The organism is Klebsiella sp. 4_1_44FAA (assembly GCF_000238715.1).
Classification (GTDB): domain Bacteria; phylum Pseudomonadota; class Gammaproteobacteria; order Enterobacterales; family Enterobacteriaceae; genus Klebsiella; species Klebsiella pneumoniae.
Genome location: NZ_JH414803.1, coordinates 19,906 through 75,228, shown reverse-complemented (window position 1 = coordinate 75,228; position 55,323 = coordinate 19,906). Strand labels below are relative to the sequence as shown.

General features: G+C 57.6%; 56 protein-coding genes and 5 pseudogenes. 37 read left to right on the top strand and 24 right to left on the bottom strand.

The window, feature by feature from the left end; all coding sequences use genetic code 11:
• Positions 1-181: 181 nt before the first annotated feature.
• Together HMPREF1024_RS07915 and pobA are read right to left on the bottom strand one after the other, a co-directional pair.
• Positions 182-1,063, bottom strand: a complete 882-nt coding sequence (locus HMPREF1024_RS07915) for a helix-turn-helix domain-containing protein (protein WP_009309161.1) — start codon at positions 1,061-1,063, stop codon at positions 182-184.
• A 16-nt stretch (positions 1,064-1,079) separates the two neighbouring features.
• Entirely contained in the window at positions 1,080-2,264 is a 1,185-nt protein-coding gene (gene pobA / locus HMPREF1024_RS07920) for a 4-hydroxybenzoate 3-monooxygenase (protein ID WP_004146953.1), read from the bottom strand.
• A 103-nt stretch (positions 2,265-2,367) separates the two neighbouring features.
• Between pobA and HMPREF1024_RS31980 the strand changes: the two genes are divergently transcribed.
• The 7 genes from HMPREF1024_RS31980 to opgB all read left to right on the top strand — a co-directional run bounded on the left by HMPREF1024_RS31980 (position 2,368) and on the right by opgB (position 8,272).
• On the top strand, positions 2,368-2,502 hold the full coding sequence (locus tag HMPREF1024_RS31980) for a hypothetical protein (protein ID WP_254910869.1): 135 nt from the start codon (positions 2,368-2,370) through the stop codon (positions 2,500-2,502).
• A gap of 41 nt (positions 2,503-2,543) precedes the next feature.
• Complete coding sequence (locus HMPREF1024_RS07925; RefSeq protein ID WP_009309160.1) at positions 2,544-3,320, top strand: threonine/serine exporter ThrE family protein; 777 nt, start codon at positions 2,544-2,546, stop codon at positions 3,318-3,320.
• Positions 3,311-3,784 (top strand): threonine/serine exporter, encoded by a 474-nt coding sequence (locus HMPREF1024_RS07930; RefSeq protein ID WP_002887631.1) that lies wholly within the window; start codon positions 3,311-3,313, stop codon positions 3,782-3,784. The genes HMPREF1024_RS07925 and HMPREF1024_RS07930 overlap by 10 nt, the downstream gene beginning before the upstream one ends.
• Positions 3,785-3,886: 102 nt before the next feature.
• Entirely contained in the window at positions 3,887-4,426 is a 540-nt protein-coding gene (gene dnaT, locus HMPREF1024_RS07935) for a primosomal protein DnaT (protein WP_004178536.1), read from the top strand.
• 2 nt (positions 4,427-4,428) lie between these two features.
• A complete protein-coding gene (dnaC, locus tag HMPREF1024_RS07940; protein ID WP_002887623.1) occupies positions 4,429-5,166 on the top strand; it encodes a DNA replication protein DnaC in 738 nt (245 codons plus the stop codon).
• A 65-nt stretch (positions 5,167-5,231) separates the two neighbouring features.
• Positions 5,232-5,723 (top strand): DUF2501 domain-containing protein, encoded by a 492-nt coding sequence (locus HMPREF1024_RS07945; RefSeq protein ID WP_004177504.1) that lies wholly within the window; start codon positions 5,232-5,234, stop codon positions 5,721-5,723.
• Positions 5,724-5,980: 257 nt separating this feature from the next.
• Positions 5,981-8,272, top strand: coding sequence for a phosphatidylglycerol--membrane-oligosaccharide glycerophosphotransferase (gene opgB, locus HMPREF1024_RS07950; RefSeq protein ID WP_009309159.1), 2,292 nt, complete (start codon positions 5,981-5,983; stop codon positions 8,270-8,272).
• A 54-nt stretch (positions 8,273-8,326) separates the two neighbouring features.
• On the opposite strand, the gene HMPREF1024_RS07955 is transcribed toward opgB, so the two are convergent.
• The 9 genes from HMPREF1024_RS07955 to HMPREF1024_RS07995 form a co-directional block, all read right to left on the bottom strand.
• Positions 8,327-9,259: an Rpn family recombination-promoting nuclease/putative transposase gene (locus HMPREF1024_RS07955; RefSeq protein WP_020802805.1), complete on the bottom strand. Its 933-nt coding sequence runs from the start codon at positions 9,257-9,259 to the stop codon at positions 8,327-8,329.
• 133 nt (positions 9,260-9,392) lie between these two features.
• The gene (locus HMPREF1024_RS07960; RefSeq protein WP_004178531.1) at positions 9,393-10,403 is read right to left on the bottom strand and encodes an SIS domain-containing protein; all 1,011 of its coding nucleotides are present in this window, start codon (positions 10,401-10,403) and stop codon (positions 9,393-9,395) included.
• Positions 10,404-10,420: 17 nt separating this feature from the next.
• Entirely contained in the window at positions 10,421-11,482 is a 1,062-nt protein-coding gene (locus HMPREF1024_RS07965; RefSeq protein WP_004888694.1) for an SIS domain-containing protein, read from the bottom strand.
• 12 nt (positions 11,483-11,494) lie between these two features.
• Positions 11,495-12,346, bottom strand: coding sequence for a PTS system mannose/fructose/sorbose family transporter subunit IID (locus HMPREF1024_RS07970; protein ID WP_009309157.1), 852 nt, complete (start codon positions 12,344-12,346; stop codon positions 11,495-11,497).
• Entirely contained in the window at positions 12,324-13,103 is a 780-nt protein-coding gene (locus tag HMPREF1024_RS07975) for a PTS mannose/fructose/sorbose/N-acetylgalactosamine transporter subunit IIC (protein ID WP_002887608.1), read from the bottom strand. The genes HMPREF1024_RS07970 and HMPREF1024_RS07975 overlap by 23 nt, the downstream gene beginning before the upstream one ends.
• A 16-nt stretch (positions 13,104-13,119) precedes the next feature.
• Complete coding sequence (locus HMPREF1024_RS07980; protein WP_002887607.1) at positions 13,120-13,590, bottom strand: PTS sugar transporter subunit IIB; 471 nt, start codon at positions 13,588-13,590, stop codon at positions 13,120-13,122.
• 14 nt (positions 13,591-13,604) lie between these two features.
• Complete coding sequence (locus HMPREF1024_RS07985; protein ID WP_004888687.1) at positions 13,605-14,027, bottom strand: PTS sugar transporter subunit IIA; 423 nt, start codon at positions 14,025-14,027, stop codon at positions 13,605-13,607.
• Positions 14,028-14,127: 100 nt separating this feature from the next.
• Positions 14,128-16,893, bottom strand: coding sequence for a sigma 54-interacting transcriptional regulator (locus tag HMPREF1024_RS07990; RefSeq protein WP_009309156.1), 2,766 nt, complete (start codon positions 16,891-16,893; stop codon positions 14,128-14,130).
• Between the two features lie 108 nt (positions 16,894-17,001).
• On the bottom strand, positions 17,002-17,823 hold the full coding sequence (locus HMPREF1024_RS07995) for a GNAT family N-acetyltransferase (protein ID WP_009309155.1): 822 nt from the start codon (positions 17,821-17,823) through the stop codon (positions 17,002-17,004).
• Positions 17,824-17,855: 32 nt separating this feature from the next.
• On the opposite strand from HMPREF1024_RS07995, the gene HMPREF1024_RS08000 reads away from it, so the two are divergent.
• Both HMPREF1024_RS08000 and HMPREF1024_RS08005 read left to right on the top strand, forming a co-directional pair.
• Entirely contained in the window at positions 17,856-18,389 is a 534-nt protein-coding gene (locus HMPREF1024_RS08000; RefSeq protein WP_009309154.1) for a GNAT family N-acetyltransferase, read from the top strand.
• Between the two features lie 69 nt (positions 18,390-18,458).
• Positions 18,459-19,322, top strand: a complete 864-nt coding sequence (locus HMPREF1024_RS08005) for a MurR/RpiR family transcriptional regulator (RefSeq protein WP_009309153.1) — start codon at positions 18,459-18,461, stop codon at positions 19,320-19,322.
• Here HMPREF1024_RS08005 and HMPREF1024_RS08010 read toward each other — a convergent pair.
• From HMPREF1024_RS08010 to HMPREF1024_RS08030, 5 genes are all read right to left on the bottom strand, one after another.
• The gene (locus tag HMPREF1024_RS08010; RefSeq protein ID WP_004178521.1) at positions 19,319-19,918 is read right to left on the bottom strand and encodes a 2-dehydro-3-deoxy-6-phosphogalactonate aldolase; all 600 of its coding nucleotides are present in this window, start codon (positions 19,916-19,918) and stop codon (positions 19,319-19,321) included. The genes HMPREF1024_RS08005 and HMPREF1024_RS08010 overlap by 4 nt on opposite strands.
• A complete protein-coding gene (locus HMPREF1024_RS08015) occupies positions 19,905-20,777 on the bottom strand; it encodes a 2-dehydro-3-deoxygalactonokinase (protein WP_009309152.1) in 873 nt (290 codons plus the stop codon). The genes HMPREF1024_RS08010 and HMPREF1024_RS08015 overlap by 14 nt, the downstream gene beginning before the upstream one ends.
• Positions 20,778-20,786: 9 nt before the next feature.
• Positions 20,787-22,274 (bottom strand): sodium:solute symporter family protein, encoded by a 1,488-nt coding sequence (locus HMPREF1024_RS08020; RefSeq protein WP_004182852.1) that lies wholly within the window; start codon positions 22,272-22,274, stop codon positions 20,787-20,789.
• A 185-nt stretch (positions 22,275-22,459) separates the two neighbouring features.
• On the bottom strand, positions 22,460-22,852 hold the full coding sequence (locus HMPREF1024_RS08025; protein ID WP_004177530.1) for a RidA family protein: 393 nt from the start codon (positions 22,850-22,852) through the stop codon (positions 22,460-22,462).
• A gap of 10 nt (positions 22,853-22,862) precedes the next feature.
• Positions 22,863-24,302, bottom strand: a complete 1,440-nt coding sequence (locus tag HMPREF1024_RS08030) for an amidohydrolase family protein (protein ID WP_002887553.1) — start codon at positions 24,300-24,302, stop codon at positions 22,863-22,865.
• On the opposite strand from HMPREF1024_RS08030, the gene HMPREF1024_RS0127040 reads away from it, so the two are divergent.
• Both HMPREF1024_RS0127040 and HMPREF1024_RS08035 read left to right on the top strand, forming a co-directional pair.
• Positions 24,280-24,459, top strand: coding sequence for a hypothetical protein (locus HMPREF1024_RS0127040; RefSeq protein WP_032409297.1), 180 nt, complete (start codon positions 24,280-24,282; stop codon positions 24,457-24,459). The genes HMPREF1024_RS08030 and HMPREF1024_RS0127040 overlap by 23 nt on opposite strands.
• 43 nt (positions 24,460-24,502) lie before the next feature.
• A complete protein-coding gene (locus HMPREF1024_RS08035; protein ID WP_009309151.1) occupies positions 24,503-25,723 on the top strand; it encodes an amino acid deaminase in 1,221 nt (406 codons plus the stop codon).
• Between the two features lie 118 nt (positions 25,724-25,841).
• On the opposite strand, the gene HMPREF1024_RS08040 is transcribed toward HMPREF1024_RS08035, so the two are convergent.
• Positions 25,842-26,858 (bottom strand): Ldh family oxidoreductase, encoded by a 1,017-nt coding sequence (locus HMPREF1024_RS08040; protein ID WP_009309150.1) that lies wholly within the window; start codon positions 26,856-26,858, stop codon positions 25,842-25,844.
• A gap of 105 nt (positions 26,859-26,963) precedes the next feature.
• Between HMPREF1024_RS08040 and HMPREF1024_RS31800 the strand changes: the two genes are divergently transcribed.
• Positions 26,964-27,128, top strand: a complete 165-nt coding sequence (locus HMPREF1024_RS31800) for a pyridine nucleotide-disulfide oxidoreductase (protein ID WP_071703917.1) — start codon at positions 26,964-26,966, stop codon at positions 27,126-27,128.
• Positions 27,071-27,335: pseudogene (locus HMPREF1024_RS31795) on the top strand (FAD/NAD(P)-binding oxidoreductase); the annotation flags it as partial. The gene HMPREF1024_RS31800 and the pseudogene HMPREF1024_RS31795, both read left to right, overlap by 58 nt.
• A gap of 3 nt (positions 27,336-27,338) precedes the next feature.
• Here the strand turns inward: HMPREF1024_RS31795 and hpaR are convergent.
• The gene (hpaR, locus tag HMPREF1024_RS08050) at positions 27,339-27,779 is read right to left on the bottom strand and encodes a homoprotocatechuate degradation operon regulator HpaR (RefSeq protein WP_002887503.1); all 441 of its coding nucleotides are present in this window, start codon (positions 27,777-27,779) and stop codon (positions 27,339-27,341) included.
• 64 nt (positions 27,780-27,843) lie between these two features.
• Here hpaR and HMPREF1024_RS31390 point away from each other — a divergent pair.
• From HMPREF1024_RS31390 to HMPREF1024_RS08105, 12 genes and pseudogenes are all read left to right on the top strand, one after another.
• A pseudogene (locus HMPREF1024_RS31390) lies at positions 27,844-28,008 on the top strand (hypothetical protein).
• 57 nt (positions 28,009-28,065) lie between these two features.
• Positions 28,066-28,698 carry a fumarylacetoacetate hydrolase family protein gene (locus HMPREF1024_RS08055; RefSeq protein ID WP_004146085.1) on the top strand — a complete coding sequence of 211 codons (633 nt, stop codon included), beginning with the start codon at positions 28,066-28,068 and terminating at the stop codon, positions 28,696-28,698.
• Positions 28,695-29,459 (top strand): fumarylacetoacetate hydrolase family protein, encoded by a 765-nt coding sequence (locus HMPREF1024_RS08060; RefSeq protein ID WP_009309148.1) that lies wholly within the window; start codon positions 28,695-28,697, stop codon positions 29,457-29,459. The genes HMPREF1024_RS08055 and HMPREF1024_RS08060 overlap by 4 nt, the downstream gene beginning before the upstream one ends.
• Positions 29,456-30,922: a 5-carboxymethyl-2-hydroxymuconate semialdehyde dehydrogenase gene (gene hpaE / locus HMPREF1024_RS08065; protein ID WP_002887494.1), complete on the top strand. Its 1,467-nt coding sequence runs from the start codon at positions 29,456-29,458 to the stop codon at positions 30,920-30,922. The genes HMPREF1024_RS08060 and hpaE overlap by 4 nt, the downstream gene beginning before the upstream one ends.
• A gap of 1 nt (position 30,923) precedes the next feature.
• Positions 30,924-31,781 (top strand): 3,4-dihydroxyphenylacetate 2,3-dioxygenase, encoded by an 858-nt coding sequence (gene hpaD, locus HMPREF1024_RS08070; protein WP_002887492.1) that lies wholly within the window; start codon positions 30,924-30,926, stop codon positions 31,779-31,781.
• A gap of 9 nt (positions 31,782-31,790) precedes the next feature.
• On the top strand, positions 31,791-32,171 hold the full coding sequence (locus HMPREF1024_RS08075; protein ID WP_004151392.1) for a 5-carboxymethyl-2-hydroxymuconate Delta-isomerase: 381 nt from the start codon (positions 31,791-31,793) through the stop codon (positions 32,169-32,171).
• Positions 32,172-32,279: 108 nt separating this feature from the next.
• Positions 32,280-33,083: a 2-oxo-hept-4-ene-1,7-dioate hydratase gene (gene hpaH / locus HMPREF1024_RS08080; RefSeq protein ID WP_002887487.1), complete on the top strand. Its 804-nt coding sequence runs from the start codon at positions 32,280-32,282 to the stop codon at positions 33,081-33,083.
• A 10-nt stretch (positions 33,084-33,093) separates the two neighbouring features.
• Positions 33,094-33,891: a 4-hydroxy-2-oxoheptanedioate aldolase gene (hpaI, locus tag HMPREF1024_RS08085; RefSeq protein ID WP_002887479.1), complete on the top strand. Its 798-nt coding sequence runs from the start codon at positions 33,094-33,096 to the stop codon at positions 33,889-33,891.
• A gap of 21 nt (positions 33,892-33,912) precedes the next feature.
• Complete coding sequence (gene hpaX, locus HMPREF1024_RS08090) at positions 33,913-35,268, top strand: 4-hydroxyphenylacetate permease (RefSeq protein WP_004146927.1); 1,356 nt, start codon at positions 33,913-33,915, stop codon at positions 35,266-35,268.
• A 9-nt stretch (positions 35,269-35,277) separates the two neighbouring features.
• The gene (gene hpaA, locus HMPREF1024_RS08095; RefSeq protein ID WP_004177537.1) at positions 35,278-36,168 is read left to right on the top strand and encodes a 4-hydroxyphenylacetate catabolism regulatory protein HpaA; all 891 of its coding nucleotides are present in this window, start codon (positions 35,278-35,280) and stop codon (positions 36,166-36,168) included.
• Positions 36,169-36,393: 225 nt separating this feature from the next.
• Positions 36,394-37,956: a 4-hydroxyphenylacetate 3-monooxygenase, oxygenase component gene (gene hpaB / locus HMPREF1024_RS08100; RefSeq protein WP_002887473.1), complete on the top strand. Its 1,563-nt coding sequence runs from the start codon at positions 36,394-36,396 to the stop codon at positions 37,954-37,956.
• A 19-nt stretch (positions 37,957-37,975) separates the two neighbouring features.
• A complete protein-coding gene (locus HMPREF1024_RS08105; RefSeq protein ID WP_002887467.1) occupies positions 37,976-38,488 on the top strand; it encodes a 4-hydroxyphenylacetate 3-monooxygenase reductase subunit in 513 nt (170 codons plus the stop codon).
• Between the two features lie 74 nt (positions 38,489-38,562).
• On the opposite strand, the gene HMPREF1024_RS08110 is transcribed toward HMPREF1024_RS08105, so the two are convergent.
• Both HMPREF1024_RS08110 and HMPREF1024_RS08115 read right to left on the bottom strand, forming a co-directional pair.
• Entirely contained in the window at positions 38,563-39,273 is a 711-nt protein-coding gene (locus HMPREF1024_RS08110) for an ascBF operon repressor (RefSeq protein WP_002887465.1), read from the bottom strand.
• A gap of 127 nt (positions 39,274-39,400) precedes the next feature.
• Positions 39,401-40,024, bottom strand: a complete 624-nt coding sequence (locus HMPREF1024_RS08115) for a hypothetical protein (protein ID WP_004177539.1) — start codon at positions 40,022-40,024, stop codon at positions 39,401-39,403.
• 384 nt (positions 40,025-40,408) lie between these two features.
• Between HMPREF1024_RS08115 and HMPREF1024_RS08120 the strand changes: the two genes are divergently transcribed.
• From HMPREF1024_RS08120 to HMPREF1024_RS08135, 4 genes are all read left to right on the top strand, one after another.
• Complete coding sequence (locus tag HMPREF1024_RS08120) at positions 40,409-42,559, top strand: carbon starvation protein (protein WP_002887454.1); 2,151 nt, start codon at positions 40,409-40,411, stop codon at positions 42,557-42,559.
• 109 nt (positions 42,560-42,668) lie between these two features.
• Entirely contained in the window at positions 42,669-42,872 is a 204-nt protein-coding gene (locus HMPREF1024_RS08125; protein ID WP_002887451.1) for a YbdD/YjiX family protein, read from the top strand.
• 11 nt (positions 42,873-42,883) lie between these two features.
• Entirely contained in the window at positions 42,884-43,840 is a 957-nt protein-coding gene (yjiA, locus tag HMPREF1024_RS08130) for a GTPase (RefSeq protein WP_002887442.1), read from the top strand.
• 391 nt (positions 43,841-44,231) lie between these two features.
• Entirely contained in the window at positions 44,232-44,777 is a 546-nt protein-coding gene (locus HMPREF1024_RS08135; protein ID WP_004177540.1) for a YfaZ family outer membrane protein, read from the top strand.
• Between the two features lie 96 nt (positions 44,778-44,873).
• On the opposite strand, the gene HMPREF1024_RS08140 is transcribed toward HMPREF1024_RS08135, so the two are convergent.
• Entirely contained in the window at positions 44,874-46,244 is a 1,371-nt protein-coding gene (locus tag HMPREF1024_RS08140) for an NAD-dependent succinate-semialdehyde dehydrogenase (protein ID WP_004146105.1), read from the bottom strand.
• A gap of 158 nt (positions 46,245-46,402) precedes the next feature.
• Positions 46,403-47,305: an Rpn family recombination-promoting nuclease/putative transposase gene (locus HMPREF1024_RS08145; protein WP_004211327.1), complete on the bottom strand. Its 903-nt coding sequence runs from the start codon at positions 47,303-47,305 to the stop codon at positions 46,403-46,405.
• Between the two features lie 215 nt (positions 47,306-47,520).
• Here HMPREF1024_RS08145 and HMPREF1024_RS08150 point away from each other — a divergent pair, with 215 nt between their 5' ends.
• The 8 genes and pseudogenes from HMPREF1024_RS08150 to HMPREF1024_RS08180 all read left to right on the top strand — a co-directional run bounded on the left by HMPREF1024_RS08150 (position 47,521) and on the right by HMPREF1024_RS08180 (position 54,167).
• Entirely contained in the window at positions 47,521-48,336 is an 816-nt protein-coding gene (locus tag HMPREF1024_RS08150) for an AraC family transcriptional regulator (protein ID WP_004211325.1), read from the top strand.
• Positions 48,337-48,383: 47 nt separating this feature from the next.
• Positions 48,384-49,046: a LysE family translocator gene (locus HMPREF1024_RS08155; RefSeq protein ID WP_004177543.1), complete on the top strand. Its 663-nt coding sequence runs from the start codon at positions 48,384-48,386 to the stop codon at positions 49,044-49,046.
• Positions 49,039-50,331, top strand: coding sequence for a DUF445 domain-containing protein (locus HMPREF1024_RS08160; protein ID WP_004146918.1), 1,293 nt, complete (start codon positions 49,039-49,041; stop codon positions 50,329-50,331). Before HMPREF1024_RS08155 ends, HMPREF1024_RS08160 begins: the two co-directional genes overlap by 8 nt.
• Positions 50,332-50,384: 53 nt before the next feature.
• Positions 50,385-51,625 (top strand): annotated as a pseudogene (mdtM, locus tag HMPREF1024_RS0127025) (multidrug efflux MFS transporter MdtM).
• A gap of 25 nt (positions 51,626-51,650) precedes the next feature.
• Positions 51,651-51,890, top strand: a complete 240-nt coding sequence (locus HMPREF1024_RS08165; RefSeq protein WP_004146111.1) for a DUF2164 domain-containing protein — start codon at positions 51,651-51,653, stop codon at positions 51,888-51,890.
• Positions 51,891-51,987: 97 nt separating this feature from the next.
• A complete protein-coding gene (locus HMPREF1024_RS08170) occupies positions 51,988-53,139 on the top strand; it encodes a double-cubane-cluster-containing anaerobic reductase (protein ID WP_002887414.1) in 1,152 nt (383 codons plus the stop codon).
• 9 nt (positions 53,140-53,148) lie between these two features.
• On the top strand, positions 53,149-53,916 hold the full coding sequence (yjiL, locus tag HMPREF1024_RS08175) for a putative 2-hydroxyacyl-CoA dehydratase activator YjiL (protein ID WP_002887413.1): 768 nt from the start codon (positions 53,149-53,151) through the stop codon (positions 53,914-53,916).
• Positions 53,913-54,167 carry a DUF3343 domain-containing protein gene (locus HMPREF1024_RS08180; protein ID WP_002887412.1) on the top strand — a complete coding sequence of 85 codons (255 nt, stop codon included), beginning with the start codon at positions 53,913-53,915 and terminating at the stop codon, positions 54,165-54,167. The genes yjiL and HMPREF1024_RS08180 overlap by 4 nt, the downstream gene beginning before the upstream one ends.
• Here the strand turns inward: HMPREF1024_RS08180 and HMPREF1024_RS08185 are convergent.
• Together HMPREF1024_RS08185 and HMPREF1024_RS29080 are read right to left on the bottom strand one after the other, a co-directional pair.
• Positions 54,164-54,925 (bottom strand): annotated as a pseudogene (locus HMPREF1024_RS08185) (DUF2955 domain-containing protein); the annotation flags it as partial. The gene HMPREF1024_RS08180 and the pseudogene HMPREF1024_RS08185 sit on opposite strands and share 4 nt — an antisense overlap.
• Before the next feature lie 30 nt (positions 54,926-54,955).
• A pseudogene (locus HMPREF1024_RS29080) lies at positions 54,956-55,323 on the bottom strand (IS3 family transposase); the annotation flags it as partial.

The window sequence follows — 55,323 nt, the reverse complement described above, 5'->3', positions numbered from 1 at the left end:
AATATTAAAATCATATTCATGGCCTGCGCACACGATATACGTAACGACCGAACCGTGGTCATACCGTGTAAAATATTATTGCCGTGTATACTTGCGATTAATATTAACACAGACGTTCCTGCGCTAATAAATTAGAAAAGATAAAAACATTATTTAGTAAATATAATTTCAGTACTGAACATTATGAAGCATTATCTTTAATTGTTTCTCTAAATGCTTTGGGTGACATACCGCTATAGCGACGGAAAAAACGCGAAAAATAGGCTGCATCGCTAAACCCCAAATAATCAGAGAGTTGTGTAATCGTCATGCGGGTGTACTGCAGATTGCGTCGCGCTTCAAGCATCAACCGCTGATGCAATACTCCAAGAGCGCTACAGCCATAAAACTCACGACTTAAATAATTTAAGTGCGTAACCGACAGTCCAATCAGCTTCGCATACTCCGCCAACGGGAGATGCTGTCGGTAGTGGCTCTCGATAAGGCGGGCGAAGTGGCGCATCATGCTGCGCTTCCGCTCCGCTTTATCTTCCGCGGGGGACGCGGGATGGCACTGTCGGTTCAGCCAGACCAACAGCGTCCCCAGCAGCGAATAGAGCATCATTTCTCGCGCATCGTGCTCTTCGCAATACTCCTCGCGAAGCGCTGAAAACAGCGTATGCATGCGCCCGCGAGAACGGCCCACCGGCACACACTGCGGCACGCTAAGCACATCCAGAGGGCGACCGAACTGATTTTCAAACCGGCTCAGCAGCGGCAGCGCCAGAGAGAGCACAAACCCTTGCGTCCCGGGTGAAAAATTAAACCCGTGAATACAGAGGGCGGGAACCACCTGGATGCAGGACTCCGTCATCACCGCGGTGGCGCCTTCAATTTCGATCTCCGCCCGCCCCTGATGCAGATAGAGAAGCTGGACCATTTCCGCATGCTGATGGACGCGAATATGCCACTGATACAGGCTGCTGCGCTGTAAAATCGACTCACAGTGCAGCAGGTCCGGCGTCGGCCAGCCGCACTCTTCGCCATACAGCTTAAATACGGGCACGGTTTGAACGAACGGCATGATGACTCCTCTTAATTCAGGCGACACGCTCCATGGGCAAGCCCACGTAGTTTTCCGCGATGGTGGTCAGCCCGGCGCGCGAGCCCAGATAGTAGCGGCGGTCGGCGGCCTGCATTTTAGCGTCGAACGCGTTCTGATCCGGAAAATCATGCAGCAGGCGGGTCATAAACCAGCTAAAGCGTTCCCCTTTCCAGACCCGATCCAGCGCCAGTTGCGAGTAGGCCGCCAGCAGATCGCTGCGGCCACGATGGTAGTATTCGCGCAGAATCCGCCACAGATAGTTCACGTCCGATGCCGCCAGATTTAATCCTTTCGCCCCGGTTGGCGGAACGATATGCGCCGCATCCCCTACCAGGAACAACCGCCCATATTGCATCGGCTCCACGACGAAGCTACGCAGGGGGGCAATGCTCTTCTCAAGTGAGTGACCAGTCACTAACCTGGATGCCAGCTCCTCCGGCAAGCGGCTTTTCAGCTCCTGCCAGAAGCGCTCGTCCGACCATGCTTCAACCTTATCGCTCAGCGGAACCTGCAGATAATAGCGGCTGCGGGTCAGTGAGCGTTGACTGCACAATACAAACCCCCGCTGATGGTGCGCATAAATAAGCTCCGGATTGACCGGCGGCGTATCCGCCAGCAGGCCTAGCCAGCCAAACGGCCACACGCTCTCGTAGGTCTGCAAAATGCCAGCTGGAATACTTTGCCGCGATACGCCGTGGAAACCGTCGCAACCGGCAATAAAATCGCACTCCAGACGGCAGGTTTCCCCTTCGCTGAGGTAGGTGATCGTCGGCCGGTCGCTTTTGGCGTCATGGATAGCCACCTCGCTCACGCCATAGACGATCGGCGCGCCGCTGGCGGCCCGGGCAGCCATCAGATCGCGGGTGACTTCGGTCTGGCCATAAACCATTACGCTCTTACCGTCGGTTAGCTCGCTCAGTGCGACGGGCACCCGCTGGCCGTCAAACAGAAACTCCACCCCATGATGCACCAGGCCTTCGGCATCCATCCGCTGCGCCACGCCCGCTTCGCGCAGCAGATCAACGGTACCGCTTTCCAGAATTCCCGCGCGGATGCGCCCCAGCACATACTGCGGCGTTTGACGCTCAAGGATCACGGTATGGATCCCGGCGTTGTGCAGCAACTGCCCCAGCAGCAGCCCGGAGGGGCCCGCGCCAATAATCGCGACCTGTGTCTTCATAGGGATGTCTCACTCTTGCAAGGTTAATTATTTGTATAATTTTTGTTTAATAAAAGTGCTTTTCTGCATTTTTGATAAGTCAGTGGGGAAAAAGAAGGGATGAATGGCGACAAAAATTGCACTTTTCACCAAACTGGCAAAAGTGTGGGATGCTTCAAATTCTGCCGCCCCGCAGACCGGGAATTTTTGCACATTATTTGATCCCACCCCTCTCAGCCGCCACTGCGCTTCAGGTTAAAGTATCGGCAGATACCAGGCGTCGTGAACATTAGAGGAAGTATGCAGGTTGATCGGACACAGCAGCGGGCAATCACACGTTTATGCATCCAGTGTGGTCTTTTTCTGTTACAGCACGGCGCCGAGAGTGCGCTGGTGGAGGAACTGTCAACACGTCTCGGGCTGGCGTTGGGGATGGACAGCGTTGAAAGCGCCATCTCTTCGAATGCCATCGTCCTGACCACCATTAAAAATGGCGAATGTCTTACCTCTACGCGCAAAAATGTCGATCGCGGCATTAATATGCATGTGGTGACGGAAGTGCAGCACATTGTGATCCTCGCCGAGCATAAGCTGCTGGACTATCGCGACGTCGAGAAGCGTTTTGCGCAGATCGTTCCCCTGCGCTATCCGCGCTGGCTGCTGGTGCTGATGGTGGGTCTTTCCTGCGCCTGTTTCTGCAAACTGAATAACGGCGGTTGGGATGGGGCGCTGGTCAGCTTCTGCGCCAGCACGGTAGCCATGTACATTCGCCAGGTGCTGACCCATCGCTCCATGCATCCGCAGCTCAACTTCTGCATCACCGCCTTTGTCGCCACCACCATCTCCGGGCTGCTGCTGCGCCTCCCGGCGTTTGCCAGCACGCCGACCATTGCCATGGCCGCCAGCGTCCTGCTGCTGGTCCCGGGTTTTCCATTAATCAATGCCGTCGCCGATATGTTTAAAGGGCATATCAATACCGGACTCGCCCGCTGGGCGATTGCCAGCCTGCTAACCCTCGCCACCTGCATTGGCGTGGTGATGGCCATGACCGTATGGGGGCTGCGCGGATGGGCATAATCTCATTTATTTTTGCGCTGGCGGAAGACATGCTGCTGGCGGCGATCCCCGCCGTCGGGTTTGCGATGGTCTTTAATGTCCCTCAGCGCGCTCTGCGCTGGTGCGCGCTGCTGGGGGCGATTGGCCATGGCTCGCGTATGATCATGATGAGCGCCGGTTTTAACATTGAATGGGCCACCTTTCTCGCCGCTCTGCTGGTGGGCAGCATTGGCATTCAATGGTCGCGCTGGTATCTGGCGCATCCGAAGATTTTTACCGTCGCCGCCGTGATCCCGATGTTTCCTGGCATCTCAGCCTACACGGCGATGATTTCCGCGGTAAAAATCAGTCATTTTGGCTATTCGGAAGAGATGATGATTTTGCTGCTGAGCAATTTTTTAAAGGCCTCTTCGATTGTGGGCGCCCTTTCGATTGGCCTGTCGATACCCGGCCTGTGGCTGTATCGTAAGCGTCCTCGCGTCTAACCCCGACGTCGCGGTTAATCCGCGACGCTCCTTCCGCGATGGCCTCTGTGCTACTATGTGCAGATCACCCCACTCTTTGCAGTTCAGAGTTGAGATAGAGTTATGTCTTCGCGAATTTTAACCTCCCATTTTAGCGGCCTGGAAGAGTTCCTCCAGCAGCACGCGGCGCTGCTGGCAAAATCGACTGACGGCACCGTTGCCGTTTTTGCCAATAACGCGCCGGCATTCTATGCGCTGACGCCAGCGCGGCTGGCGCAACTGCTGGAGCTGGAAGCCAGGCTGGCGCGCCCCGGCAGCGACATCGCGCTTGACCCGCAGTTTTTCGAGGAGCCCGCCGCGGCGCCGGTTGCGGTGCCGATGGGCAAATTTGCTATGTACGCCGGGTGGCGGCCTGACGCCGATTTTCAGCGCCTGGCCGCGCTGTGGGGCATTGCCCTGAGCCAGCCGGTTACCCCCGAAGAGCTGGCCGCTTTCGTCGCTTACTGGCAGGCGGAAGGTAAAGTCTTTCACCACGTGCAGTGGCAGCAGAAGCTGGCGCGTAGCGTGCAAATCAGCCGCGCCAGCAACGGCGGACAGCCGAAGCGCGATGTGAACAGCGTTAGCGAACCCGACAGCCATATTCCGCGAGGTTTCCGAGGATGAGCATGAAAAACGTTGGCGACCTGATGAAACGCCTGCAGAAAATGATGCCGGCACATATTGAACCGGCGTTTAAAACCGGCGAAGAGCTGCTGGCCTGGCAAAAAGAGCAAGGCCGGCTGCGTTCCGAAGCGCTGGAGCGAGAGAATCGCGCGATGAAAATGCAGCGCACCTTCAACCGCTCGGGGATCCGACCGCTGCATCAGAACTGCTCCTTTGATAACTATCGCGTCGAGTGCGAGGGGCAGATGAATGCGCTCGCCCGGGCGCGCCAGTACGTGGAAGAGTTCGATGGCAATATCGCCAGCTTTATCTTCTCCGGTAAACCGGGCACTGGCAAAAACCACCTGGCGGCAGCCATTTGCAACGAACTGCTGCTGCGCGGGAAGTCGGTCTTAATCATCACTGTGGCCGATATTATGTCGGCGATGAAAGATACCTTCGGCAACCGGGAAACGAGCGAAGAACAGTTGCTTAACGACCTCAGCATGGTCGACCTGCTGGTGATCGATGAAATTGGTATGCAGACAGAGTCTCGCTATGAAAAGGTCATTATCAATCAGATAGTTGACCGGCGCTCATCCTCCAAACGACCTACCGGGATGCTCACCAACAGCAATATGGAAGAGATGAACAAACTGCTCGGCGAGCGGGTGATGGACCGTATGCGGCTCGGCAACAGCCTGTGGGTTATCTTCAATTGGGAAAGTTACCGGCACCGCGTTACAGGCAAGGAGTATTAAGAGATTTCCGGGCGACGACGGCGTTATACTAAAGCGATTATTCAGTCACGCTTATGAGTCCGTCTATGAAATCGTTTAAAAATAGCGTTGTTGCCGCGCTTGCCGTTAGCGCGTTTACCCTCTCTGGCGCCCACGCCGCCTCCTGGCAGGATTCCCTTAACAGCGCTGCCAGCCAGCTCAGCGGCAGTAACGCCCAGGCCAGCGGCGGCATGTCCGTCTCCTCGCTAACCAGCCTGCTTAACGGCAGCAGCCAATCCCTGACCGCCAGCAGCATGAATAATGCGGCCGGGATCCTGTCATATTGCGCGAAACAGAAGCTGGCCTCCGTGACCAGCGCCGATAACGTCAAAAATCAGGTGCTGGATAAACTGGGGCTTAGCACGCCGGAAAAACAAAAACAGGACACCAGCTATCTGGATGGCCTGCAGGGGCTGCTCAACAGCAAAAACGGCCAGCAGTTGGACCTGAATACGCTCGGCAATAGCTCGCTGGCGAAACAGGTAAAAACCAAAGCCTGCGATCTGGTCTTAAAACAGGGTGTTAATTTCCTCTCCTGATCCTGACTGACAAGGCCGCATTTGTTGCCTTCGCGGCGGCGCCGCGGCCTGAAACGCTTTTTTTTGCAGTTTTCCTGTTCCGTTTTCCCATTTCACCCGATGCGATGCCGATCAAAAAAGGCAACTTCTAAACCAATTCTGAATAACTGCACACTTTCATGACGCTAGAATTGCAGCAAGATGGCACTGCAATTACAGTGGGGCTTGAAAAGTAATCTGTTCTGCCAGCCGATAACTGGCATTAATGAGGATGAGCTGTGTCAGAGTTGTTATCCATCGCCTTATTTTTAGCTTCGGTGGTGCTGTATGCCTGGAAAGCGGGTCGTAACACCTGGTGGTTTGCCGCCACGCTCACGGTGTTAGGCCTGTTCGTGGTGCTGAATATCACCCTCTACGCCAGTGACTACTTCACCGGCGACGGCATCAACGACGCGGTACTCTACACTCTGACCAACAGCCTGACCGGCGCCGGGATCGGCAAATATATACTGCCGGGGGTCGGCGTGGCCGTCGCACTGGTCGCCGTCTTTGGCGCCCTCGGCTGGGTGCTGCGCCGCCGTCGGCATCATCCTCATCACGTCGGTTACAGCCTGGCGGCGCTACTGCTGGCGCTGGCCTCCGTTGATGCCAGCCCGGCCTTCCATCAGATCAGCGAGCTGGTGAAATCCCAGTCACGCGAGGGCGATCCAGACTTTGCCGCGTATTATAAAGAGCCGTCGAAGCAAATCGACAATCCGCAGCTGAACCTGGTCTATATCTATGGCGAAAGTCTCGAGCGCACCTATTTTGATAACGACGCCTTCCCCAACCTCACCCCTGAGCTTGGCAGAATTAAAGCTGAGGCCATTGATTTCAGCAATACCATGCAGCTGCCGGGGACCGATTACACTATCGCCGGCATGGTCGCCTCACAGTGCGGCATTCCGCTGTTCGCGCCGTTCGAAGGTAATGCCTCAGCCTCAGTCTCCAGCTTCTTTCCACAGAATATTTGCCTTGGCGATATTCTGAAGAACTCCGGTTACGAGAATTACTTTGTGCAGGGGGCTAACCTGCGCTTTGCCGGCAAAGACGTGTTTCTTAAATCCCACGGCTTCGATCATCTGTACGGGGCGGAAGAGCTAAAAACTACGGTGGCGGATCCTACCTACCGCAACGACTGGGGCTTCTATGACGACACTGTGCTCGACGAGACCTGGAAAAAATTCGAAGAGCTGTCGCAGTCCGGGAAACGCTTCTCGCTCTTCGCCCTGACGGTGGATACCCACCATCCCGACGGTTTTATCTCACGCACCTGCGAGCGTAAACGCTATGATGTGGACGGCAAGAAAAACCTCTCTTTCAGCGCCGTTAGCTGCAGTCAGGAACATATCGCCGCGCTGATAGAGAAGATTAAAGCCTCACCCTATTTCAAAAACACGGTCATCGTGGTCTCTTCCGATCACCTGGCCATGAAGAACAGCGCCTGGGATTATCTCAACAAGCACGATCGCAGCAATCTGTTCTTCGTCCTGCGCGGCGATAAACCGCAGCAGGAGACCCTGGCGGTGAAACGCAACACCATGGATAACGGCGCGACGGTGCTGGATATTCTCGGCGGCGATAACTATATCGGCCTCGGGCGTAGCAGCCTCTCCGGCCAGTCGCTCTCCGGTATTTTCATGAATATGAAAGAGAAAGTCCTGGCATGGAAGCCTGACGTGATCCGCCTGTGGAATTTCCCCAAAGAAATGAAGAATTTCACCATCGACTCGCAGAAAAATATGATCGCTTTCTCCGGCAGCCATTTCCGTCTGCCGCTGCTGCTGCGGGTATCTGACCAGCGCGTAGAACCGCTGCCGGAGAGTGAATACTCTGCGCCGCTGCGCTTCCAGCTGGCCGATTTCGCGCCACGGGATAATTTCGTGTGGGTCGATCGCTGCTATAAAATGGGCCAGCTGTGGTCGCCTGAGCTGGCGCTCTCCACCGACTGGTGCGTCTCGCAGGGACAGCTGGGGGGTGAGCAGAAGGTCCAGCACGTTGATAAGCCACAGTGGCACGGCAAGACCGCCTTCAGGGACACCCTTATCGATATGGAGCGCTATAAGGGCAACGTCGATACGCTGAAAATTGTCGACAACGATATTCGCTATAAGGCCGACAGCTTCGTGTTTAACATCGCTGGCGCCCCGGAAGAGGTTAAACAGTTCAGCGGTATTTCGCGTCCCGAGTCGTGGGGGCGGTGGTCCAATGCTCAGTTGGGCAGCGACGTGAAGATTGAATATAAAGAGCCGCTACCGGAGAAATTTGATCTGGTGATCACCGCCAAAGCTTATGGCCCAAACGCCAATAAGCCGATTCCGGTGCGAGTTGGAGAAAGTAAGCAAGTGCTCACTCTGGATAATGACGTGACTACCACGACGCTGCATTTTGACAACCCAACGCGCAGCAACACGCTGATCATCACCCCGCCGGACCCGCAAACCACTAACGAGGGCAATATCCTCGGCCACTCCCCGCGTCAGTTGGGGATCGGCATGGTGGAGATCAAAGTGGTGAAAAGCGAAGGCTAACGCAATCCTGCCCGGCGGATTTTCGCGCCGGGCAGCGGTTGTCGTGGCAGGACGTTAACCACACAGCGGCTGTAGTTCATCAGCCGACAGTCCGGTGATCTTCTGTACCATCTCTTTGTCGAGGCCATTCTGTAACATACTGCCGGCAATGCGCAGCGCCTCGCGTCGGCTGCCTTCCTGCAAGCCCTCCAGGTGCCCTTCTTCCCGGCCTTCTTCCCGACCTTCCTGCTTAAGCTTTTGCGCGATAGACATCAATGTCTCCTCATACTGTGGCAGACGGCGGGCCAGCCGGCGGAGAAACACGCCCGGCTCGGCCGTATTACCGTACTGCAGCATATAGTGAAACAGCATTCTCAACTGCCGACGGTTAGTGTATCCCAGCATCACAACGGCCGCCAACGACTCCGTTATGCCGCTGAGATCGCGCTGGCGAATATGTTTTTGCATCAGCTCCAGCAAGGCGACTCGCCGATGTTGCACGATGTCATCGTCCGGCATCACCGTCACGTCGATCAATGGAAACGGACAGCCATACAGCGTCTTCGCCAGCTGCGGGTCGGCAAATTCATCCAGCCAGTTGAGGGAAAAAGGATACGGACTGGTTGCACCGTGATAAAAAAGCATCGGCACCACCAGCGGCAGCGTTTTGTGCCCGGCATCCAGGTGGCGCTGCATTGCGGCAATCGCATAGCGCATCAGGCGAAAGGCCATATGGCTATCCGGTGAGCTCTGGTGCTCTATCACCACGTAAACATACCCCGTGCCGCAGGTGGTCTGCACCGACCAGAGGACATCTGAATACCAGGCGCGCAGATCCTCATCGATAAAGCTCGCCGACTGCAGCCTCAGGGTAGAGAAATCGCACCGCTGACGGATCGCTTCGGGAAGGTAGAGGGTGAGGAAATCAGTCGCTGTCTCCGGGTGACGAAGAAATCGCTTAAAGACCGCATCGTGCGGCGTCGAGGTCATCCGTTTTTTCATGGCCATCCGCTTGCCTGAAAGAGAAGGTAAGCCGGACTCTATCACCGGTTTTTACCCGGTTGGGTTTGACGACAATTTTCTGGGAAGCGCCTCGGAGAATAGCATGGCGGCCAGCCCGGCTGGCCGCCATCAACACGGCTTAGTAATCAAACTGCCGGTAGTAACGGCGGATATTGAGGTCGTGGCCGGTATGGTGTTCAAAGTGGGCCGCCAGCCGGTCCACCAGCAGGGTGGACACCACGCACGGCGCCATAATCCAGCGGAACGCGTCATCAATGCCGTTCAGCGGATAGTCGCGCGGATCGATAACCACCAGATGGTCAGTTATTTTTTCGGCAAAACGCTCGACGCGTTCGTCCAGCGCCCGGCATCTCCCCTCGCCTTTCACCAGAAACAGCGGAACCTCTTTTTCCAGCAGCTCCAGGGTGCCGTGGAAAAATTCAGCGGAGCTCACCGACTTCGTCCGCTTCCACTGCATCTCTTCGAGAATACACATTGAGAACAGATAGACCTCGCCCCACATTTCCGCGCCGCCAATCCACATCATATAGTCGCAGTCATGGTATTGCGCGGCAATGCTATCCGCTCGGGGATCGAACTGGCGTTTCGCCTGCAGGAGATTTTCCGGCAGTAACTCGAGCTGGCTGGCAAATCGCGCATAATCAGCAAACTCGCCGTGACGAAAAATGACGCGGAAGAATAACCAGTACAGCAGCATATATTCATATTCCACGCCATTTTTGTGGCACATCGGAATATGCCAGCTGGCGGCGGCAGCCAATGGCGAGTCGGCGTGACGAGTAATAGCCACCACGCGGATCCCCTGTGCCTTGCACCATTCGGCAATGGCGACCGACTCTTTGGTATCGCCGGATTTAGATAACGTAACGACAACCGCATCTTTATTTAATTTTTTATGTCCGCGATGGATTAACTCCGCGGCCTGTTCAAGATATACCGGCACGCTGGTTAATTCTTTGGCAAATTCATTAATTGCCATCATCGGCGCCAGGGAACCACCTACCGAAGCAAAAAATAATGCGCTACAGCCGCTGTCATAAATATCGTCGGCTACGGTTTCAGCCTGTTTACGCGCAGCGATGATCTCGCGAGCACTGGTCAGGTACTCGTCCTGATTAAAACCCAACATAGTTTTCTCCTGAATATTCAGATTTTACTTTTTAAGACGCGGTCAAAATCGTCGAAAATACGTTTAGCCAGATCGATGCCTTTCAGTCCTGCGGTATGCCAGGCGAGCATCTGCACTGGGACAATCAGCAGCAGAGGCGCCAGGTGATGCTCGCACGGACAGTTTAGCGCCAGCGTTTGAGCATCCTCTTCGTCACCCAGCGTCAGGGTAAAGGCCCGGCCAATGGACGGCGCCAGATAGTCGCGCAGCGCCCGGGTTCGCGCGTCGGGCGTATCTTCAATAAACAGCATCACATGGCGGGCATTGGCTTCCAGATAGGGGCCATGCATATAGGCTTCCAGCTCAAAGCCGCTGGAAGGCACGCGCACCGTCTCGGTAAATTTGGTTTCGAACTCCTTCGCCACGCCAACCAGCGCGCCGTAGCCGGTGGCGACAAAGCGCTCGCCGCTGCGCAGCGTTTCGCTATGGCGGTCAATAAAGCGCGAGGTACGGACGATAACCTCCGGGATCGCCGCTACCAGCCGCTGCAATTCAGCGAGATAGTGCTGCTCCTCGACCTCGCTGGCTTTCTCCTGCTTACGAGCAATGATCAGCGCTATCAGCAACAGGTTGAGCACCGTCGCGCTAAAGCCGCGGGTCACAAACCCTACGCTCTCGATCCCGGTATTAATATCCAGAACGCCATCGCTGGCGCATCCTATCGGGCTTTGCGGATCTGAGGTCAGGGCGAAAACCGACTTGCCGGAAGCCTGTACCTTACGCATCGCCTCCAGCGTCGACGCGCTTTTTCCGCTCTGTGAAATCGCCACCACCAGATCGGCATGCGGGTCGATCGCGTCGTAATGGGTGAAGTTGTACGGCTCTTTAATGTCAAGCAGCACACCGAAGCGTTGCTCAAAGAAATAGCGCGCGCACAGCGCGGCATTCAGCGACGATCCGGTCGCGAGCAATAATATCCGCCGTACCGGGTGCTGGCGGGCGAAGGTTTCAATCGGCGCCAGCTTTTGCCGGTAGTCGCGCAGGATCTGCGCCAGGCAGGCTGGCTCTTCACTGATATATGTCATCATTGTTGGTCGCATAGCTCACTCCCGTTAAAACAATCCGATCCACGAACCCAGAATGCCCACCAGCGCCATGCCGCCAATAATTGAGAGCGGTTTAACTTTCCGTCCCAGTAGCCAGTAGACGATGCCAAAACTCACCAACGGCAGCATGCAGGGCAGAATGTCGTTGATAATGTCCTGTACCTGGGTTTTGGCCTCCCCGGCGCCGAAGGAGAGAGGAATGGTGATATCGATCATTGAAGCGGTCATCGCCCCGACTACCATCAGACCGATAATCGACGCCCCGTAGGTCAGGCTCTCCATCATTCCGCTCTTCTGGATCCGCTGCAGGACCCCGGTGCCCAGTACGTAGCCCCAGCGGGTAAAACACCAGCGCACCAGAATGTGCGGCACGTTAAACACCAGCAGAAACAGGATCGGCCCGAGGATGTTGCCCTTCAGCGCCAGGCTGGTGCCGATCCCGGTGGCGATGAGGCGCAGCGTCCCCCAGAAGAAAGAGTCACCCAGCCCGGCTAACGGTCCCATCAGTGAGGCTTTGACGTTATCAATCGCAGTGGCATCCATGTTTTTCTGATGACTGTTTTTCTCTTCCATCGCCGTGGTGATCCCCAGCAGCAGGGTGACGATATGCGGCGTGGTATTGAAAAAAACCAGATGCCGCTTCAGCGCTGCGGCCAGCTCCTCTCTACGCGGATAGAGCTTCTTCAGCACCGGGATCAACGCGTAAACAAAGGCGAGATTCATCTGCCGCTCATAGTTCCACGAGAACTCCATCTGGAAAGAGCGCCAGAACACCCGGCGTAAATCGCGCGGCGTAATCAGGGTTTCTTCCTGCGCCTGCGGCTGCAGGGTCTCTTCAGAAATCATCTTCGTCGTCATCGCTGACTCCTTGTTCTGTCGTGATACGAGGTGAATTCAATGCGGTGACGTTAACCATGACCACCGCCACGATAGCGCCGAGAATGGCGATACCGGTCACCGGGATTTTCAAATAGGCCATCAGCACAAAACCGAGGAAAAAATACGGCGCCACTTTCTTGTTAATCAGCAGCCTGGCGAGCATCGCGAAGCCGAGGGCCGGGATGATGCCGGTGGCGACGCTGAGCCCATGTTTGATAAATTCCGGGATCGTATCGAGCAGGGATTTCACCGCGTTGCTGCCCACCAGGAATGAGACGGTGACCACCGCGGCAAGCATCAGCGACAGGCCGAATCCGGCAATCAAATGCATCCGCTCAATGCCGCGGAGATCTGCCCGTTCCGCATACCCGTCCGCCTTTTGGCTAAGCATTGGAATGAACATCCCCAGATAGATATTTTTCAGGATCAAAGTCAGCGTGGCGATAGGCAGGCCAAGCAGCAACGCCGTTTCTGTGCCTGCGCCAGAGGTAATGGCGAACGCCACGCCGAGAATACCGCCGGTCACGACGTCGGGCGGGATCGAGGCGCCAACGGAGAAAGAGCCGATAAACGCCAGCTCCAGCGTCGCGCCCATAATGACGCCGGTCTGTACATCCCCCAGCACCAGCCCGGTCAACAGCCCGGTGACGATAGGCCGTGAAATTAGCGACGTCCCTAAGGCATATTCCGATTGCGCGATAAACGCCACCAGACCCAGTAAGAGAGCCTCTACCATAATCTGTCCTCCGGAATTACACGCATTCCGCAAAAAGCTGTTTGCGATCGTTCGGGACCTGGCGAATCTCCACTTCGACGCCCTTGCCCACCAGTTGTTGTAGCTGTTCTATTTCTGTCGGCAGTAAATTAATCGCCTTAGAGATATTTTTACTGCCCTCTTTAGCCTTTATTCCGCCAAGATTTATGCTTTTTATTTCGTCGATGGCGCTGGCAATACGCCAGGCGTCATTAACCGACTCCACAACAATAAATAAATTATATTTATCGGTAACCCCGCTTTTTATTGCCTCAATAGAATCATTTATATTTTTAATCACCAGCTTCACCGAGGGCGGTTTGGCAAGCTTAATGGTGGTTTTCCGCAGCTCATCGCCAGGGACGCTATCGTTGGCGATTAAAATACAATCGGCGCCGACATATTGGGTCCAGGAAAAGGCCACCTGGCCGTGAAGTAATCGATGGTCTACCCTTAATAATGTAATCATCATGCTTCCTCATTTCAGAAGTCTTTATCCATAGTCATCGCACTGGCAATCGTTTGATTGCAGTACTGAATGCTCTCTTTGGCGTTTGTTAATGCCTCGGTAATTAATTTTTCGGTATCGTCTTCCGCTGCGGAAATCAGCAAGTCAATAATTAACGGCAGATTTAAACCGGATAATAAATGGAAATGTGGGCGAGATAAAAAACGAACAAACTCGTTATTCACGCTACCGGCAAAAATATCCGTAATCACGATCAGCTCATCCTGCGCCGGGAAACGCGCCATTAGCGCTTCCACCTGCTGCGTCAGATCGGCCTCTTCTTCCACGTAGGCACACAAGGTATGTATATCGGGTTGTTTACCGAGGATCAGTTCCACGGAGTTCAACAAACCGTTAGCAAAGCTGCCATGGCTGGCAAAAATATAGTGTCGTTTCATCCTTACCTCGAAAGCGCATTCCACTGCTTTCTTAATTGCAACCGACGTGCCAGAAACAGTGGCGCGTCGGCTAACGCAAGGATAAAAAAGAAGAGATGTGTTAAAAGTCTTGATCTTCCTGAATAAATTCCGTTTCCCGCGTCAGGATATCGTGAATGTAGCAGAGCTCTACAACGGGAATTTTGACACTATACCCGCTCTCTATGACACTAAAGGCCTCGCGTAGCGTAGCCAGCTCGCGATCCGGACACTGCCCTCCAGTGTATTGGGCTGGGGAAGCGTGACGAATTAATCGCTCTATCAGACAGCTGATATGCACATACAGCGCGACCTTACGATCGTTAGGTACATCGCGCCCGGCCAGATGCTCATAGCGCAGCAAAAACTGCTCAACCTGGTTGATCACCTTAGCCGTATCGAGGATCGTCACCGACTCGATCACCCGGCGCAGCGAAAAGTTTTTCAGGATCAGGTTGTTGATCTCGCTGACCTGTTCCGCCGTCGCCAGTTCGCCAAAAATGCGCATCAGCGGACGACTCCCTTCGCCAGAGATCAGCGAATCCAGCGAGATCCAGGGTAGATCGGCAAGATGCGGATCCAGGGTGCCGACGATCGCCAGCACCTCATAGCGGCTTAGCATCGGCTCCCGTCGCGCGGGATCGGCAAGGGTCTCCACATCGCAGGCCACAATATCAATGCCAAGCGCTTCAGGAATGCTGGCTTTTAACAGCGCCGACAGATTCGCCGCCGCGCCCAGACCGGTCGCGCAGGTGGTTAAAATCGCCCGCGGCTTATCGGTTTGCGGGTAATAGAGCTGGTGCTCAACCGCAAGGTCATCGCCGATCTCGCGGACGATATCTTCCAGCATAACGCCCTGCAAAATGCGCTCCCCGACGTACATCGCCATACCGGTGGAGACATTGTTGATGATCGCCATCGGCGTACTCAGGCGACGATTAAAATGGCGGTGAATGGCGTTCAGCGATCCCATGTCGACCAGGATTATCAATCCTGATGCCAGAGCATGGCTCTCTATGTAGGCCATCACCTGGTTAGCGATAGCCTCCGGCGTCACGTCCAGCGGCATATCAAATGACTCAAAGAGCTGGCTTTTCAGCAAGCGGTTTGCCACGTTGGCGATGCTGCTGGCGGTAGCGTAACCGTGAGCGAGAATTATCGCCCGGGTCACCTGCTGCTGGCTGATGGCGCCATTCTTGTGGAACCACAGCACTAACAGCAGCAGGTCGATACGCTGGGGTTCAATATCCAGCTTCAGCGTCAACGCACCGAGGATCGCTTCGCAAAAGCGATACAGCAGCGGAAACTTCTGTACCAGGAAGTCCTCCAGCTGGCGAGCTTTTTCATTGTTTATCGTGGACTGCGCCTGTCGGGATCGGTGGATCAGGTAGTGGCTCAGCGCGTAGAGGCAGTTGCCGTTAAACTGGATATTGAAGCGCTTTTCCAGGCGATAATACTCCTCCCGAACCTGATGAGCGATCAGCAGCAGCATCTGCGAGCTACTGGAGTCATGATTATCAAAGATCAGCCGATCGAAGAGGGTTTCAATCTCTTCCCCCATGCTCCTTTGCGCCTCTTCCCAGACCGTTTTTTTATTCAGCACCGCTTCATACTGCGCCAGAACCCGACACTGAACGTCATAGATCAGCCCCTGTACCGGGTCGCGCGCGCGCAGCAGCCAGACCAGGCTGGTCTGCGGCTCGATAAGCAGCGGCTCCTGCTGGCCCATCGCTTCGCTGAGCGCTGGCGTCGCGGCCATGACATTCTCCGGCAGATCGTGCAGCCTCACGGTCAGCATTTCGCGGCCCGGAGACCTGGCCCAGGCTGACGCCACGGCGTATTTCACCACATTCTTCAGCTCGCCGACGTTGCCCCGATAAACATACTGCGTCAGGACCTGCAACAGTCGCGGCGTTAGTTGCAGCCGGGCGGCAAGCGTGCGCGCCTCCTGCCAGAAAAACTGTAGCGTTAGCGCCTCCTTCTCCTCGCGGCTACGGTGTTGAAGATCGGGCAAGCTAACCAGGATCGGAATTCGGCGCAGGAAGGTGGTGAGAAAAGTGCTGTGAATATCTTCGGTGGTGGCAAACACCAACCGCAGCGAAATCGGCAAGCCTTGTGCGGTCTCCCCCACCCGGTAGATCTCCTTACGATCCAGCCAGGTGAACAGCTTCTCCTGCCCCTGAGCATCCAGGCGATGGACCTCATCGAGAAACAGCATCCCGCCGTTTGCCGCCTCAAACGCCCCCGCTTTATCGCTCTGCGCACCGGTAAACGCGCCTTTGACGTAGCCAAACAGGTTGGCGGCCAGCAGCTCCGGATTACTCGCATACTGCGCGCAGTTAAAGCTCACAAAGGGGGCATCGGGCGCCAGCAGCCCCTGGGCGATGGCGAACTCATGCATCAGCTCAGCCATATAGCTTTTGCCGGTCCCGCTGTCGCCGGTGATCAGCAGCGGTAGCCCGCCGTTAGGATAAAACAGCGCGGTTTTCATCTGCTCAATCGGTTTACGCAGGCTGCCGTCATGCCCGGTCAGCAACGAAAAATGGTCCGCCTGCTCCGGCTGGCGGTCGCTCTCCGCGAGTAACTCCGCCATGCTGGCATACTCACTGCGGGAAAGCGGGTAGAACTGCTGGCAAAAGGCTTTTTTATGCAGAAAATAGACCGGCCGGGTGTTGATTTTCACCAGCACGTCCTGAGCGACCAGCTGATTGAGATAATGGCTGGCGGTATTTCTTTGCATCGCGAAACGCCGGGCCAGCCAGCTGGCGGTAAAGACCTCGCTCAGGTTATCCGGATCGAAAAAATCGGTCTGATTTTGCAAAAAAGCCAACAGTTCCGTTTTACGCATCGCATCCCCCTCTTCGCCATTACGAAGGGATATGATGCGGGAAAAGAGAGGCTTATCGACGGCTCGTGCTGTTTTTTGCGGTCCAGCGCACACTCCCGGCTAAGCCGACTACGCGTCGGCCAGATCCATCGTCATTTCATACTGCTGCAGCGAGAGCGGCGTATATCCGGCCGCGGCAAACAGCGGCGTAAAAGTTTCCGGGACCGTCACCGAAGTACCAATGCCCGGGAACTGCTGCGCCAGCGCCATCAGCAGCTCACGCGCCAGCCCCTGGCGGCGGGCGGCGGGCTCCACCCACAAAAACGACAGTACAGGGCGCGAGCCCGCCGTCGTTAGAACCGCGAAGGCGCGCTGTTCCAGCGTCACGACCTGACATGGCAGAGTGGCGAAGGTAAGCGGATCCAGCAGCCAGGGAAGCTGGCTGTTACTCTCCTCAATGGCGCGCCGAAGCAGGGACAGGGTGGGATAAAGCTGTAATACGCCCGGCACCGGGGCCAGAAGTTCTGTACTCAGGTAGCCGCAGAGCCCATAGCGTCGCGTAAAGCCCAGCGACTGATACAGCGCGACGGCCGCATGGTTATCGCGGATCACCTCCAAGAATACCGTCTCGATCCCCTGCTGTTGCAAAAGCATCAGCAGCTCCTGCATCAGTTTCCGGCCCAGGCCTTTGCCGCGCCAGGCCGGGCGCAGGGCAAAGGCCGCCAGGCGAGCGGCACTCCCCCGGCGCGCGACGATCGCGATCGCCGCCGGTTCATCTCCGGCCAGCCAGACGCGGGAATCGACCAGGCTCATCCCCTCGGCGCTAAAACGCTGAACAAATCCCTCTACCGACTGGGTAACAGGCACCAGGTAGGCTTCAAAACAGGCGTTGAGAATATCCGTTAACTGCACGCTGCTGAACTGCGTGGCGGGAACGGCGGTCAGCTCCATACTTTTCTCCCGAAGGCTGCTATGCTGAGGTGATGAAAACTAACACTATAACTGCCGGTGCCGTATTACGCCTGACTCAGGAGAGCGATATCGCCCTTCTGCCCGCCATTGAACGTTCTGCCGCCCAGGCATTTCGCCAGATCCCTTCTCTCGCCTGGCTGGCGGACAGCGAGGTGATTAGCGTTGCGCGCCATCATGATTATCTGGAAACGGAGCATAGCCTGCTGGCGGTAGCCGCCGGGCAACCCGTTGGCTTTATTCTGACCGAACCGCTCGACGATGCGTTATTTATCGTCGAAGTCGCCGTCCACCAGGCCTGGCAGAAACAGGGCATCGGCCGGATGCTGCTGGAGCGGGTTATTGAGAGCGCACGGCAGATGGGCTACCCGGCGGTAACCCTCACCACCTTCCGCGAGGTGCCGTGGAATGCGCCGTTTTATACCCGTCTGGGATTCGCCATGCTCGATGAGCTGACCCTGCCCGCCGGGCTGGCGGCAAAAAGGGAACAGGAGACCCGGCACGGCCTGCCGCCCGAGTCGCGCTGCGCCATGCGCCTGGCGTTGTAGACTTCAGCACTGATTTCAGCGGCGCAATATGGTACAAAGTACCATTCAAAACTTACCCGTTGTTACCGTATGTCCTGGTCAATCGATATTATTTCCTGCATAACCGATCGCTTTGTGGAACTCACGGCGACCGAAAAACGCATTGCGCAGTTTATTCTCGATGATGTCGCGGCGGCGGCGGAGCTGCCCATCGCCGAGATAGCGCGTCTGACGCAAACCAGCCAGGCTTCGGTCACCCGTTTTGCCCGGGCGCTCGGCTGTAAAGACGTCCGCGAGCTGAAGATGAAGCTTGCGCAATCTCTTGCGGTCGGCCAGCGGTTTATCCTCGATGTTCCGGATCTCGAAGGCGTCCAGGGGATCTATGAGTCAATCATCAGCGTACTGGAGACCAACCGGCGGGCGCTGGATATCGAGGCGCTGAAGCGCGCGGTGAGCTGGCTGTGTGATGCGCGGCAGATCCTCGCCCTGGGGATGGGCGGCGGTTCGACCATCTGCGCTCAGGAAATTCAGTATCGCCTGTTTCGCCTCGGTCTGCCGGTTGTCAGCCAGAGCGATGGTCTGCTGGTACGCATGATGAGCTCGGCGGTGACGCCGCAAGATGTGGTGATCGTGCTTTCTCTGGGCGGCTATACCCGGGAAATCATCGAGAGCGCGGCGATTGCCAGCCAGTACGGCGCGAAGGTTATTGCGATTACCCCCGCCGGAACGCCGCTGGCTGAACAGGCGGATCTGGTGCTACCGCTGCTGGTACGGGAAAACGACTATATCTTTAAGCCCAGCACTTCCCGTTACGCGATGCTGGCGATGGTCGATGTGCTGGCCACCGAACTGGCGATGGCCAACAAACCCCAGGCAAAAGGCAAATTACGCCGTATTAAGCTGGCGCTCGACAGCCACCGCGGCGGCGTCGATCGGCAGCCGCTGGGGGACTAACTTTTACTGGCGGAGATAAACCTCTCCGCCTGCTCGCGGGTACGTTCCACGGCCTGTCCGGCGCGATAAAGATCGCTGCCCAGACCGGCACCGGCGCACCCCGCCTGTATCCAGGTCGCCAGACTTTCCGGCGTCACGCCGCCGACCGCCAGCACCGGAACCTCCGGCGGCAACACCGCTTTCAGCGCGCGAATATAGTCCGCGCCGAATGCTGATGACGGAAAGATTTTCAGCCATTGCGCCCCGGCATCCAGCGCACTAAACGCCTCGGAGGCCGTCGCGCAGCCGGCGCACACCAGCATCCCCTTATCTACCGCGCGGCGGATCACCGCCGGGGCCGTATTGGGCGTCACGATAAGTTTCGCCCCAGCTTCAGCGAGAAAATCAACCTGTTCAACCTTCAGCACCGTTCCCGCGCCAATCATCGCCCGCTCGCCAAACTGACGCACCATCGCCGGAATACTTTGCTGCCAGTCCGGCGAATTGAGCGGGATTTCGATATAGCGAAAGCCTGCATTTATTAGCGTCTCAATATGATCTGCCGCCTCAGCGGGTTGAATGCCGCGTAAAATCGCCACCAGCTTAATCTTGTCCATCAATCATCCTCGCTATACCCGAAAGAAACGCCGCCTCGCCGGAGCAACAGGAAACGGCTAACCCACGCGCCGCCATCGCCTGCTGATAACGGGCGTTGAGCGAGTGCTCACCAACCAGCACCACGCGGCTGGCGCGATAGCGTTCGCTGAATGTCGCCACCTCCGCGCCAATCAACAGCCCGGAGAGATAATCGCTCACCGAAGTCGCCGCCAGCGCGCCTAACACCCGCGCGGCGCGGGCGCTAAAAAGCCCGGACAATAACGCCGGCTGATTTAACCCTTTTTCTATACCGAGGGCGAAAGAGGCTTCATCCGGCAACTGCGCAGGCAGTTGCTGGCCGAGCAGCGAATGGTTAAGCAGCAGGTGATGCAGTTCGCCGGTCATCGCCGTGGCGAACTGGCGCACCACGCCGTTTTGCACCTGCACCCATTTGCAGTGGGTGCCGGGCATCACGTAACACTCCGCGGGCATCAGTTGCCAGGCGCCCAGCAGCTGCGTTTCTTCACCGCGCATTACGTCGTAATCTGCAGCCTGCGCCACTTTCAGCCCCGGCACGATCCACACTTTTTCCGCCACCTCATATAACTGACCGTTGAGTGCCTCCAGCGCCAGCGGGCAGGCCAGATAAGGCACCGGTTGCCAACCGGCATCGCTGCCGATCATGCCCGCCATCACCACCGGCAGCGCGGGGTCGCCGCGCCACGGCGCCAGCTGCTGATGAAATACCGCTTCGGCGCGCTGCCCGTTCAGACGCGTGACGCCGCAGGGCAGTTTCAGCTTGTCGATGCATTCGCCATCACGCATCCGCCATGCCCGCAGCTGGGTGGAGCCCCAATCGACGGCAATATACTCGTTCATGATTGCCCCTTACCCGCGTGAGGTATGACGTTTGCCAATCGGCAGCGGCGGCGGCGTTGGGCGGCTTTCACGCTCGCGGGTAATCATCTCCAGCGCCTGCTCGCGGCTCATGCTGCTGGCCGGGGTCAGTAACGTCACCACAACCGAGGCCACCAGGCTCGTCAGCACCGCCGGAATACACGGGTTGCCCCAGAACGCCAGCCAGTCGCTATCCACCAGCACCGCAACCGATGCCCCGGCGCCGCCGGCCAGCGCGGCGACCGCGCCCTGCCAGTTAAAGCGTGTCCAGAAACGGCCAAGCATGGTGCAGATAAACATCCCGGACATAATCATCGAGATCATTTTGGTGATGTAGCTGATGATGTCGTTGGAGGTCAGGGCAAACAGCAGCGCCAGCGCAATCACCAGAACCAGGAAGATCCGCGACAGGCGAATCGCTTTCTCCGGCGCGGGCATATGGCCGGTCACCAGGGTGTAGAGGTCGCGCAGCATAATGGACACCGCGGCGATGGCATCAGAGCTGCCGGAAGACATATTGGCCGACATGCCGGCAATCAGGATCGCCATCGCCAGCACCGGCGGCAGCACCTGGGTGGCAAACAAGAAGGCGAAGCCGCTGTTCTCCAACTGCGGGTTCATGGTCCATACCGCCATACCGATGATCGCCGGCAGGAAGGAGAATCCCAGATACAGCAGGCCGGTAATCGTGAAAGAGTGGCGTACCGAAGAGACGGTCTTCGCTGAGTAAATACGCTGGCGATAAGAAGGCGTCGCCAGCACGCCGACGCCGATCACCATCGCCAATGATAGCGCCGGCAGCACGCCTAATTTATCGACCGCGAACAGGCTTTGCGCCGCCGGATCGACGGCCTGCTGAATATGGCTCCAGCCGCCAACGTGATGAACCGCCAGTATCGCCATTAAAATAAAGCCCACGAACAGCACGATCGATTGAATGGTATCGATCCACACGACTGCGGAATAGCCGCCGATACCGACATAAACCACAAAAGCCAGCGCGATAATAATTTTCGCGACATTAATATCAATGCCGCTGGCCCACGCCAGATATAATCCGCCGCCTAATATATGCGCCCCCAGCCAGCCGATAGAGGCAATAAAAATAAGTATCGCGACGAGGTTTTTAATAATTTTACTGCCGCCGGTGTAATACGACATTTCTTCACTCATAGTCATGAAGCGAAGTTTACGTACCGGTGCGAATAACCATGCCACCAGCAGGATCCCCACCGCGCCGCCCAGGCCGTAAAGCATCCCGGCCCAGCCGTTGCTGTAGCCAAAGCCGACGGCGCCGACGCTGGAGCCGGTCCCCACCATGGTGCCGACCGTCGAACCGAGAGTGAGGATCATCGGCAGCGAACGACCGCCAAGTAAAAAGTCTTCGCCGGTTTTCTGTTTGCGCGAAACGTACCAGCCTAAGGTAATCATCGCGCAGGCATAAACGGAAAACCAAATCATAAATGACATATTATTCATGGCTCACATCCAGACGTAATAAATAATATTCGTGCCGCTGAATATTATGAGTTAACAGGAACCATGCCTGAAAAAAGGCATAGCGAACCCAGTGGCACCGATTTATTTATTCAATCTGGTGCCGATATCACACTTTTTTGATGCTCCCTCCCGCAAAGGGAGGGATTTATTTTAGGTTTCGAGCGTTATTGTCGCGCAGCGTTAAAACAGGTCACATCCACTTCGACTTTACAATCCACCACCAGGTCCGCTACGCAGCAGATGCGGGCAGGCGGGTTGTCGCCAAAGAACTCGCGAAATACCTTATTGAACGACTGAAAATAGCGCGCATCGGTGAGGATCACTTTAACATGCACCACGTCGGCCAGGGTGTAGCCCGCTTCGGTCATGATATCTACGCAGTTCTGAATCGCCAGACGCGACTGGTCGACAATCCCGCCTTCCACCACTTCCCCGTCCTTCATCGGCGTCTGGCCGGAAACGTACAGCCAGCCTCCCGCTTCCACCGCCCGCGCGAACGGCAGGTGCTGCCCGCCGGTACCGGTACCGCCTTCTACGCCATAACGCTTGATACTCATACTCAACTCCTTAGTCCATCCGACGACGCAGGAAACGCCCTGCCCGTCCGGTAATTTTCTTATCACTGCCGTAGCTCATCACGCCGTTGACCATCACCGCCTCAATGCCGTCCGCCGGTCGTTTCGGGTCGGAGAAACTGGCGACATCGCGCACCGTCTGCGGGTCAAACAGCACCAGGTCGGCAAAGTAGCCAATTTTCACCAGCCCGCGATCCGCCAGCTGGAAGCGCGCCGCCGACAGCCCGGTCATCTTGTGTACCGCGGTAGTCAGCGGGAATAGCTGCTCGTCGCGGCTATAGTGGCCGAGCACCCGCGGGAAGGCGCCCCACAGGCGCGGATGCGGCATCGGATCGTTCGGCAGCCCGTCAGAGCCAATCATGGTGACCGGATAGCGCATCACCCGCCGTACGTCCTGCTCATCCATGTTGTGATAAATAGCGCCCGCCGGCATCAGCCGCGCCGCGGCGTCGTGCAGGCTCACCTGCCACTCATCGGCGATCTGCTGCAGCGTTTTCCCCGCCTGCTCCGGCTGCGCTTCGGACCAGGTAATCACGATATCAAACTCGTCGGTCACCTGCTTCATATCCAGCGTCGATGAGCTGGCTGAATAGGGATAACAGTCGCAGGCGATATCCTGCTGCTGGCGCATCTCATCGAAAAACGCCAGCGTCTCTTTGGTACGCCCCCAGTTTTTTGCCCCGGCGCACTTGTGGTGCGAAACCACCACCGGCACGTTGCCGTGACGGCCAATACGGAAGGCTTCGTCCAGCGCCTCGAGAATCGGCTCAAACTCTGAACGTAAATGGGTGGTATAGACGCCCTTCCCGGCCGCCAGCTCTTCCGCCAGCGCCATCACCTCCTCGGTGGTCGACTGGAAGGCGCTGGCGTAAGCCAGCCCGGTACTGAGCCCTAATGCTCCCTGGCGCAGCGCATCGCGTAGCTGTACGCGCATGCCGGCGATTTCCGTCTCGTTCGCCGGACGAAACAGATCGTCCATATGGTTATTGCGCAGCGCGGTGTGACCGATTAACGTGCCGACGTTCAGCGACGGTCGCGCCGCCTCCACCGCATGGGCATAAGCCTCCACGGTGGGATAGATAAAGTGTTGCTGCTCGCCGAGGAGATTCATTGGGTCCGGCACTTCCCCCCGCATGGTGGCGGTCGCCGCACTGATCCCGCAGTTGCCGACGATCACCGTCGTCACCCCCTGGCTGAGCTTCGGCAAGTACTCCGGCATGCGGATCACGTTGATATCATCATGGGTATGCACATCAATAAAGCCCGGCGCCAGTACCCGCCCCTGGCCATCAATCACCTGCTCCGCCGCAACGTCCAGCGCCGGGGCGATAGCCATAATTCGATCGCCCTTCACCGCCACATCAGCACGGTATTGCGGCCCGCCGCTCCCGTCGATCACCGTGACGTTTTTGAAAAGCCAGTCAACTTTCATAGCAATTACTCCCTTTCGACATGCCGATAAGTTAACCATTTACAAGCGCAAAAAACAGTGGAAAACTACGCAAAACTCAGATCGCTTTGTGATACTTTTATTCAAAAAGAATAACATTTTTATATTAAAAATATATTTATCAAATAGTTATAAATGATACCCAGCGACTAACCGATTATAAACCCTGAAAGGATAGTGTTATGAAATACCATTCAGCACCGCTCATCCCGCACAAATCCGCCCTCATGTCCGCGCCGGCTAATCTGCTGGCGGAAGAGGTCTGTCTACCCGCCGCGCTGCTAAAAAAGTCGGCGCTGGAAAATAATATTTCATGGATGCAGCGCTACGCCGACGCCCGCGGCGTATCGCTGGCACCGCATGGTAAAACGACAATGACGCCATGGATATTTCAGGCGCAGCAGCGAGCGGGGGCGTGGGGGATCGGCGTGGGCAGCGCCTGGCAGGCTAGCGCGGCAATGGCCAGCGGCATCCAACGCGTCCTGATGGTTAATCAGCTGGTCGGCAAAGCCAATATGCAGGTGGTCGCGCAGCTAAAAGCCCACTATCGGGCGGTGGATTTTATCTGCTGCGTCGATAGCGAGGTCAACGTGCGCGCCCTCTCCGCATTCTTCGCAGACCAGGGACAAACGCTGGATGTACTGATTGAACTTGGCGTGCCTGGCGGGCGCTGCGGCTGTCGTAGCGTTGATGACGCGCTGGCGCTGGCGCAGCGGGTAAGCGACCTGCCGGGGCTACGGCTACGCGGACTGGAATTGTATGAAGGGGTGCTGCACGGCGACGATCCGCAGCCGCAGGTGGAAGCGCTGCTACAGCAGGCCGCGGCGCTTGCCTGCCGCATGGAGCCGCTGGTTGACGGCGAATTTATTCTCACCGGCGCGGGCACCGTCTGGTATGACGTGGTGTGCAATATCTGGCTGGCGGCGGCAAAACCACGCCGCTGCCGTATCGTTATTCGCCCTGGCTGTTATATCACCCACGATCGCGGGATCTACGATCTCGCACAACAAGCGCTGATCGCCCGCGATCCGATTGCCTGCGATCTCGCCGGCGATCTCACTTCAGCGCTGGAGCTGATGGCGATGGTGCAATCGGTGCCGGAGGCGGATCGCGCGGTAGTGAATTTCGGCAAGCGCGACTGCGCTTTCGACGCCGGGCTGCCGCAACCGATCGCCCATTATCGTAATGGCCAGCAGTTAGCGCTGCGCGCGGAGTCGCTCGTCAGTATCGGCATCATGGATCAGCACTGCATGCTGCGCCTGGCGCCAGGCAGCGATGTGCAGGTCGGCGATATTCTGCTGTTCGGCACCTCGCACCCGTGTCTGACCTTTGATAAGTGGAAGACGTTGCTGCTGGTCGATGACGACTACAACGTGCTGGACGAGCTCGACACGCTGTTTTGACAGGCATCCGGATAGCGGCGCTTCGCGCCTTACCCGGGCTACACAACCCGCGACGTTCGGTAGCCCGGCTAAGCGTAGCGCGAGCCGGGGGATGTATCGGGTAGCGGCGCTTCGCGCCTTACCCGCCCTGGCGCAAGGCGCAAATCTCATCATGCAATGAACGACTGATAATGACCCCCTGCCGTTCACTCTGCTGGCGGCAGGCAAAACGCCGCTCGCCCGGCAGCCGCGCGCCCTGATCCTGCATCGCATTGAACAGCGTTTCGGCGCGCTCCAGCTGCTCTGGTGCCTGCGCGCCGAGAAAGCGCTGCGGATCCAGCGCCAGAATCAGCTCGCCGCCGTAGGGGAGACCGCCCGCGCCGTTATCCCACGCCAGCGATTCGGCGCTGGTCATATCGCCAATAAGCGGCCCGGCCAACAGCTCAACCATTGCCGCCAGCGCCGAGCCCTTATGGCCGCCGAAAGTCAACATCGCGCCGTTCAGCACCTCTGCGGCATCGGTCGTTGGCTGTCCCTGACTGTCGATTCCCCAGCCTTCCGGTAGCGCTTTGCCGGCGCGCTGATGCAGCTGGATCTCGCCGCGCGCCGCGGCGCTGGTCGCCATATCAACAATAAACGGCGGCTTATCCTGCCGCGGCCAGCCGAAGGCGATGGGGTTGGTGCCGAACAGCGGACGTGTGCCGCCCGCCGGGGCGACCCAGGCGTGGCTTGGCGTACAGGCCAGCCCTACCAGCCCTGCCTCGGTCAACGGCTCAATATCGGCAAACAGCGCGGAAAAATGAACGCAGCGATTAATTGCCAGCGCCGCAATGCCATTGTGGCGCGCCTTCTCCAGCAGCAGCGGCAGCGCGCGCTCGTAGGCCAGCAGTGAAAAAGCGCCCCCGGCGTCCGCCCGCGCAATCCCCGGCGCCTGGTCATGGATCTGCGGCTCGGCATCGGGCGATACCTTACCTTTGCGCAGGGTATCGACAATGCCCAACAGCCGCCACAGGCCGTGGGAAGCGCAGCCGTCGCGCTCCCCGGCGGTCACATTGCGGGCAATCGCCGCCGCGTGGTCGGCGCTAAATCCATTGGCGCTGAGTACCTCCAGCGCCAGGTCATAAGCTTCAGGTAACGATAGAGTTACCGACTCCATACTGTTCTCCTTTACTCTTCTTCGTCTCCGCTAAAGTTAGCCTGCGGCAGGCAGCTGCGCGCGCCCCAGTAGTAAATCCCCAACGACATCGCCGCCATCCGGGAGGTGAACGGCGCGCGGCTGAATGCCCGCCCCTCCGCGCACAGCGTGCTGTTTGAAACCGCCGATGGCGGCGGCGTGGTTTACTGGCAGAAACTGATCCTCTGCTGCAGCGCTGGCAGCGCTTCGCCGCGGCCATCAACCGCACCTTCCGGCTGGCGGAGTCGTTGAAAAACGCGGCGACGCCGGAGAGCCTGCTGTGCCGTTGCGAAGATGTGCGCTGCGGCGACGTGGCTGCCGCCGACGACTGGCTGCAGGCCAAACTGACCCAGCGCCCGCTGGCTGTATGGCTGGCCGCTGCCGCAGCCGAGAGAGCCGCTGTCCCCCGCACGCGCGGAAACGCTTATTGCCCTCGCCAGGCTGAGCGCCGAGCCGTAACCGCTACTCTTCTTCATCGCCGCGCCCGGCAGGGACGCCAAGCGCAATAAACTCCTCCAGCAGGGAGGTCAGTTGCTGCAGCTTTTCCGTGGTGAACTGGGCCTCCAGCAGGCGATAGGTTTCTTCCACCTCCGCCTGGGCGCTTTCGTACAGCGCAGTTCCGGCAGGCGTCAGCGAGACGTACAGCTTGCGCTGATCGTTAACTGGCTTTAAGCGCAGCACCAGCCCATCCCGCTCCATACGCGTCAAAATACCGGTCAGACTGGGGCGCAGGATACAGGCGCGAAAGGCCAGATCGTGAAAGTCCATCGACGGACGTTCGGCGAGAATTCGCACGATCCGCCACTGCTGTTCGGTGAGATTGTGCCGTTTGACGATCGGTCGAAAGTAGGCCATCGCCGCTTCACGCGCCTGCAACAAGGCAATGGTTAATGAATCATGCATAGTATCCCCTCAACAGCCTCACCAAAAACTTATTAATAACTTAATAATTAGCGTTAATCCTGCCATGTACAACCGGTTTCTGCACCTGAAAAGTACCAGTCTTTTCCTGAAAAATATTCAACTTATTGATTCACAATAAATAAGTAATTGTTATGTAAATATTGTGTTAATCCGATCACAAAACATTCACTTCCAGTTGCTAAACCTCAGCGCAAAGCATAAAAGATGATCATTAATATATTAATGAAATCCCTTTGAACCGAAATCTGTCCCAGAGGAGTGGTGAATGAAAGGTACCATCTTCGCCGTTGCGCTCAATCATCGCAGCCAGCTCGACGCCTGGCGCGAGGCGTTTCAACAGGCCCCCTACAAGACGCCGCCGAAAACCGCGGTCTGGTTTATCAAGCCGCGCAATACCGTAATTGGCGATGGCGAAGCGATCCCGTATCCGCAGGGCGAGACCGTACAAAGCGGCGCAACGGTGGCGCTGATTGTCGGCAAAACCGCGCGTAAAGTGGCGGCGGAAGAGGCGGCGAACTATATCGCTGGCTACGCGCTGGCTAACGATGTGAGTCTGCCGGAAGAGAGTTTTTATCGCCCGGCGATCAAAGCCAAGTGCCGCGATGGCTTCTGTCCCATCGGCACGCTATCGGCGGTACGCAACGTCGACGATCTGACCATCATCACCGAAATTAACGGCCGCGAGGCGGATAGCTGGCATACCGGCGATCTGCAGCGTAATGCCGCGCAGCTGCTGAGCGCCTTGAGCGAATTCGCCACCCTCAATCCCGGCGACGCGATCCTTATCGGCACGCCCCACTCTCGCGTCACGCTGCGCCCCGGCGACCGGGTACGTATTCTCGCCGACGGTTTCCCGGCGCTCGAAAACCCGGTTGTCGCAGAAGGAGAGCTGGCATGAAACAGGCACGCATTGAATGGCAAGGACAGGTACGCGACGTGCTGGTCGATGAACGCGACCAGGTGCGCCTGGACGATGGCACGGTATTAAAAGAAGGTGAATTCCGCTGGCTGCCGCCCGCCAACGGCACGCTGTTCGCGCTGGGGCTGAATTACGCCGACCACGCCAGCGAGCTGGAATTTAAACCGCCAACCGAGCCGTTGGTATTCATCAAAGCGCCGAACACCTTTACTGGCCACCAGCAGCAGTCGGTACGCCCGGATAACGTCGAATACATGCACTACGAAGCCGAACTGGTGGTGGTGATTGGGAAAACCGCGCGCCGCGTCAGCGAAGCCGAGGCTATGGATTATGTCGCCGGCTATACCGTGTGCAATGACTACGCGATCCGCGACTATCTGGAAAACTACTACCGCCCGAACCTGCGGGTGAAAAGCCGCGACACGCTGACGCCGATCGGCCCGTGGATCGTCAGCAAAGAGGCGATCCCGGATCCGCATAACCTGGCCCTGCGCACCTGGGTCAACGGCGAGCTGCGCCAGCAGGGCACCACCGCCGATCTGATCTTCAGCATCCCGTTCCTCATCGCTTATTTAAGCGAATTTATGACCCTGCAACCGGGCGACATGATCGCCACCGGCACGCCGAAAGGGCTATCCGATGTGGTGCCGGGCGACGAGGTGATCGTTGAAGTCGAGGGCGTGGGCCGCCTGGTCAACCATATCATCAGCCAGCAAGCGTATGAGGAGACACTGTCATGAAAAAGATTAACCATTGGATCAACGGTAAAAACGTTGCCGGCGCAGACTATTTTCATACCACCAACCCGGCCACCGGCGAGGTACTGGCGGAAGTCGCCTCCGGCGGTGAAGCCGAAATCAACCAGGCGGTGGCGGCGGCGAAAGAGGCCTTCCCGAAGTGGGCTAACCTGCCGATGAAAGAGCGCGCGCGTCTGATGCGCCGCCTGGGGGATCTGATCGATCAGAACGTCCCGGAGATCGCGGCGATGGAAACCGCCGATACCGGCCTGCCGATCCACCAGACCAAAAACGTGTTGATCCCGCGCGCCTCACACAATTTCGAATTTTTCGCCGAAGTATGCCAGCAGATGAACGGCAAGACCTATCCGGTCGACGACAAGATGCTGAACTACACCCTCGTGCAGCCGGTTGGCGTCTGCGCGCTGGTGTCGCCGTGGAACGTGCCGTTTATGACCGCCACCTGGAAGGTGGCGCCGTGCCTGGCGCTGGGGAATACCGCGGTGCTGAAAATGTCCGAACTGTCGCCGCTGACCGCCGATCGTCTGGGCGAGCTGGCGCTGGAAGCCGGGATCCCGGCTGGCGTACTCAATGTGGTGCAGGGCTACGGCGCCACCGCCGGCGACGCGCTGGTGCGCCATCATGATGTGCGCGCCGTCTCCTTCACCGGCGGCACCGCCACCGGCCGCAACATCATGAAAAACGCCGGTCTGAAAAAGTACTCCATGGAGCTGGGCGGAAAATCGCCGGTGCTGATTTTTGAAGATGCCGATATCGAGCGCGCGCTTGACGCCGCGCTGTTCACCATCTTCTCGATCAACGGCGAACGCTGCACCGCCGGCTCGCGCATCTTTATTCAGCAGAGTATCTACCCCGAGTTCGTTAAACGCTTCGCCGAGCGCGCCAATCGCCTGCGCGTAGGCGATCCGACCGATCCGAACACCCAGGTCGGCGCGCTGATTAGCCAGCAGCACTGGGAGAAAGTGTCCGGCTACATTCGCCTCGGCATCGAAGAGGGGGCCACCCTGCTGGCCGGCGGCGCGGATAAACCGTCCGACCTGCCGGCGCATCTGAAAGCCGGCAACTTCCTGCGCCCGACGGTGCTGGCGGATGTCGACAACCGTATGCGCGTCGCCCAGGAAGAGATTTTTGGCCCGGTCGCCTGCCTGCTGCCGTTCAAAGACGAAGCGGAAGGGCTACGCCTGGCGAACGATGTGGAATACGGCCTGGCGTCGTATATCTGGACCCAGGACGTCAGCAAAGTGCTGCGTCTGGCGCGCGGTATTGAAGCCGGGATGGTGTTCGTCAACACCCAGAACGTGCGCGACCTGCGTCAGCCGTTCGGCGGCGTGAAGGCCTCCGGAACCGGCCGCGAAGGCGGCGAGTACAGCTTTGAAGTGTTCGCCGAAATGAAAAACGTCTGCATCTCGATGGGCGACCATCCGATCCCGAAATGGGGAGTCTGATATGGGTAAGTTAGCGTTAGCAGCAAAAATCACTCACGTGCCGTCGATGTATCTGTCTGAGCTGCCGGGGAAAAACCACGGCTGCCGTCAGGGCGCGATCGACGGGCATAAAGAAATTGGCAAGCGCTGCCGTGAAATGGGCGTCGATACCATTATCGTGTTTGATACCCACTGGCTGGTCAACAGCGCCTACCACATCAACTGCGCCGACCATTTTCAGGGCGTCTACACCAGTAACGAACTGCCGCATTTCATTCGCGACATGACCTACGACTACGACGGCAACCCGGAGCTGGGCCAGCTTATCGCCGACGAGGCGGTGAAGCTCGGGGTGCGTGCCAAAGCGCACAATATTCCCAGCCTGAAGCTGGAGTACGGCACCCTGGTGCCGATGCGCTACATGAACAGCGATAAGCACTTCAAGGTGGTATCTATCTCCGCTTTCTGTACCGTTCACGACTTTGCCGACAGCCGCAGGCTGGGCGAAGCGATCCTCAAAGCCATTGAAAAATACGACGGCACCGTGGCGGTGCTGGCCAGCGGTTCGCTGTCGCACCGCTTTATCGACGACCAGCGCGCCGAAGAGGGGATGAACAGCTACACCCGCGAATTTGACCATCAAATGGATGAGCGGGTGGTGAAGCTATGGCGCGAGGGCAAATTCAAAGAGTTCTGCACCATGCTGCCGGAGTATGCCGACTACTGCTACGGCGAAGGCAACATGCACGACACGGTGATGCTGCTCGGCCTGCTGGGTTGGGATAAATACGACGGCAAGGTGGAGTTTATCACCGAGCTATTCGCCAGCTCCGGTACCGGCCAGGTTAACGCCGTGTTCCCGTTGCCAGCGCAGGCGTAAGGGGGCCCCATGCCGCATTTTATCGCCGAATGTACCGACAACATCCGCGAGCAGGCCGATCTGCCTGGGCTGTTCGCCAAAGTCAACGAGGCGCTGGCCGCCACCGGCATCTTTCCGATCGGCGGGATCCGCAGCCGCGCCCACTGGCTGGATACCTGGCAGATGGCCGACGGCAGGCAGGATTACGCCTTCGTGCATATGACCCTGAAGATCGGCGCCGGGCGCAGCCTGGAGAGCCGTCAGGACGTGGGAGATATGCTGTTCGCGCTGATCAAATCCCACTTCGCGACGCTAATGGAGAGCCGCTATCTGGCGCTGTCGTTCGCCATGGAAGAGCTCGACCCGACGCTGAACTACAAACAAAACAACGTGCACGCGTTATTTAAATAATGTGCAAATTGCCCGGTGGCGCTGCGCTTACCGGGCCTACAACGGCCATGAATTTGTAGGCCGGATAAGCGAAGCGCCATCCGGCAATACAATGCCACAGGAATCACTATGCTCGATAAACAGACCCGTACCCTGATTGCCCAGCGGCTGAACCAGGCCGAAAAGCAGCGTGAACAGATCCGCGCGATCTCGCTGGATTATCCGTCGATCACCATTGAGGACGCCTACGCCGTCCAGCGCGAGTGGGTTGAGATGAAGATCGCCGAAGGCCGCGTGCTCAAAGGCCACAAGATCGGCCTGACCTCTAAAGCGATGCAGGCCAGTTCGCAGATCAGCGAGCCGGACTACGGCGCGCTGCTCGACGATATGTTCTTCCACGACGGCAGCGATATTCCCACCGACCGCTTTATCGTTCCGCGTATCGAAGTCGAGCTGGCCTTCGTGCTGGCCAAACCGCTGCGCGGCCCGAACTGTACGCTGTTTGATGTCTACAACGCCACCGACTACGTTATCCCGGCGCTGGAGCTTATCGACGCGCGCTGCCACAACATCGACCCGGAAACCCAGCGTCCGCGCAAAGTGTTCGACACCATCTCCGACAACGCCGCCAACGCCGGGGTGATCCTCGGCGGCCGGCCGATTAAACCGGACGAGCTCGACCTGCGCTGGATCTCCGCCCTGCTGTATCGCAACGGCGTAATTGAAGAGACCGGCGTCGCCGCGGGCGTACTCAATCATCCGGCCAACGGCGTGGCCTGGCTGGCCAACAAGCTGGCGCCGTACGATGTCCAGCTCGAAGCCGGGCAGATTATCCTCGGCGGCTCCTTCACCCGCCCGGTCCCGGCGCGCAAGGGCGATACCTTCCACGTCGACTACGGCAACATGGGCGCCATCAGCTGCCGGTTTGTCTAGGAGAAACACCATGAATAACGCCTTTAAAGACGCCTTAAAAGCGGGCCGTCCGCAAATCGGCCTGTGGCTTGGGCTGTGCAGCAGCTACAGCGCCGAACTGCTGGCCGGCGCGGGCTTCGACTGGCTGCTGATCGACGGCGAACATGCGCCCAACAATGTACCAACGGTGCTGACCCAGCTGCAGGCCATTGCGCCCTACCCCAGCCAGCCGGTGGTGCGTCCGTCGTGGAACGATCCGGTGCAGATCAAACAGCTGCTGGATGTCGGCGCGCAAACCCTGCTGGTGCCGATGGTGCAGAATGCCGAAGAGGCGCGGTTGGCGGTCAGAGCCACCCGCTATCCGCCAGCCGGCATCCGCGGCGTCGGCAGCGCGCTGGCCCGCGCCTCACGCTGGAATCGCGTCCCGGATTATATCCACCGGGCCAATGACGCCATGTGCGTGCTGGTACAGATTGAGACTCGCGAAGCGCTGAAAAATCTGCCGCAGATCCTCGATGTCGACGGGGTAGATGGTGTGTTTATCGGCCCGGCGGATCTCAGCGCTGATATGGGCCACGGCGGCAATCCGCAGCACCCGGAAGTGCAGGCCGCCATTGAAGATGCCATCCAGCAAATCCGTCAGGCCGGTAAAGCGCCGGGGATCCTGATGGCCAATGAACAGCTGGCGAAACGCTATCTCGAACTGGGCGCGCTGTTCGTCGCCGTCGGCGTCGATACCACCCTGCTGGCCCGCGGCGCAGAAGCGCTGGCGGCCCGGTTTACCCACAACGCAACCACCACAACCGATAACAATAAATCCGTCTATTGAACGGATAATGTGGAGCGCAACATGACTACCTCTACCCTGCAACACAATGATAATAAAGCCGTTGAAGTAGAAAACCGAGTGATCAAAAAGCTGTTCCGCCGCCTGATTACCTTCCTGTTTGTTCTCTTTGTTTTCTCATTTTTGGATCGAATTAATATCGGCTTTGCCGGTCTGACGATGGGTAAAGATCTCGGCCTGACCTCCACCATGTTCGGCCTGGCGGCGACGCTGTTCTACGTCACCTACGTGCTGTGCGGGATCCCCAGCAATATCATGCTGGCGAAAGTTGGCGCGCGCCGCTGGATCGCCGGGATCATGGTGGTCTGGGGGATCGCCTCGACCTGCACCATGTTCGCCACCAGCCCGCATACGCTGTACATCCTGCGCATGCTGGTCGGCATCGCCGAAGCCGGTTTTCTGCCGGGGATCCTCGTCTATCTGACCTGGTGGTTCCCGGCCTACCATCGCGCCCGCGCCAACGCCCTGTTTATGATCGCCATGCCGGTGACCATGATGCTCGGCTCGATACTTTCCGGCTATATTCTGGCACTCGACGGCCTGTGGAACCTGAAAGGCTGGCAATGGCTATTTCTGCTGGAAGGCCTGCCGTCGGTGGTGCTCGGCGTCGTCACCTGGTTCTTCCTCAACGACACGCCGGATAAAGCCAACTGGCTGGATAACGAAGAGAAACAGGCGCTGAAGGCGATGATCGATCGCGAACGGGAACATGCGGCGATCGTCCCGGCTTCGCCGCGTTCCACGCTGCGCGAAGTACTGACGCCAGCGGTGCTGATGTATACCCTCGCCTACTTCTGCCTGACCAATACCCTCAGCGCCATTAATATCTGGACGCCGCAGATCCTGCAGAGCTTCAACACCGGCAGCAGCAACATCATGATTGGCCTGCTGGCGGCGATCCCGCAGTTCTGCACTATTTTCGGCATGATCTGGTGGAGCCGCCGATCCGACCGCCGCAAAGAGCGCAAGATGCATACCATCCTGCCCTACCTGTTCGCCGCGGCGGGTTGGCTGCTGGCTTCGGCAACGCACCACAGCCTGATCCAACTGATCGGCATTATTATGGCTTCGGTGGGATCCTTTACCGCGATGGCCATTTTCTGGACCACCCCGGATCGGGTGATCAGCCTGCAGTCGCGCGCGGTGGCGTTGGCGGTGATCAACGCTATCGGCAACGTCGGCTCTGCCGTCAGCCCGCTGTTGATCGGCATTTTGCGTGATACCACCGGCAGCTTTAGCTCCGGGCTGTGGTTTGTCGCCGGATTACTGATCGTCGGCGCGCTGGTGCTTACCCGCATTCCAATGAGCCAGCGTGAGGACGCCGCCGCGCCGGGATTAGCGGCGCAAAAAGGCCACTAAGGAGCGGGTATGTGCCAGCATTCCATCGCCAACATCGACATCAATAAAGATTACGACGAGAGTCTGGGTACCGAAGAGGTGCACTACCAGTCGTTCTCCCGCATGGCGGCCTTTTTTGGCCGCGACATGCAGGCGCATCGCCACGACCGCTATTTCCAGATGCACTACCTTGATACCGGACAGATTGAGCTGCAGCTTGATGACCATCGCTATTCGGTGCAGGCGCCGCTGTTTGTGATAACGCCGCCCTCGGTACCGCACGCCTTTATTACCGAGTCCGATAGCGATGGCCATGTGTTGACGGTCCATGAGGAGCTGATCTGGCCGCTGCTGGAGGTACTTTATCCCGGCACGCGGGAGACCTTCGGCCTGCCGGGGATCTGCCTGTCGCTGGCGGATAAACCCGACGAGCTGGCGGCGCTGGCCCACTACTGGCAGCTGATTCGCCGGGAATCTACCGCCCAGTTGCCGGGGCGGGAGCATACCCTGGCGCTACTGGCGCAGGCGGTCTTTACCCTGCTGCTGCGTAACGCAAAGCTCGACGATCACGCCGCCAGCGGGATGCGCGGCGAGCTGAAGCTATTCCAGCGCTTTAACCAGATGATCGACAGCCACTACCATCAGCACTGGACGGTACCGGATTACGCCAGGGAGCTGCATCTGACCGAATCGCGGTTGACCGACATCTGTCGCCGCTTCGCCAACCGTTCGCCGAAGCGGCTGATATTCGACCGTCAGCTGCGCGAGGCGAAGCGCCTGCTGCTGTTTTCCGATAGCGCGGTCAATGAGATTGCCTGGCAGCTGGGGTTTAAAGACCCCGCCTATTTTGCGCGCTTTTTTAGCCGCCAGGTCGGCTGCTCGCCCAGCAGCTACCGGGCGCAAAAAGTACCGGTTTCGTAATACCCCGGCGGCGCTGCGCTTGCCTGGGCTACAGACCGTAGGGCGGGTCAGCGCCGCGCCAGCCGGTAAAAGTTGCAGAGATCACAAAATTCACTCCCGCCTGAAAAGTACCCGCCGTTGTCGCAAACGTCCCTTCACGACAAGCGCCATAACCGCTTCAATTAAACAACAAAAACAAAACATATATTTAACATTATTATTCCGATAAATACTGAAGAGGCCCCTATGAAACCTGAAGATTTCCGCGCCGACGCGAAACGCCCGTTAACTGGCGAAGAGTATTTAAAAAGCCTGCAGGATGGCCGCGAAATTTATATCTACGGCGAGCGCGTGAAAGACGTCACCACGCATCCGGCCTTCCGTAATGCCGCGGCCTCCGTCGCTCAGCTGTACGATGCGCTGCACAAACCGGAGATGCAGGATTCCCTGTGCTGGGGCACCGATACCGGCAGCGGCGGCTACACCCATAAATTCTTCCGCGTGGCGAAAAGCGCCGACGATCTGCGCCAGCAGCGCGACGCCATCGCCGAATGGTCGCGCTTAAGCTACGGCTGGATGGGCCGCACCCCAGACTACAAAGCCGCCTTCGGCTGCGCGCTGGGCGCCAACCCGGCGTTTTACGGCCAGTTCGAGCAGAACGCCCGCAACTGGTACACCCGCATTCAGGAAACCGGCCTGTACTTTAACCACGCTATCGTCAACCCGCCGATTGACCGCCACAAGCCAGCTGATGAAGTGAAGGATGTCTACATCAAGCTGGAAAAAGAGACCGATGCCGGGATCATCGTCAGCGGCGCGAAAGTGGTCGCCACCAACTCGGCGCTGACCCACTACAACATGATCGGCTTCGGCTCCGCACAGGTGATGGGCGAGAACCCGGACTTCGCGCTGATGTTCGTCGCGCCGATGGATGCCGAAGGCGTCAAGCTTATCTCCCGCGCCTCCTATGAGATGGTCGCCGGCGCGACCGGATCGCCGTACGACTATCCGCTTTCCAGCCGTTTCGACGAGAACGACGCGATTCTGGTAATGGATAAGGTGCTCATCCCATGGGAGAACGTACTGATTTATCGCGACTTTGACCGCTGCCGCCGCTGGACCATGGAAGGTGGTTTCGCCCGCATGTACCCGCTGCAGGCCTGCGTGCGCCTGGCGGTAAAACTGGACTTTATCACCGCCCTGCTGAAACGCTCTCTGGAATGTACCGGCACCCTCGAATTCCGCGGCGTGCAGGCCGACCTTGGCGAAGTGGTGGCGTGGCGCAATATGTTCTGGGCGTTAAGCGATTCTATGTGCTCGGAAGCGACGCCGTGGGTCAACGGCGCATGGCTGCCGGATCACGCCGCGCTGCAGACCTATCGCGTGATGGCCCCGATGGCCTACGCCAAGATCAAGAACATCATCGAGCGCAACGTCACCAGCGGCCTGATTTATCTGCCGTCCAGCGCCCGCGATCTGAACAACCCGCAGATCGACCAGTATCTGGCGAAGTACGTGCGCGGCTCCAACGGTATGGACCACGTTGAACGTATCAAAATCCTCAAACTGATGTGGGACGCCATCGGCAGCGAATTCGGCGGCCGCCATGAACTGTATGAGATCAACTACTCCGGTAGCCAGGATGAAATTCGCCTGCAGTGTCTGCGCCAGGCGCAGAGCTCCGGCAATATGGACAAAATGATGGCGATGGTCGACCGCTGCCTGTCCGAGTACGACCAGAACGGCTGGACGGTGCCGCATCTGCACAATAATGCTGATATCAACATGTTGGATAAGCTGCTGAAGTAATTCACAGCGGGAGGTCATAATGCAATTAGATGAACAACGCCTGCGTTTTCGCGATGCCATGGCCAGCCTGTCGGCTGCGGTTAACGTTGTCACCACCGCAGGCGAAGCCGGCCGCTGCGGCATTACCGCCACGGCGGTATGCTCGGTGACGGATACGCCGCCATCGGTGATGGTTTGTATCAACGCCAACAGCGCGATGAACCCGGTGTTTCAGGGTAACGGCAAGTTGTGCATCAACGTGCTGAACCACGAACAGGAAATCATGGCCCGTCATTTCGCCGGGATGACCGGGGTGACGATGGAAGAGCGGTTTGCCCTCAGCGGCTGGCAGCAGGGCGCGCTCGGGCAGCCGGTGCTGAAAGGTTCGCTGGCCAGTCTCGAAGGCGAGATTAGCCAGGTGCAAACCATTGGTACCCACCTGGTGTATCTGGTGGAGATCCGCAATATTACCCTGAGCCCGCAAGGGCACGGCCTGATTTACTTTAAACGCCGTTTCCACCCGGTGATGATGGAAATGGAAGTCGCAGTCTAAAATCCGCGCCCAGGTTTACTTATCGCCCGATACGTAAACCTGGCGCTTAATATGCGTCATCTCACCCGCCAGCCTTATTCAACAGCGCGACATGAAGCCCAATCAAAACGTCCACCGCCGCGGAAATTTTGTTCCCGGTAGTCAGCAGGTAATGTTAAGTGCCAGCCTTTTCGCCTGGCGGTACAGGCAATAACCGGAAATTGCGAATAATCTATAGCGTCATGAATAAATTGTTGTTTACCTATATTTGTTAAAAAAGCGTCTCCCCGATTCCAGATGGCTTTTTTTAACTTGATATTCCAGGTCTGATAGCTTTCACCAGCAATTGTATAACCTTCACCTTCAGGCGCTTTTTTGGTCCAGTCAATCTCGCCGCCATCGTATAAATATTGCCATACAGCATAGCGTTCAAGGGTAAACTGGCTGGGTAAAGTACTGACATTTTTAGAATCGATTTTATCGAGTAATTGCGGATTCGCTAACAGTAGCGCCATGGCTTTATGCATGTAACCCAACATAATATCGGGATGTTCGGGCACTCCCTCTTCTGCTTCAAACAAAGAGATATAAGCGAGATAGAGCGCATCATCACGCACTTTTTGACCGTTCGCCGCGGCGTTGGCGACGATTTTCGCCGCCCGATATTGTAAACTTCCCCAGGATTCCTCACCGCTAACAGGCCTGTAGCGATTATTGTATTTTTCTCCCGTCAGGTAGCCCTGAGCTGCATTTAAATCGTTAGCGTTTAACGCCGATTTAGCGCGCTGATGGTCGGATAAGGTCATTATATTGCGCCCCGTATTTCTGGCAATATAATACGACTGACGACAATCAGAAAGGATCATAACCATAATGACCATGGCAATACTTCTAAAAAAAATCTTATATATTCTCACCGTTAAGTCCTTTAATTTATTTATAAATATAATGTTTGGAAACTTGTCTCGGTTCGATGTATAGCAAAACGGTTACCCGACCTTTTTTATAAGTACGTTGCCAGGTTGAACAATTTTTTATTTTATTCAGATCTAATCTTTTATTATACCACTCCTGCTGTTTTGCAATGCAGGCGGAAAGACTTTGATAGAATTTCCCTTTTTCTGCAATGAACTCTTCTTTGATTGTCGCTGGCCCATATTCTCGATCAAGAACCTTAACTTCCTCATTATATAAGGCGAGTGCTTCCCGGCCATCATCAACTTTATAGGCCTGCTGACTGGAATCAACATCAGCGCTAACAAAAACACTTTTCAGCCCTTTATTCTTATCAAAATAAAGCTTCATCTCCTGATATTTCAACGCCCCCACTTCCTGGGGAGTCAGCGTTGAGATAATCAGATCCGGGTCTTTTCCGGCATAATTGATATCTGATACCTCCAGAGAATATAAAGGCGTGTTTCTGGCCTCATCGTAACTCATCCCCCAGCGCAAATTATAAGGGGCTGCCGGCTCATCAACAGCCTGATGTATCTCTCTTGCATGAGCATATGTTAAGTAAAAAGCACTGGCGATGATCATTATCTTTACAAATTTCATAACTCGAATTCCCTTTGTTAAACGCTATCCATACGACATGGCAAAGTCAGCATAATATCAAAATACCTCTACTTGAAATAAAGATAGTGATCTGCGGGTGATAAAAATCGTTATCCTCAGTTTGAAAGCATATCTTTGAGATGCGCAGAATAATATTGTGAGCTTAATCACACATTTACGCGCTCTCGTACTCATATCTAACCGCTTACCCCCGCAAGTAACCGCTTAACCCCCTATACAACCACTCACCGATTTACCCAACTTTACGCGCGCGCTGTTCTGGCAAGATCGAAGGCAGCCTAGCTAATCAATACCTCCATCAACCCTAACTTAAAACCAGACGGCTTCGGCCAATTATTCATCTAATTAACGCCAGGTTTTACTATGGATACCAAAAAACTATTCAAGCACATACCCTGGGTGATTCTCGGAATCATCGGGGCATTTTGCCTCTCAGTCGTCGCCCTACGCCGCGGTGAGCACGTCAGCGCCCTGTGGATCGTCGTCGCATCGGTTTCTGTGTACCTCGTCGCCTACCGTTATTACAGCCTGTACATCGCGCAGAAGGTGATGAAGCTTGACCCGACGCGCTCCACGCCGGCGGTCATTAATAACGATGGCCTGAACTATGTGCCAACCAACCGCTACGTGCTGTTTGGCCACCACTTTGCCGCGATCGCCGGCGCTGGCCCGCTGGTTGGCCCGGTACTGGCCGCGCAGATGGGCTATCTGCCGGGCACCCTGTGGCTGCTGGCCGGCGTGGTGCTGGCGGGCGCGGTACAGGACTTCATGGTGCTGTTTATCTCCTCGCGGCGTAACGGCGCCTCGCTGGGCGAGATGATTAAACAGGAGATGGGGCCGGTTCCGGGCTCTATCGCCCTGTTCGGCTGCTTCCTGATTATGATCATCATCCTCGCGGTGCTGGCGCTCATCGTGGTGAAAGCGCTGGCGGAAAGCCCGTGGGGCGTGTTTACCGTCTGCTCGACGGTGCCTATCGCCCTGTTTATGGGGATCTACATGCGCTTCCTGCGCCCAGGCCGCGTCGGTGAAGTGTCGGTTATCGGTATCGTGCTGCTGGTGGCCTCTATCTGGTTCGGCGGCGTGATTGCCCACGACCCGTACTGGGGCCCGGCGTTGACCTTTAAAGATACCACTATCACCTTTACCCTGATTGGCTACGCGTTTATTTCCGCCCTGCTGCCGGTATGGCTGATTCTGGCACCGCGCGATTATCTGGCCACCTTCCTGAAAATCGGCGTGATCGTCGGCCTGGCGCTGGGGATTGTTATCCTCAACCCGGACCTGAAAATGCCGGCAGTGACCCAGTACATTGATGGTACCGGTCCGCTGTGGAAAGGCGCCCTGTTCCCGTTCCTGTTTATCACCATCGCCTGCGGCGCGGTCTCCGGCTTCCACGCGCTGATCGCCTCCGGTACCACGCCGAAGCTGCTGGCCAACGAAACCGATGCCCGCTTTATTGGCTACGGCGCGATGCTGATGGAATCCTTTGTTGCAGTCATGGCGCTGGTCGCGGCCTCGATTATCGAACCGGGTCTCTACTTCGCGATGAACACCCCGCCGGCGGGCCTGGGCATCGTCATGCCGAACCTGCATGAAATGGGCGGTGAAAACGCGGCGATGATCGCAGCGCAGTTGAAAGAAGTCACCGTCCACGCGGCGGCGACCGTCAGCTCCTGGGGCTTTGTGATTTCACCTGAGCAGATCCTGCAGACGGCGAAAGATATCGGCGAACCTTCGGTACTGAACCGCGCTGGCGGCGCGCCGACGCTGGCCGTCGGTATCGCCCACGTATTCCATAAAATCATCCCGATGGCGGATATGGGCTTCTGGTACCACTTCGGTATCCTGTTTGAAGCGCTGTTTATCCTCACCGCGCTGGATGCGGGTACCCGCGCAGGCCGCTTTATGCTGCAGGATCTGTTGGGTAACTTCGTGCCGTTCCTGAAAAAAACCGACTCGCTGGTCGCCGGGATTATCGGTACCGCCGGCTGCGTCGGGCTGTGGGGCTACCTGCTGTATCAGGGCGTGGTCGACCCGCTGGGCGGCGTGAAGAGCCTGTGGCCGCTGTTCGGGATCTCTAACCAGATGCTGGCCGCCGTGGCGCTGGTGCTTGGCACCGTGGTGCTGGTCAAGATGCAGCGCACCAAATATATCTGGGTCACCGTTATCCCGGCGGCATGGCTGCTGCTGTGCACCACCTGGGCGCTGGGCCTGAAGCTGTTCAGCAGCAACCCGCAGATGGAAGGCTTCTTCTTTATGGCTCAGCAGTATAAAGAGAAGATTGCCGCCGGCGGCGAGCTGACCGCGCAGCAGATCGCCAACATGAACCATATCGTGGTCAACAACTACACCAACGCCGGCCTGAGTATTCTGTTCCTGGTGGTGGTGTATAGCATCATCTTCTACGGCATCAAAACCTGGCTCAATGTCCGCAACAATAAGGTGCGTACCGACAAAGAGACTCCGTATGTGCCGGTACCGGAAGGCGGCGTGAAGACCTCGTCACATCATTAACCCTGATGCCGGATAGCGCTACGCGTATCCGGCCTACCAAAAGCGCATTAACGTAGGCCGGATATGGCGCTAGCCGCCATCCGGCTTTATTCGTTATCTGGAACTTATAATGTTTGGTAACTTAGGTCAGGCAAAAAAATATCTCGGTCAGGCGGCAAAAATGCTGATTGGCATTCCGGATTACGACAACTACGTCACGCATATGCAAACCAACCATCCGGATCAGCCGTACATGACTTATGAAGAATTCTTCCGCGAACGCCAGCAGGCCCGCTACGGCGGCGACGGCAAAGGCGGCGTACGCTGCTGTTAATGGAGGCAATAATGGCACCGATTGCAGTCACCCTACTCACCGGTTTTCTCGGCGCAGGAAAAACCACCCTCCTGCGCCATATCCTCAATGAGCAGCACGGTTTCAAAATCGCCGTGATTGAAAACGAATTCGGCGAAGTCTCCGTTGACGATCAGCTGATCGGCGACCGCGCCACGCAGATTAAAACCCTGACCAACGGCTGTATCTGCTGTACACGCTCCAACGAACTGGAAGACGCCCTGCTCGATCTCCTCGACAGTCGCGATCGCGGCGAAATCGAGTTTGACCGGCTGGTGATTGAATGCACCGGCATGGCCGACCCGGGGCCGATTATCCAGACCTTTTTCTCCCATCAGGTGCTCTGCGAGCGCTATCTGCTGGACGGCGTGATCGCCCTGGTTGACGCCGTCCATGCCGACCAGCAGATGGATCAGTTCACCATCGCCCAGTCGCAGGTCGGCTACGCGGACCGGATCCTGTTAACCAAAACCGACGTCGCCGGCGACACCGAAAAGCTGCGTGAACGGCTGGCGCGCATTAACGCGCGGGCGCCGATTTATACCGTCATTCACGGCGATATCGATTTAAGCCAGTTGTTTAACACCAGCGGTTTTATGCTGGAAGAGAAGGTTGTCAGCGCCACACCGCGCTTTCATTTTGTGGCAGAAAAACAGAATGACGTCTCGTCGATTGTGGTCGAGCTCGACTATCCGGTGGATATCAGTGAAGTTTCACGGGTAATGGAAAATCTGCTGCTCTCCTTCGCCGAGCAATTGATGCGTTATAAAGGCATGCTGTGGATCGACGGCGAGCCAAATCGCCTGCTGTTCCAGGGCGTGCAGCGCCTCTACAGCGCCGACTGGGATCGCCCGTGGGGCGATGAAACGCCGCACAGCACGCTGGTGTTTATCGGCATTCAGTTGCCGGAAGAGGAAATTCGCGCGGCGTTTGCCGGGTTACGACGCTAACCTGCCCGCCTGCGCCCTAAGGCGCAGGCCCCCTTCTCTCTGAGACCTCGTCAAAAACAGGGACCAAACGTCGGCAGCGCGTCGAAAAATGTAAAGCAACGTTTTAATAAGTAACAGTAGAAACATTTTTGGAAATTATAAGAAACTGAATGAATAGGCCCCTTAATAATTAATGACTGCTCTGTTCAGTTTCTGTTTAGCCCACCAATTAAACCACGGCTAAACAGGCTAAATTTGCTGATTGACCTCGCCGTAACCCAACGTCATTACAACATTTTCAAAACACCTTCCTGACAAAACCAGCATAAAAAATCGACGTAAGTCACATTTGCAGAGGTAAACATCGCTTGTTAAGGTGCCCTCAGACAACTTTATTGACGAGGAGTAAACCATGAGAAAGCTTAACATCCTTATTCTTGCAGCCCTGACCGCGGTCTCTGGTTCCGCCATGGCGGTGGGGTTTACCGTTGAACAGGGTAAAAACTTCACTAATCTGAATATGGAAATGGGTAAATCCTCTTCTGGCCTGTACGCCGAAAGCCACTGGCTGAAGAATACCGATGATGGTAGCCAGACCGGCGGTGTGGGCGCGGGTTACAACCTGGAAGTGGGCCCGGTGATGCTCAACGCCGGCGCGAAAGCCATCTACCTCGGGCCGAAAAAAGGCGATAACGGCGTCGCGTTTCCGGTCGGCGGCGGAGTGAACGTGGCCCTGACCGACAGCATCCACGTGTTTGGCGAAGGGTATGTCGCGCCGGATGGTCTGAACAACAGCGTGAAAAACTATGTTGAAGCGAACGGCGGCGTGAGCTGGTCTCCGATTGGTCCAGTGACGTTGAAAGTGGGTTACCGCCATGTGAGCGTTGACGGTAAAGAGGGTCGCCCGAACCACACCCTGATTGATGGCGCCTATGTGGGCGGCGGGGTCACCTTCTGATTATGATCAACGCCCCGCGATAAAGTTAAGGTGCGCTGAGCATTAGCCATAAAAAACCTGCCGAATGGCAGGTTTTTTTATGGCCGGGTCATAGGCTTAGCGGCGTACCACCACCAGCTTCTGGTTCACAAACTCTTTGATGCCGAGATCGGAGAGCTCCCGTCCGTAACCGGAACGCTTCACGCCGCCAAACGGCAGCTCCGGCGCGGTATCGGTGAGCCAGTTGATATAAACCATTCCGGTTTCAATGGCGGAGGCCATCCGTTTGGCGCGTTCGATATCCTGACTGAACACCGCGCCGCCCAGACCATAGTGGGAATCATTGGCCAGCTGGATTGCCTCCTCATCGTTTTTCACCACGTAGATCTGCGCCACCGGGCCAAAGAACTCTTCGAAGTACGCCGGATTATCACGGGTGATACCGGTCAAAATGGTGGGTTCAAAGAAATTGCCTTCTCGAGCCACCGCTTTGCCGCCCAGATGCAGCTTAGCGCCATTTTTCACCGCCTCGTCCACCTGTTTGCTTAGGGTATCCAGCGCATCTTTGGAAGAGAGCGGCCCCAGCGTGGTGCTTTCATCCAGCGGATCGCCGATTTTCACCTGGCGAAACGCCTCGCTAAATTTTGTCAGGAACGCATCCGCGATATTTTCGTGCAGGATAAAGCGCTTGGCAGCGGTACACACCTGGCCGGCGTTGTTCAGCCGCGCCTGGACGCCGATTTTCACCGCGCGCTCCAGGTCGGCATCGTCCAGCACGACAAACACATCATTGCCGCCCAGTTCCAGCGTTGATTTCTTAATATGCTTCGCCGCCTGCGCCGCCACCACGCTGCCGGCTTTCTCCGACCCCGTTAGCGCCGCGCCCTGCACGCGATCGTCGGCGATAATCTTCGCCACCTGATCCTGGGAGATAAACAGGTTAGTCCACGCCCCCTCCGGAGCGCCGGCCTCACGCACCAGATGGGCAAAGGTCTCCGCGCAGTGCGGCACAATGCTGGCGTGTTTGGCGATAACCGGGTTACCGGCCGCCAGGTTTGGCGCAAGGACGCGCATCAGCTGGTAATAGGGGAAGTTCCACGGCTCCACCGCCAGTAAGACGCCAATGGGATGGTGCTCAACCCAGGCTTCACCCAGTTCGGAGGGATACTTCACCGGCGCCAGGAACGATTTGGCGTTATCGGCGTAATAGCGGGCGATCTGCGCGCAAAGTTTCACTTCGCCGCGGCTCTGCTTAATGAGTTTCCCCATCTCCTGGCTAGCGATTTTTGCCAGCTCCTCCGCCCGGCTATCGATCAGATCCGCCAGCTTATGCAGTACCGCCAGCCGCGGTTCAATATCGCCTTTTGCCCAAGCAGAATGGTAGAGCGCATCCGCCTGCTGCAGCGCCGCCTCCACATCCGCATCGCTGTGCGCCGGGTACGTTTTAATAAGCTGATTGTTCGCAGGATTCACCGTCTGATAGGCCATATCGCATGTCTCCTTGTTATCGCTACTAAGGCAGTCAAAAATGCCGTTAAGGATATTAAGGGTAGTCGAGATGGCTGGCGATGCGGGTAAAGTTAGGTATATCCGGAATATTCCATAAAGAGGCTAACCGGGGCGACCGTCAGGCCGCCCCGGCGTTATTAATGCGCCAGCGCGGCGATCTCGTCGGCGGTCAGGCCGGTGATTTTCACCACCGTCTCGCGGGCAATGCCGTCGGCCAGCATCCTCTGGGCAATGCGCAGCGCCTCGGCATGCTGTCCTTCACGCTTGCCTTTTCTGCGGCCCACTTCCTGTAATCTTTCAGCAATAGTCATCAATCTCTCCCTGTGCTGAGGAACCCGTTGCGCCACTTCGTGGATAAACCGGCCAAAGCGGCGCGCGTTGCCAGTCTGCAGCAGATAATTAAACAGCGTTTTTAGCTGTCTGTCATTAGCGTCCCCGCTAAGTAAAATCGTCGTCAGTTGCTCAACAATGCCCATTAAATCGCGCTGGCGAATATGCTTCTGTATCAGCTCGAGTAATGCCACGCGCCGGTGGCGAACGATCTCATCGTCGGGGATCACCGTGACATCCACCAGCGGAAAGGGCGAGATATAAAGCTCACTCGCCAGCTGTGGATCGGCAAAACAGTCCAGCCAGTTGAGTGACCACGGGTATGGCGTGGTCGCTCCGTGATAGAACAGCATCGGCACCACCAGCGGCAGTTTTGTATGACCGCCATCAAGATGGCGCTGCATCGCGGCGATGGCGTAGCGCATCAGGCGGAAGGCCATCTGCGCATCCGGCGAGCTCTGATGTTCGATAACCACATAAATGTAGCCCTCGCCAGACGCGGTTTTGAGTGACCACAGCACATCGGAGTACCAGGCCCGCAGGCTCTCCTCGATAAAGCTTGCCGATTCCAGCTGTAAGGTATCGAGGTCGCAGCGCTGACGCAGCGCAGGCGGTAGATGGATCGCCAGAAAATCGCGCGCGGTGTCGGCCTGAGTGAGGAACTGTTTAAACACCGCATCATGCGGCGTCGAGGTGGTGCCCTTTGCCATCGGCTCATCCCTGCCTGCTTATCCTGCAGGGACTCTACATCCCATGAATGTCTCTGGCACCCCGGAAACCGGGATTTTACATTCCGCTACGAAAACATATTTCCCCGGACTGCAAGCGTGACATCCTTTTTCGACGCGGTACGCAAATCCAGGCGGGCGACAGCCTCGGCGCAGCATGCTATAAACGGCTTATCCCCGCAGCAAAGGCCAAAGCAGTGAACCATACCCGAGATATTCCCCAAACCTTCTGGCGAGACGATCGTCTGCCGTGGCTGGAGCTGCGCAGCACCTGGCGCAGCCGCCAGGCCTATAAGCGCCACAGCCACCCCCAGCTCTCGGTGGGGGCGATTATCGAGGGGGAAACGCGCTGCCTGTGCGCTGGCCAGGAGTACCTGCTACAGCCCGGGGATCTGATCGTGATCCCGCCGCACGCGCCGCATAGCTGTAATCCGCTGCATGACAGGCCGCGCAGCTATCACATGCTTTACCTGGACGCGACATGGTGCCGCGCGCAGCGCCCGGATATTCCCCCTGGCGCCAGTATCACCTCGCCGCAGCCGCTGCTGCGCGACAGCCCTCTCTTTGCCAGTTTCCAGCAGGTTGTCGCCCTGATGAACCGCGGGAGCCTTGAACAACTGCCCGCCCGGCTGGCGCAACTCCTGCACGCGCTGCCGCTGTGCGCCGCCGCGCCGCAGGCGCCACATCACGCCAGCGCCCTGCTGTTTCAGCGCCTGGCGATGGATCTGCCGGCGTCGCCGTCGCTGGATAAGCTGGCCCACGACAGCGCGCTTCGTAAAGAGACCGTTATCCGCGCCGTGAAACAAGATACCGGCCTGACGCCTGCCAGTTTGATCAACATGGCGCGCATCGAATATGCGAAAACGCGCTTACGCGCCGGGGATCCTATCGCCGACGTTGGCTATCAGGCTGGCTTTGCCGATCAGAGCCATTTCCATAAAACCTTTGTCAGCTATACCGCCGCCACGCCGCGGCAGTATGCGCAAAGCAGATCAATATCTGACAATAAGTAATACGCCACCTGGCGTAGGGTGGCCTCTGCACCATTATCGAGGCCACTATGCATACCTTATCGACGCTCTTTCCCGCCGCCTTCCCGGCGTTAGCCCTGTCCCACTTTGTCGCTCTGCTCAGTCCGGGCCCTGATTTTTTTCTGCTGGTCGGCTACGCCGTGCGCTACCGGATCCGCGGCAGCATCGGATTGTGTCTCGGCATCGCCGCAGGCAATGCGCTGTATATTGTGCTCGCCATCGTCGGCTGGGGGCTTCTGCGCCAGGCGCCGCTGCTTTTTTTGCTCATCGAGCTGCTGGGGGCGGGCTATTTATTGTGGATTGGCAGCCTGCTGATACGCAGCCGTCCCGCGACGCTGGCGATGGAGAGCGTTCGCGCAGCGCGTCCGGGGTTCGGCAGGCAGCTGCTGCTGGGGCTGGGGTCATCGCTGCTCAACCCCAAAAACGCCCTGTTTTATCTGGCGCTGATGACTTCCCTGCTCGGGCCGGCTGTAACCCTGCTTCAGCAAACGGTGAGCGGGCTGTGGATGGTCAGCGTGGTGTTCTTCTGGGATTTACTGCTGGTGAGCGCGATTGCGCTGCCGCAGATACAGCGCCGCCTGGGCGCCATCGTCTGGCGAGTCGAGCGGGCGGCGGGGGCGATCCTGATGCTCTTCGGCCTGGGGATTATCTGGCGATTTTTGCACGACCTCGCCGTCAGGCTATATGCTTAAGCATATGGAAAAACTCGCTGAACTGAAACGCGCCAAACTGCTGGCGCTGTCGCTGCTGCTGATTGCAGCCGCCATTTTTATCACTACCCTCGCGCTACCACCGTCGCCCTGGGTCGGTGCGCTAAAAGCTATTTCCGAAGCGGCGATGGTCGGGGCGCTGGCCGACTGGTTTGCGGTCGTGGCTCTGTTTCGCCGTATTCCGCTGCCCTTTGTCGCCCGCCATACGGCGATTATTCCGCGCAATAAAGACCGCATCGCCGACAACCTCGGCCGCTTTGTCGAGGAAAAGTTCCTTGATACCCCGTCGCTGGTCGCGCTGATCCGCCGCTATCAGCCAGCCCTGATGCTCGGCAACTGGTTCAGCCAGCCGGAGAACGCCCGACGGGTCGGCCAGCACCTGCTGCAGGTGATGAGCGGTTTTCTCGAACTGACCGATGACGCGCGCATTCAACGTCTGCTGCGACGCGCGGTGCATAAGGCTATCGATAAGGTCGACCTGACGCAGACCAGCGCCATGATGCTGGAGGGACTGACCCGCGACAATCGCCATCAAAAGCTGCTCGATTCGCTGATAAACCAACTGATTGCCCTGCTGCAGCGCGACAGCTCCCGCGCCTTTATCGCCCGCGGCATCGTACACTGGCTGGAGACCGAACACCCGCTGAAGGCCAAACTCCTACCCACCGAGTGGCTCGGCGAGCACAGCGCTGAGATGGTCACCGACGCGGTGAATACCCTGCTGGACGAGGTGACTCACGACCGTACGCATCAGATCCGTCAGACTTTTGACCGCGCCGTGCAAAAGCTTATCGATAACCTGAAATCCGACCCGGATATGGCGCAGAAGGCCGATAACATCAAAGCCTGGCTAAAAAATGATGAGACCTTTAACCACTATCTTGGCGAAGTATGGGGCGACCTGCGCGGCTGGGTAAAAAACGATATCAGCAGCGACGACTCACGTATTAAGCAGCGTATCGCCGAGGCGGGGCAGTGGTTCGGTGAAACCTTACTCCGCGACGACGCGCTGCGCGAATCGCTTAACGAACACCTGGAGCAGGCGGCGCACCGGGTGGCGCCGGAGTTCGCCGCCTTCCTCACCCGCCATATCAGCGACACAGTGAAGAGCTGGGACGCCCGCGATATGTCGCGGCAGATCGAGCTCAATATCGGTAAAGATCTGCAGTTCATCCGCATCAACGGTACCCTGGTGGGGGGAACCATCGGCCTGTTGTTGTGGCTGCTCTCGCAGATCCCCTCGCTGCTGCATCTGCATATTGGTTAGCAATGATACTATCCGAACAATAGCGCTGATAAATATTCCACAGGGAGGGCGAGATGATGCACAGGATTTCCCACTGGCTGAGCCGACACGCCGCCGCGCTGTTCTTCCCGGCGGCGTTAATTCTGTATGATTTTTCCGCTTATCTCACTACCGATCTGATCCAGCCGGGGATCCTGCACGTGGTGCGGGATTTCAATGCTGATGTGGCGCTGGCTCCGGCCTCGGTGAGCCTGTATATGGCCGGCGGCATGGCGCTACAGTGGCTGCTGGGGCCGCTCTCTGACCGGATAGGACGGCGTCCGGTGCTGCTCACCGGCGCGCTGATTTTCACCCTCGCATGCCTGGCGACCCTGTTCACCACCTCCATGACGCAGTTCCTGATTGCCCGCTTCGTGCAGGGCACCAGCATCTGCTTTATCGCCACCGTCGGCTACGTCACCGTACAGGAGGCCTTTGAGGAAAAAAGGTCGATCAGGCTGATGGCAGTGATCACCTCCGTCGTGCTGGTGGCGCCGATCGTCGGCCCGCTCTCCGGCGCGGCGCTGATGCATTTCATCCACTGGAAAGCGCTGTTCGGCATTATCGCCGCCATGGGATTGGTGGCCTGGCTCGGCCTGCTGTTGACCATGCCGGAGACGGTGCGCCGCGGCGATGTGCCGTTCAGCCCCCTGGCGTGCTGCGCGATTTTCGCAACGTCTTTCGCAACCGCATCTTTTTACTCGGCGCCGCCACGCTGTCGCTGAGCTATATTCCGCTGATGAGCTGGGTGGCGGTATCGCCAGTGATTTTAATGGACGCCGGCGGACTGACCACCAGCGAGTTCGCCTGGAGCCAGGTGCCGGTCTTCAGCGCCGTTATCATCGCCAACCTGTCGGTGGCGCGCTGGGTAAAAGACCCTACCCGCCCGCGCTTTGTCCTCAGCGCGGTGCCGGTACAGATGCTCGGCCTGGCCATCCTGATCGCTGGCAATCTGGTATGGCCCCACGTCTGGCTGTGGTCGGTGCTCGGCACCTGCTTCTACGCCTTCGGCATCGGGCTGATTTTCCCGACGCTGTTTCGCTTTACCCTCTTTTCCAACGACCTGCTGAAAGGCACGGTCTCCGCCTCGCTGAATATCGTGATCCTCAGCGTCAGCGCGTTATCAATTGAAGGCGCGCGCTGGCTGTGGTTCCATGGCGGCAGACTCCCCTTCCACCTGTTGGCGGTGGCCGCCGGGATTGTCGCCGCCTGCTGCCTGGCCGGACTGTTACGCCACCAGCGCGGACAAGCGGTGATCGAAGCCCGGCAGTCGTGAGCCCTTTTACGGAGAAAGCCCCATCATGAATGACATTGAACTCAGCCAGGCGCAGCGCGACCTGCTGCGCGACAAGCTCAGCAAGTACTGCGCAGAGACCTTCGACCTCGAACTGGAGCAGTTTGACGCCGAATTTTTCGTCGACTTTATCGCCAAAGAACTGGGGCCGCTGTTTTACAACGCCGGTATCGAAGAGGCCATCCGCACCCATCAGGCGTGGAGCGAGCGTATCCAGGAAGAGATGGATTTGAAAAAGGTCTATTAACACCGCGTACAGACGCAGGAGATCAATAAAACCCTGCATACACCATGGCTATAATGGCGACTCTTTCAGCATCTCCCGTGTACGGGGAAGGAAAACCATGTCGCTTATCACCGATCTACCCGCCATTTTTGACCAGTTCTCAGAAGCTCGCCAGAAGGGCTTTCTCACCGTCATGGATCTTAAAGAGCAGAACGTACCGCTGGTGGGCACTTACTGCACCTTTATGCCCCAGGAGATCGCCATGGCGGCGGGCGCCGTTGTCGTCTCGCTGTGCTCAACCTCCGATGAAACCATCGAGGAAGCGGAAAAAGATCTCCCGCGCAACCTCTGCCCGCTTATCAAAAGCAGCTACGGCTTCGGCAAAACCGATAAATGTCCCTACTTCTATTTCTCTGACCTGGTGGTTGGGGAAACCACCTGCGACGGCAAAAAGAAAATGTATGAGTACATGGCCGAGTTCAAGGCGGTCCACGTCATGCAGTTGCCGAACAGCGCCAGCGATGCCGCCTCGCGCGCACTGTGGAAAACGGAGATCCTGCGCCTGCAGCAGGTGATTGAGGCCCGGTTTGGCACGCCGATTAGCGAGGCGGCGCTGCGCGAAGCCATCGTGTTGAAAAATCGCGAGCGCCGGGCGCTGGCCCACTTTTATCGTCTCGGGCAGCTCAATCCGCCGGCGCTCAGCGGCGGCGACATCCTGAAAGTGGTGTACGGCGCCACTTTTCGTTTCGACAAAACCGCCCTGATTGATGAACTGCATGCCATGGCGGAGCGCATCCATCAGGAGTGGCAGCAGGGTAAACGGCTGGAACCTCGTCCGCGGATCCTGATCACCGGCTGCCCGATCGGCGGCGCGGCGGAAAAAGTGGTCCGCGCCATCGAGGAAAACGGCGGCTGGGTGGTCGGCTATGAGAACTGCACCGGCGCGAAAGCGACCGAGCGCTGCGTGGCGGAAGAGGGCGACGTCTACGACGCCTTAACCGATAAATATCTCGCCATCGGCTGCTCCTGTATCTCCCCCAACGACCAGCGTCTGCAGCTGCTGAGCCAGATGGTGGAGGAGTATCAGGCCGACGGGGTGATCGACGTCATTTTGCAGGCCTGCCATACCTATGCCGTGGAATCGCTGGCGATTAAACGCCATCTGCGCCAACAGCACGATCTTCCTTACATGGCGATTGAAACCGACTATTCGACAGCGGACCTCGGCCAGCTCAGCACCCGCGTCGCCGCCTTTATCGAAATGCTGTAAGGAGCTGGCGTGAACTATACGGTTGGCATTGATTCCGGCTCCACCGCCACAAAAGGCATCCTGCTGGCGGACGGCGTCATCGTGCGCCGCTTCCTCTGCCCCACTCCCTTTCGCCCCGCCGACGCCATCCACGAGGCCTGGGAGACACTGCGCGCTGGCCTCACGGAGACGCCTTTTTTAACCCTCACCGGCTATGGCCGCCAGCTGGTGGATTTTGCCGATAAGCAGGTGACGGAGATCTCTTGTCACGGCCTCGGCGCCCGCCTGCTGGCGCCGGACACCCGCACGGTGATTGATATCGGCGGCCAGGACAGCAAAGTTATCCAGCTGGACGCCGGGGGCAACCTCAGCGACTTCCTGATGAATGACAAATGCGCCGCCGGCACCGGCCGCTTTCTGGAAGTCATTTCACGCACCCTCGGCGCCAGCGTCGAACAACTGGACGCCATTACCGACGGCGTGGAACCGCACGCCATTACCAGTATGTGCACGGTGTTTGCCGAATCGGAGGTCATCAGCCTGCGGTCGGCCGGCGTCGCGCCGGAGGCGATTCTGGCCGGGGTGATTAACGCCATGGCCCGGCGCAGCGCGAACTTTATCGGCCGCTTATCGGCGCAGGGGCCGCTGCTGTTTACCGGCGGCGTCAGCCACTGCGCCGCCTTTGCCCGGATGCTGGAAAGCCATGTCGGCATGGCGGTGACAACCCATCCCGACGCCCAGTTTGCCGGGGCGATCGGCGCGGCGCTGATCGGCCAGCGCCAGCGGAGGCGCGGATGACAACGTTTCTGTTTTTATTTCACTCCACGGTGGGGGTGGTGCGGATGCGCAAAGCCATGCAGGCGGCGGGAGTGGCCTTCGAGGTCAAAGATATACCCCGCCAGCTGCGCAGCGGCTGCGGGCTGTGCATCCTGCTGGAGGGGACGGAAGCCGATGCGCGAGGCTGGATCGTCCCGGAACAGACGGCGGCGCTGTATCAGCAGAACGGGGAAGCATGGCGCTGTCTCGCCACCTTCCCACCTGCAGGTTAATCGCTCACCACAAAACGCGTCGCCGCGAAACAGTTCAGCAGGCGGTGCATGAGAAAAACCAGGGTCAGCGTCACCACCAGCGAGACCGTCACCGAGGTGATGCGGTACAGATCGCTGAACACCAGATCCTGATACGGATGCAGATTCTGGCCGAACATAATGCCGATGGTAGTGATGCTGGCGAAGCCCACCCCGGCGCCCACTTTCTCCATCACGTGGAGGCGGGCGCTGAAGGCCAGCCCGAGACCAATCAGCGGCATCATCAGGATCATGTGGTTGCTGAAATCATAGATAATCAGCTGCACCACCAGTATATAGAGACAGGCCAGCACCACCCCGACGACGCGCCAGATCGAGCTGATCACCGCCCCACGATAGTGCATCGGGAACAGGATCAGGATCCCGGCCATCAGCGCCGACAGCGAGTCGCTGAGATCGCAGATCTGAAACACCACAAAGATGATCGTCGCTACCGTACCGGAGAGCAGCGACTCATGACGGATGCGGGCGGCGTCTTTCTCAATCCGCGGCGGCGGCTTGCGCGGTTCGACGTCCGGGATCAGGTAATGCAGCAGCGCGCTCAGCGCCACGGCCATCACGCAGGCTTCCATATTGGAGAACATCAGGGTGTGCCAGTTGCTGGTGGGATAGCTCATAAAGTTGAGCATCGTGCTCTGGCACACCACCCCCATCGATCCCAACAGGAACAGCGGTCCCTGGCTCATAAAGCGGAAACGCATCACGTACAGGGCAAACACTGATCCTCTCCTCGTAATATGGACACGCGCCTAAGCGAGATTCTGATTTTCAAATTGTTCCGGGCTGAGGCCGCCACAGGCACTGTGACGACGCCAGCGATTGTAATCGCACTCAATGTAATTAAATACCATCGTACGCATATCATCGCGACTGATTAGACGCTCACCGTGGATGCACTCTACCTTCAGCGTGTGGAAAAAGCTTTCCGCGCAGGCATTGTCATAGCAGCAGCCTTTTGCACTCATGCTGCCCCGAAGGTCGTGCTGCTTCAACAGGGCCTGATAATCTGCTGAGCAGTACTGACCACCCCGGTCGCTGTGGGCTATAACCCCTTTTTGGCCGCTTACGCCGCCACAGCGCCATTTGCAGGGCATCGCATACCAGCCGGGCCGTCATT

Bases quoted from the DNA above. Each gene is read 5' to 3' on its own strand.
- HMPREF1024_RS07915 (WP_009309161.1), bottom strand. From the start codon at position 1,063: ATGCCGTTCGTTCAAACCGTGCCCGTATTTAAGCTGTATGGCGAAGAG.
- pobA (WP_004146953.1), bottom strand. From the start codon at position 2,264: ATGAAGACACAGGTCGCGATTATTGGCGCGGGCCCCTCCGGGCTGCTG.
- HMPREF1024_RS31980 (WP_254910869.1), top strand. From the start codon at position 2,368: ATGGCGACAAAAATTGCACTTTTCACCAAACTGGCAAAAGTGTGGGAT.
- HMPREF1024_RS07925 (WP_009309160.1), top strand. From the start codon at position 2,544: ATGCAGGTTGATCGGACACAGCAGCGGGCAATCACACGTTTATGCATC.
- HMPREF1024_RS07930 (WP_002887631.1), top strand. From the start codon at position 3,311: ATGGGCATAATCTCATTTATTTTTGCGCTGGCGGAAGACATGCTGCTG.
- dnaT (WP_004178536.1), top strand. From the start codon at position 3,887: ATGTCTTCGCGAATTTTAACCTCCCATTTTAGCGGCCTGGAAGAGTTC.
- dnaC (WP_002887623.1), top strand. From the start codon at position 4,429: ATGAAAAACGTTGGCGACCTGATGAAACGCCTGCAGAAAATGATGCCG.
- HMPREF1024_RS07945 (WP_004177504.1), top strand. From the start codon at position 5,232: ATGAAATCGTTTAAAAATAGCGTTGTTGCCGCGCTTGCCGTTAGCGCG.
- HMPREF1024_RS07955 (WP_020802805.1), bottom strand. From the start codon at position 9,259: ATGGCCATGAAAAAACGGATGACCTCGACGCCGCACGATGCGGTCTTT.
- HMPREF1024_RS07960 (WP_004178531.1), bottom strand. From the start codon at position 10,403: ATGTTGGGTTTTAATCAGGACGAGTACCTGACCAGTGCTCGCGAGATC.
- HMPREF1024_RS07965 (WP_004888694.1), bottom strand. From the start codon at position 11,482: ATGCGACCAACAATGATGACATATATCAGTGAAGAGCCAGCCTGCCTG.
- HMPREF1024_RS07970 (WP_009309157.1), bottom strand. From the start codon at position 12,346: ATGACGACGAAGATGATTTCTGAAGAGACCCTGCAGCCGCAGGCGCAG.
- HMPREF1024_RS07975 (WP_002887608.1), bottom strand. From the start codon at position 13,103: ATGGTAGAGGCTCTCTTACTGGGTCTGGTGGCGTTTATCGCGCAATCG.
- HMPREF1024_RS07980 (WP_002887607.1), bottom strand. From the start codon at position 13,590: ATGATTACATTATTAAGGGTAGACCATCGATTACTTCACGGCCAGGTG.
- HMPREF1024_RS07985 (WP_004888687.1), bottom strand. From the start codon at position 14,027: ATGAAACGACACTATATTTTTGCCAGCCATGGCAGCTTTGCTAACGGT.
- HMPREF1024_RS07990 (WP_009309156.1), bottom strand. From the start codon at position 16,893: ATGCGTAAAACGGAACTGTTGGCTTTTTTGCAAAATCAGACCGATTTT.
- HMPREF1024_RS07995 (WP_009309155.1), bottom strand. From the start codon at position 17,823: ATGGAGCTGACCGCCGTTCCCGCCACGCAGTTCAGCAGCGTGCAGTTA.
- HMPREF1024_RS08000 (WP_009309154.1), top strand. From the start codon at position 17,856: ATGAAAACTAACACTATAACTGCCGGTGCCGTATTACGCCTGACTCAG.
- HMPREF1024_RS08005 (WP_009309153.1), top strand. From the start codon at position 18,459: ATGTCCTGGTCAATCGATATTATTTCCTGCATAACCGATCGCTTTGTG.
- HMPREF1024_RS08010 (WP_004178521.1), bottom strand. From the start codon at position 19,918: ATGGACAAGATTAAGCTGGTGGCGATTTTACGCGGCATTCAACCCGCT.
- HMPREF1024_RS08015 (WP_009309152.1), bottom strand. From the start codon at position 20,777: ATGAACGAGTATATTGCCGTCGATTGGGGCTCCACCCAGCTGCGGGCA.
- HMPREF1024_RS08020 (WP_004182852.1), bottom strand. From the start codon at position 22,274: ATGAATAATATGTCATTTATGATTTGGTTTTCCGTTTATGCCTGCGCG.
- HMPREF1024_RS08025 (WP_004177530.1), bottom strand. From the start codon at position 22,852: ATGAGTATCAAGCGTTATGGCGTAGAAGGCGGTACCGGTACCGGCGGG.
- HMPREF1024_RS08030 (WP_002887553.1), bottom strand. From the start codon at position 24,302: ATGAAAGTTGACTGGCTTTTCAAAAACGTCACGGTGATCGACGGGAGC.
- HMPREF1024_RS08035 (WP_009309151.1), top strand. From the start codon at position 24,503: ATGAAATACCATTCAGCACCGCTCATCCCGCACAAATCCGCCCTCATG.
- HMPREF1024_RS08040 (WP_009309150.1), bottom strand. From the start codon at position 26,858: ATGGAGTCGGTAACTCTATCGTTACCTGAAGCTTATGACCTGGCGCTG.
- hpaR (WP_002887503.1), bottom strand. From the start codon at position 27,779: ATGCATGATTCATTAACCATTGCCTTGTTGCAGGCGCGTGAAGCGGCG.
- HMPREF1024_RS08055 (WP_004146085.1), top strand. From the start codon at position 28,066: ATGAAAGGTACCATCTTCGCCGTTGCGCTCAATCATCGCAGCCAGCTC.
- HMPREF1024_RS08060 (WP_009309148.1), top strand. From the start codon at position 28,695: ATGAAACAGGCACGCATTGAATGGCAAGGACAGGTACGCGACGTGCTG.
- hpaE (WP_002887494.1), top strand. From the start codon at position 29,456: ATGAAAAAGATTAACCATTGGATCAACGGTAAAAACGTTGCCGGCGCA.
- hpaD (WP_002887492.1), top strand. From the start codon at position 30,924: ATGGGTAAGTTAGCGTTAGCAGCAAAAATCACTCACGTGCCGTCGATG.
- HMPREF1024_RS08075 (WP_004151392.1), top strand. From the start codon at position 31,791: ATGCCGCATTTTATCGCCGAATGTACCGACAACATCCGCGAGCAGGCC.
- hpaH (WP_002887487.1), top strand. From the start codon at position 32,280: ATGCTCGATAAACAGACCCGTACCCTGATTGCCCAGCGGCTGAACCAG.
- hpaI (WP_002887479.1), top strand. From the start codon at position 33,094: ATGAATAACGCCTTTAAAGACGCCTTAAAAGCGGGCCGTCCGCAAATC.
- hpaX (WP_004146927.1), top strand. From the start codon at position 33,913: ATGACTACCTCTACCCTGCAACACAATGATAATAAAGCCGTTGAAGTA.
- hpaA (WP_004177537.1), top strand. From the start codon at position 35,278: ATGTGCCAGCATTCCATCGCCAACATCGACATCAATAAAGATTACGAC.
- hpaB (WP_002887473.1), top strand. From the start codon at position 36,394: ATGAAACCTGAAGATTTCCGCGCCGACGCGAAACGCCCGTTAACTGGC.
- HMPREF1024_RS08105 (WP_002887467.1), top strand. From the start codon at position 37,976: ATGCAATTAGATGAACAACGCCTGCGTTTTCGCGATGCCATGGCCAGC.
- HMPREF1024_RS08110 (WP_002887465.1), bottom strand. From the start codon at position 39,273: ATGACCTTATCCGACCATCAGCGCGCTAAATCGGCGTTAAACGCTAAC.
- HMPREF1024_RS08115 (WP_004177539.1), bottom strand. From the start codon at position 40,024: ATGAAATTTGTAAAGATAATGATCATCGCCAGTGCTTTTTACTTAACA.
- HMPREF1024_RS08120 (WP_002887454.1), top strand. From the start codon at position 40,409: ATGGATACCAAAAAACTATTCAAGCACATACCCTGGGTGATTCTCGGA.
- HMPREF1024_RS08125 (WP_002887451.1), top strand. From the start codon at position 42,669: ATGTTTGGTAACTTAGGTCAGGCAAAAAAATATCTCGGTCAGGCGGCA.
- yjiA (WP_002887442.1), top strand. From the start codon at position 42,884: ATGGCACCGATTGCAGTCACCCTACTCACCGGTTTTCTCGGCGCAGGA.
- HMPREF1024_RS08135 (WP_004177540.1), top strand. From the start codon at position 44,232: ATGAGAAAGCTTAACATCCTTATTCTTGCAGCCCTGACCGCGGTCTCT.
- HMPREF1024_RS08140 (WP_004146105.1), bottom strand. From the start codon at position 46,244: ATGGCCTATCAGACGGTGAATCCTGCGAACAATCAGCTTATTAAAACG.
- HMPREF1024_RS08145 (WP_004211327.1), bottom strand. From the start codon at position 47,305: ATGGCAAAGGGCACCACCTCGACGCCGCATGATGCGGTGTTTAAACAG.
- HMPREF1024_RS08155 (WP_004177543.1), top strand. From the start codon at position 48,384: ATGCATACCTTATCGACGCTCTTTCCCGCCGCCTTCCCGGCGTTAGCC.
- HMPREF1024_RS08160 (WP_004146918.1), top strand. From the start codon at position 49,039: ATGCTTAAGCATATGGAAAAACTCGCTGAACTGAAACGCGCCAAACTG.
- HMPREF1024_RS08165 (WP_004146111.1), top strand. From the start codon at position 51,651: ATGAATGACATTGAACTCAGCCAGGCGCAGCGCGACCTGCTGCGCGAC.
- HMPREF1024_RS08170 (WP_002887414.1), top strand. From the start codon at position 51,988: ATGTCGCTTATCACCGATCTACCCGCCATTTTTGACCAGTTCTCAGAA.
- HMPREF1024_RS08180 (WP_002887412.1), top strand. From the start codon at position 53,913: ATGACAACGTTTCTGTTTTTATTTCACTCCACGGTGGGGGTGGTGCGG.